This is a genomic window from Asticcacaulis sp. P2_B1, from assembly GCF_056404915.1.
This window is the reverse complement of sequence record NZ_JBFUDD010000015.1, coordinates 57672-114470: the sequence shown is the minus strand read 5'-3', so window position 1 is coordinate 114470 and position 56799 is coordinate 57672. Positions and strand designations below refer to the sequence as shown.

The following is a 56799-nucleotide window of genomic DNA, read 5'->3' as shown; positions in this document are numbered from 1 at the left end:
GGACGCTGACCGTCACCGGCGCCGAGGGCACGGACACGCTGAGTTCCGTCCTGCATCTGCAGTTCGCCGATATCACCCTGACCTTCAGCGGGCCGGATGTCGTGCTGACAGGCACGGCCGGCAATGACACGCTCAGCGGCAATGACGGCAACGATCATCTCTCGGGTCTGGCGGGTAACGATACGCTGAACGGCCTGGCGGGCGACGACCTGCTGGAGGGCGGCGATGGCGACGATACGCTCAATGGCAATGAGGACAACGACACGCTGGACGGCGGCATCGGCAACAACAAGCTCTATGGCGGCACGGGCAACGATACCCTGACCGTATCGGGCAGCGGCGCCAATACCCTGTCCGGCGATGATGGCAACGACACGATCACCGGCGGCGACGGCATCGACACCATCACCGGCGGGTTGGGTGACGATACTCTGGACGGCGGGCTGGGTGACGACATCATCCAGGGYGGCCATGGCAATGATGTGATCTGGGGCGGCGACGGCAAGGATGCGCTGGGCGGTTACGACGGCACCGTTCTGCACGGCGGGGCCGGCGATGACACGATTGCCACGATTGGCGCGGTCACGGCGTGGGGCGACGACGGCAAGGATAGCTTCGACCTGAACGGCGGCACGGCCCACGGCGGCACCGGCAATGACAGCTTCAAGGGCTATGGCGTGCTGTTCGACGGCGGCGACGGCGACGACACCTTTACCATTATGCCCGGAGCAGCCCTTGTCGACGGCGGCGCCGGCATCGATACGATCCTGTTCGATGAACACAGCGGCAGCACRGCGGGCATGACGGGCATCGAATATATCAGCGGGTCGATGTACTATATCGACTCCAARACTACRCCCTATGTGCCGCACGCCATCCGCATCACCCTGGCCGACGAGACCTTCGCCGCCGGTACGACCGGGCAAATCTCCGAGGTGCGCTATCTCGACGGCTCGGCCGAGACGGACGCGCGTATCTTCGCATCGGCGTCCACCCATATCTACGACTATTGGTCGCTCGATCCTGTTGTGATGATCGGCGGGCACCTCGATGACGGCCTGTCCGGTTCGAAGTATCGCGACCTGATGTCGGGCGGTGACGGCAATGACATCTTGTCGGGTGGTGGCGATGACGACACCCTGGACGGTGGCAATGGCAACGATACCCTGAACGGCGACAGTGGCAATGACACGATCACCGGTGGCGCCGGCAATGACACGATCACCAACGGCACCGGCAAGGGCAATCTGGACGGTGGTACGGGCGACGACGCGATCTCCGCTGGTGCAGGCGAAGACACGCTCAAGGGCGGTGACGGCAATGACAGCCTGAGCGGCGGTGACGACAACGATATGCTGACCGGTGGCTTGGGCGACGACACGATCGATGGCGGGGCCGGCAACGATACGGCGGTCTTTAGCGGCAATGCCGCCGACTATACGGTTGTCGACCACGGCGACGGCACGCTCACCGTCACCGGCGCCGAGGGCACGGACACGCTCATCTCCATCCTGCATCTGCAGTTCGCCGACACCGTCCTGACCTTTGGCGGCCCGGGCATCACCCTGGTCGGCACCGATGACGGCGAGACCCTGACCGGCACCAATGCCGACGACGATATGTCGGGCCTGGGGGGCAATGACACGCTTTTGGGCAATGGCGGCAATGACAGGCTCAATGGCGGCATGGGCGCCGATAAGATGAGCGGCAGCGGCGGCAACGACACCTATATCGTCGACGACAGCCTGGACACGGTCAGTGAAAAGGCCGGCGAAGGCACGGATATCGTCATGGCGTCGATCAGCTATACGCTGGGGCAATTCGTCGAGAACCTGACCCTGACCGGCGCTTTGAAAATCGACGGCAGCGGCAATAGCGGCAACAATGTCATCATCGGCAATGCCGCGGCGAACGTGCTGACCGGCCTTGGCGGCAATGATGTGCTGGACGGCGGCGCCGGCGGCGACAGCATGACGGGCGGGCTGGGCAACGACACCTACTATGTCGATAACAGCAATGATGTGGCCAGCGAGCTCTCCGGCCAGGGCACGGACACGGTTGTCAGCTCACGGCTCTATAGCCTGGGTGCCAATTTTGAGAACCTGGTCCTGACCGGGGCCGGCAACAGCCAGGGCAATGGCAACGATCTCAACAACAGCATCACCGGCAATGACGGCAATAACCGGCTGAACGGGCTGAACGGCAATGATGTCCTGGCCGGCGGGTTGGGCGACGATACGCTGGACGGCGGCAAGGGGATCGACACGCTGAAGGGCGGCCTCGGCGACGACCGCTATTATCTCGACAGCGCGGCAGACAAGGTCACCGAATATTTTCAGCAGGGTAACGACACGGTCGTGATCAACGGCACCTATACATTGGGCGCCAGCGTCGAGAACCTGATCATTACCGGCTCGTCCAATCGCTTCGGCACCGGCAATAATCTCGATAATCATGTGACGGGCTCAAGCGGCAACAATACGCTGGGGGGCGCCGACGGCAATGACGTCATCGATGGCGGCAGAGGCGCGGACACCATGCGCGGCGGCGCCGGTAACGACACCTTCATCGTCGACAATGCCGGCGATACCGTCACCGAATATACCGGCCAGGGCACGGACGGCGTCATCAGCAGCGTCAGTTTCATCCTGGGCCTCAATGTCGAGAACCTGACCCTGACCGGGTTGCACAATCTCAATGCCACCGGCAACGGTCTGGGCAATATCCTCATCGGCAATGATGGCCACAACAGCCTGACCGGCGGTGGCGGCCATGACGTCCTGACCGGCGGTTTGGGGCGTGACCGGTTCATCTTCGCAGCCGGCAGCGGCGCCGACACCATCACCGATTTTTCGGCCTCGCAGGGCGACCGTATCGATGTCAGCGCCTACAGCCACGGCACCGTCCATCCCGGCTATATCCATCAGTCCGGCAGCGATACGATCATCGACCTCGGCGGCGGCAATATCATTACCGTGCAACACACCACGGCAAGCGATGCCGGCTTCCTCAGTCATATTGTCTGGTAGGCGCGTTTGGCCGTGTTGCGGCCGTTCTGTGCGAGTTTCCAGAGACACGGGCCAGAGACACGGAAAGCTCATTTTGTATTCAAAATTTAAGTTCATACTTGAATTGAGGTCACCCAACGGCTATTGTCCTACAATAGGGTAGTCACCTGCCTGATAAGTCTGAAGCCAGAGGAAACCCAGCCTGAAGTACCTGTCCGCCTTTCTAAAAGCCCGGGTTTTCCGTTCGGCAAGCCTTATAGCCATGGTCCTGTTGGCCGGTTGCGGCGGGGATGATGGCAGCAAGAGCCCGCCTGCCGCCGGCGGTGGCGCCGGTAGCGTGGCGTCCGACACGACGCCCGCAGGCTTTTACAAATGGACGGACGTTGTCTTCGGCGCCGGCGGCTACATTACCGGTATTATCTATCACCCGACGGTCCAGGGGCTGGTCTATATCCGCACCGATGTCGGCGGTGCTTATCGCCGCGACCCGGGGTCATCGACCTGGATACCGCTCAATGACAGCCTGAACCGCGACGACAATCAGCTGGAGGGGCCGGAGTCCCTGGCGGTCGATCCCAACGACTCGCAAAAACTTTACCTCGCCGCCGGCATGTACCTGCCGTCGTGGGGGCGCAATGCCGCCATCCTGCGTTCGAATGATCGCGGCGTCACGTGGCAGCGCACCGAGCTGTCGATCCATTTGGGCGGCAATTCCGACGGCCGCGGCACCGGCGAACGGCTGCAGGTCGATCCGAACAAGGGCTCGATCCTGTTTCTCGGGACCAATCAGGACGGGCTGTACAAGTCGAGCGATTCCGGCGTGACCTGGTCGCAGGTCTCGACCTTTCCGACGACGGCCGGCACCACCTTCGTGTTGTTCGACAGGTCGACGGGTGCGTTCGGGACGGCGACCCCGACCATCTATGTCGGTGTGGCGGCGACGACCGGCACTACGCTTTACCGCTCGACCGACGCGGGCGCCAGCTGGGCGGCCGTGCCGGGGCAGCCCGCGGGCCTGATGCCGGTGCAGGGCGCGCTCGACGGCAGCGGCCATCTTTACCTGACCTATAGCAACGCCTTGGGCCCCAACGGCGTCGGTGCTGGCGCTGTCTATAAGCTGACCACGGCCAATAATGGTTGGAGCAATATCACGCCGGTAGCGCCGACCAGTAATTGGCAATTCGGCTACGGCGGGTTGGCCGTCGACGCGCGCAACCCGAACGCCATCGTCGTTTCGACGATCGACCGCTGGGCCGGGGGCGACGACCTTTTCAAGTCGACGGACGGCGGTGCGACGTGGACGGGGCTCAATGCCCAAAGCACCCATGCGGCGCCGAATAATCCCTGGCTTGTGGCCTATAGCGGCGGGTCGTTGGCCGGCCGGATGGGTCACTGGATAACCGATGTCGATATCGACCCGTTCAATTCCAACAATGTCATGTACAATACCGGCTATGGTCTGTGGGAGAGCCACAGCCTGACCAAGGCCACGGTGGCATGGTCGTTCAACGTCGCCGGTATCGAGGAATCGGGGCTCTTTTCGCCGCTAGTGTCACCGGCCACCGGAGCACACCTGTTCACGGCTTTGGGCGATGTCGCCGGCGCCCGCTATGACACCGATTTCAATAATCCCGGCTATTACAGCAACCCGAACAATTCGAACTACGGCGTCGATGTGGCGGCGCTCAACACCAACGTGGTGGTGCGCACCACAGCCGCCGACAATACGGCCATGATGTCGCACGACAATGGCGTGACCTGGACTCAGGTCGCCAGTCGCCCCGTCACGGGGTCGTCGGATTCCGGCCGGATCGCGGTCTCGGCCATGGGTACGGCCATGGTGTGGGTGCCGGGCGGGCAGTCGGCCTATTATTCGACCAATGGCGGGGCCAGTTGGACGGCGTCGAGCGGCTATCCGACGACGGAAGCCGTCTATTCGGGTAATTACTTTACGCCGATCGCCGACAAGGTCGCCAACGGCTATTTCTACGCCTATGACTTCTCCACGGGACGGATCCTGGAAAGTTCGAATAATGGGCAGGGTTTCGCGGCGATCTATTCCGGGTTGGACGTCCTGCCGTCCTATGCGTCGCAAAGCCAGTTGGCCTCAGTTCCGGGCACGGTGCGGCGCGACCTGTGGCTGGCGACACCGAACGGGCTATGGCACGTCAATGGCGCCGGCGCGTCGCCGGTCAAGATCGACGGTATTCAGGCGGCCTACGGGGTCGGATTCGGCAAGGCGGCGCCCAGCCGGCCCTACCCGGCCATCTATATTTCGGCGAAGATCAATAATGTCTACGGCATCTATCGTTCGATCGACGGCGGGACAACATGGTCGCGGCTTGATGACACCAAGCATCAGTGGGGCGGCGTGAATTCCGTCGCGGGCGATCCGCGCGTTTTCGGCCGCGTCTTTGTCGGTGCGTCACGCGGCGGGGTCATTATGGGCGAACCGCAGCCTTAGACCGGCGCCCCGCTGATGGGTCAGCGCGAGCCGATGGCCTGGAACTCCCGGATCGCGCCCCAGACGCCAAAACCTATGCCGCTGGAGAACTGTTCGAGCTGCAACATGTTATGGGCGAGGAATATCATGACCGAGCCGTCATTGGGATCGGCCTGCCACCAACCGCCATAGGCGCCCGGCCAGCCGACGGCGCCTTTGCCGCCGCCGCATCGTGTCGGCTCCGCCTTCTCCGGCTCCATGACGACGGCGACACCCAGGCCGAAGCCGTGCCCCTGGACGAACAGCGGCAGGCCGAGCAGTTGTGATGAAGCGCGCTGCGCTGGGGTCAGGCGGTTCGAGGCCATCAGGGACAGGGTTTCCGGCCGCAGGATTCGCACATCGCCCGAGGCGCCGCCTTCGACAAAGATTCGCGCGAAGGCGAGATAGTCGTCGAGAGTCGACCACAGGCCCTGACCGCCGGAAACGAAGGTCATAGTCTCGGGCCGTTCGGGCAAGGCATGGCCGCCGGGCACGGACGGCAGGGTGGTGATCCGGCCTTCGGCATCGAAACCGTGCAGTCCGGCACGCCGGCCGTGATCCTTCTTGGGGACCGTGAACCCGGTATCCTTCATGCCGAGGGGATCGAAGATACGGCTTTTCAGGACGTCCGCCAGCGGCGCGTCGGCGATGCGTTCGATCAGCAGGCCGAGCAGGTCGGTGGATTTGCTGTAGTGGAATTGGTGCCCGGGCTGGTCGATCAAGGGCAGTTCGGCCAAGCGCGCCATCCATGCGGACGGCGTCAGGTCGTTGTCGATGTCGCCGCCCAGGGCCTGACGGTAGGCGACGGCGATCGGCCCGCGGTGGAAATCCGAGTAGGTCAGGCCGGAGCGATGGGTCAGCAGATCTTCGAAGGTGATCGGCCGTGCCGCGGGTTCGGTGTCGTCGAGCGGGCTTTCGGGCGAACGCAACACCCGCATCCTGGCGAATTCGGGCGCCCAGTGGGTGATCGGATCGTCAAGCGCGAAGCGGCCTTCGTCGAACAGGACAAGCGCCAGGGCGGAGGTGACCGGCTTCGACATCGAGGCGATGCGGAAGACGGTGTCGCGCTCCACGGGCTGGTCTGTTTCCAGGTCGCGGCGGCCGACGCACAGGGTTGTCGCCTGCCCGTCCCGCCACACAAGCATGGCCGCTCCGGAAAGTTTGCCGGCATCGACATAGGGTTGGACAGCCATTTCTACCGCTGTTACGTCCATGGTTTGGTCGCCTTTTTCATAGTGAAATTATAAAATAATGTTATTATGAAATAACAGAGCTTGAGGAACGAATCAATGACCTCCGACGTAAAGAATCCGCGGAAGCAGCCCAAGGGCGACAAACGGGCCCGCACGCGCGCCAAGCTACTCGATGCGGCGCGGGAGGTAACGCGGCTGAAAGGCTTTGAGCACACGACGATGGAGGATATTGCCCAACGCGCCGGCATGACGACGGGCGCGATCTACAACAACTTCCGCAATCGGGAGGACCTCTTTATCGCCATGTCGGAGGCCTATTGGCCGCCGATCAAGCCCGCGGTCGCGCCGGGCGCGGACTTCGAGAGCATCCTGCGCGCCCTTGCCGAGGCGACCGTCGCGGCAGCGCCGGAGCGGCGCAATGTGGCGGTCGGCTTCCTCACCGGCAGGGCCTACGCGCTGGGCCACGAGGCGGTCCGTCAACGGGCGCTGGACGTCACGGCCAAAAGCTACGACGCCGGGGCAGCGTGGTTGGAACGCATGGTGGGGGATGACGCCTTGCCGTTCCCGCCCGCGATTATGGTCCGCATTATCCACGCGCTGACGGAGGGGCTCCTGCTGCAGCGATTTCTGTCGCCGGAACTCATCGACGATGAGGTGTTCCATGCGGCGTTTGCGTTACTGGCGGGGAAGCAAAAGGGCGCTGAGGGGGAGGCTGGCCGCGATTAGAGCAATCGTCTTTCAGGCATAAGGCTTCGAACTTGAATCCCGTACGATGATTTCGTGGGGCAGGACGTGGCGCATCTGGACATCGCTGGACTGGACGTGGCCCGGATTGTCGGACAGCAGGTGCACGGCACGGCGCGCCATGTCCGGATAGGGCTGACGCACCGTCGTCAGGGCCGGCCAGATGGCGGACGAAATCGGCGCGTCGTCGAAACCGATGACGGTCAGGTCCTGAGGGATATTGATGCCCATCTTGTGGGCGACGGCGCAGGTCGCGGCGGCCATTTCATCGTTCGAGGCGAAGATGGCGGTGGGACGATCCGGCAGGTTCAGCAATATCTCGGCCGCTTCCATGCCGGAGCGGAAATTGAACATGCCTTCGACGACATAGTCCTTCGGCGGCCGCGGCAGACCGGCGGCATCAAAGGCTTCCTGATAGCCCTGACGGCGCAGCAGGGAGGCGGCGTGATCCGGGTGACCGGCGATATGGGCGATTTTTGTGTGGCCGAGTTCGAGCAGATGGTCGGTCACGTGGCGGGCGGCCAGGCGGTCGTCCATGGCGATCGACGGATAATGACTGTCCGGCGTGGTCGGCGACACGAGCACGCAGTGGATGTTGCGCGCCTTCAGGAAGGTCTTGAGAGGGCCGTAGTCGCACAAGGGCGGCAGCAGGACCAGGCTCCGAATCTCGGAATCGGCGAGGAAGCGCTCGACCTCGTTCAGGCCGTGGCTGCCCGGGACGAACAGCTCCACGGCGAGATATTTGCCGGCCTCCATGCAGGCCGTCAACATGGCATGGTGAAACCGGCCCTGGTAGCCGCCGGCGGGATCTTCGAGCAGGATACCGATGGACGCGCCGCTTTCGCCGCGGCGAAGCTGCCGCGCACCCAGGTTCGGGCGGTAATCGAGGCTGTCCATAGCCTGCAACACGCGTTCGCGCGTGCTGGCCTTGACGGCTTTGTCCTCATTGACGACACGAGACACCGTTTTGGACGATACCCCCGCCAACTCGGCCACATCATATATTGTCGACATATCTCGATCCGAGCCCGCAAATCATCCCCGAGGGTAGTCCGCCATGGCTTCGAATGCAAGTTAGCRCTAACTTTCACGTAAAATCGGTGAATTTGCCAGACAACAAAAATAGACATCGATGACATTTTTCTTGACATTTTTTGGCGAAATGTCACAAAGCAGGAGACATTCACGCCAATTTCGGACATTCGCCGGGGTCGCCCGGTAGATGGCCAAGCTGATTCAGGCGGCGTTTTCACCGCCTGTCCCCTATCACATGCCTCCTGGGCATGTGTGCAGCGGCCGGTTCGCCGGCCTCTGTTCTTCCCCCGACTGGCTGTTTTGCGGACAATGACCGTAAGACTAAGTTTAGCCTCCCGTGGACGCGCCACGGGAGGTCTTTTTTATCCGCCTTATTCGTCCGCCTTGGCGCCGCAGTAGCGCGCGACATAGTCGCCGTGGGCCGGCAGGGAGGCGACGGTGCTGGTGACATTGTCGCGGATGCCGGTGAACAGGCGTGTCAGCTCGTCGTCGCTGAGCTTGGCGGCGATCGGGTGGTAGGCCCGGGGCGTGATCCCCTGCCCCATCATGACCTGGACCCAGCTATTTTCGGCGAACAGTTCGTCATTGGTGCGGAAGACGCGGCCGGTCTCGCGGAACAGCTCGATCTTTTGCTGCAGGGTGTCGGGGATATCCATGCTGGCGCAATGGCGCCAGAACGGGCTGTCGCGGCGGTCGGTGACGCAGTAGTGCAGCACCAGGAAGTCGCGGATCTGCAACATGTCCTGGTCCTGTTGAGTGTTGAACTCGGTGATGTCGCGCTGGCTGATCTCACGCAGGGGCAGCATGCGGATCAGACGCAGGATGGCGCGCTGGATCAGGTGAATACTGGTCGATTCGAGCGGCTCCATGAAACCGCCGGCCAGGCCGATGGCGATACAGTTGCGGTGCCATTGTTTGCGGCGGGCGCCGGCGGCGAATTTGAGATTGTTGGGCTCGGTCAGGACCTTCCCTTCGATATTGCCCATGAGGCGTTCGAGCGCCGCTTCGCGCGACAGGTAGCGGCTGCAAAAGACAATGCCGTTGCCGCTGCGATGTTGCAGCGGGATGCGCCACTGCCAGCCGGCGTCATGGGCCATGGCGCGGGTATAGGGCACGGACGGGCGGACGTTTTCGGTCTGGAGCGCGATCGCCGAGTCGCACGGCAGATAGTGGGTCCAGTCGTCATAACCCGTGTGCAGGGTCTGCTCGATCAGCAGGGCGCGAAAGCCGGTGCAATCGAGGAACAGGTCGCCTTCGATACGTTCACCGGATTCCAGGACAAGCGCAGTGATGTCGCCGCTTTCGGCATGCAGGTCGACCTGGGCGATCTTGCCTTCGATCCGCATGGCGCCGTCACCCTCGGCCATCTTGCGCAGGAATTTGGCGTAGAGGGTGGCGTCGAGCTGATAGGCATAGTTCATGCGGTCGTCGGGCAGGTGCGCGAACTTGCTTTGCAGGGCGGCGGTCAGTTCGAGGCAATAGTCGTCATAGGACTGGTCGTGGCCTTTTTCGCGGCCGTAGAGCCAGAAATGCTGGAAACCGGCGGTCCAGTGATCCTTGCCGGTCAGGCCGAAGGAGTGGAAATAGCGCGAACCGGCGTCCTTCCAGTTATCGAACAGGATGCCGAGCTTGAAGGTCGCCTGGGTGGCGCGCATGAACTCGGCTTCGTTGATGCCGAGCAGGCGGTTATAGGTGACCAGCGGCGGAATGGTCGATTCGCCGACGCCGACCGTACCAATGGCGTCGGATTCGATCAGCTTGACGTCGACGGTCTTGCCCAGCGTCCGGGCGATAGCCGCGGCCGCCATCCAGCCCGCCGTGCCGCCGCCGGCAATGACGATGCGGCGGAGAGTCTTCATATCATTCATTGGCTGAGCTGCTTTAAAAGGAATCCGCGGATACGGCCGGCGCTTTCCGGGGTGAGCGGCGCCAGCACGCTGCGCGCCGCCTCCGGTATGTGCGCCGTGACGTCGTCGGGATTACCGAAGACGTAATAGTCGAACAGGTCGCGCAGGTGCTGCTTTTCGTCGTCGGGCAGGTCGCGAATGGCCATCATGGCGTGGTTGAGCGCGTCCTGGGGCTGGCCCAACCAGCGCGGCGTCTCGCGCCACCAGTAGTTCACCAGGACGTTGAAGGGCGACAGGCCCTCGACATGGTGCCACCACATTGACGGGATATAGACGGCGTCGCCGGCCTCGAGCTCGGCGACCTGGGCATGGCGCAGGGCTTCGCGAAAACGCGGAAAGCGCTCGAAATCGGGATTGTGGAAATCGACCATGCTGACGACGCGGCCTGCCGGCGTATTGTCGACCGGCCCGAGATAGAGGTTGCGGAACTGCTCACGCGGAAACAGCGTGAAACGGCGGCGGCCGACGGCGACGCAGGCCAGGTTGCGCGGGAAATCGTTATGGGCGGCGATGCGCGTACGCGTGCCGATCCAGATGCTGGTCATGCAATTGCGGTCGCCGAGATCGACATGGTTGGCTTCATGCAGGCCGGTGAAGAAGTCGTGGACATCGACCGAGGCGAGGTAGATCGACGGCGCGTCCGGCTTGCCCTCGGTGGCGTCGAGCTGGGCGAAGATTTCCGGCAACTTGGCCTTCACCATCTGGAAGTTCATTTCCATGTCGTCTTTGTAGAACAACCGGCCGTCGCTGCCCGGCGCGCCGACCGAGACGACGAATTTGCGGTCCTGGCGGCGGCGCAGCAGGTAGTCGCGGGCGTCGCGGGCCGACCGGCGGCCGGCTTCGACCAGAGGCCAGTCGGAGACCAGGCCGCGGACGATAAAGGGCTCGGAACCCTGTAACAGTTTGTCGAGTTCGGCCGCGTCGGCGACGGTGACTTCGGGGACGCGTGCCAGGGCGTCAAAGACGCCCAAATCGCTGACACCGGTTACGTCATCCATGGGCGGCTCGCCGGTTCTTGCGTGCGACAAGCGCGCCTATATTCGACAGCGAGGCCATGGCCATGAAGATGGGGGAGAGATGGCCAGCGTCGTGAAGTTCGCCGAGGACCACCGCATCGAGGGCGTGCAGACGGTCTTCGTTGATGACGTGAAAACCGACCAGGCGATGCGTAGAGCCGTCATCGAGCGTGATGTCGAGCGACAAGGGTTCGAGCAGGTCGTGCTTGCGCAGGGCGGCGAAGAAGTCGGCGGAGGCCTGATAGCCGGCGTCGAGGGCGCCGAGCTTTTCAGCCATGGTTTCCATGAAGGGCGTCGGCCGGCCGTGTTCGTCGAAGACGCGCATGCTTTCGCCGTGGCCGTCTCCATTCGCGATGCGCGGGCTGGCCATGTCGATATGGGCTTGTTTCTGGCCGGCGCCGTCCGCCGGCATGCCTATCAGGAAGGGCTGGATGTCGATGGCGAGCGGGCGGTAGCGTGCGTCCCAGCCGGCGTCGCTGAGGAACAGGTTCTCGCCGTTTTCAAAGCCGAACATGGCGAAGGCCGCGAAGCTGTCGCGTTCGTGGTTGAGGCGGAACAGGATGGGATATTCGTTCTGCACCTGGCGGAATTCCGTGGGCACCGTCATGCAGCACATAACGCCGTCGCCGAGATCGAGCGCGCGGTCTGTGCGCACGCGCAGGTCGCGGTGGTTTTCGGCTGTGAGAATCGCGTGTTGGGTCATGTCAGGGCATCATTTCTTTGTACGCTGAGGAAGGGGAATGCGACGCGCGCAAGGCGTCGAGATAGCTACGGTTGGTCGGCATGCCGGCGGCCAGGGTGCGGGCGCGCGCCTCGACCTGCTGGAAGGCGCGGCGGGCGGTGTCCACGCCGTCGGTCCGGATGAGGCTGTCGCGGGGCGGGGTAAAGCCCATGCCGTAGAGGATATATTGATAGCTGGCGGCCGGGAAGACTTCATTGGCCGAGGAGAAATCGTACTGGGACGGCGGCTGGTCGCGCCAGAGGTGCAGCAGGTCGGCGAGCCGGGCGGGTATGCTGGCGGCCTCACGGTGATCGCGCCAATAGGGCTCTTGGCGTTGACTGAGGACGTAGTGCAGTTTGAGGAATTCGACGATGCGGTCCCAGCGATAGCGAAACAGTTCGTTGAAGCGCCGGGCGTGAATATCCATGGTATCGCGCGGCGCCGGGAAATTGTCGATCAGGGCGTCGATCGACAGCTCGGCCAGCACGATCGCCGACGCCTCCAGCGGCTCGAGGAAGCCGGCGGACAGGCCGATGGCCAGGCAATTGCCCTGCCAGAAACGTTCGCGATGGCCCGAGCGGAAGGTCAGGCGCCTGGGCGACAGGGCGTCGAGCGTGGTCCATGGCGCCGTGCGCCGGAGATAGGCCTCAAGCATCGCCGCTGCCTCGTCGTCACTGGCGTGGGTTGAAGAATAGACGCAGCCTATGCCACGACGGGTCGGCAGGCCGATGTCCCAGATCCAGCCGGCCGCGTGGGCGGTGGCGCTGGTGTGCGAGGCGATGGCGCTGTCGGGTGCGACCGGCACCTGGACCGCCAGGGCGCAATCGTTGAACAGCTGCGAGGTGCGGTCGATGAAGGGAATAGCGAAATGGCCGCCGGTCAGCATGGCGGCGTGGCCGGTGCAATCGAGGAACAGGTCGCCTGCGATCGCGCCATGGCCACGAGTTTCGACGGCGGCGATGTCGCCATTGTCCGCCGATGTCACTGAGGTGACGTGGTCGCGGACATGACGTACGCCCAGGCGTTCGGTACCGTGGCGCATCAGCAGCCCGGCCAGCTTCACAGCGTCGAGATGATAGGCATAGTTCATGGCGCCGCCATAGTCCGGCATGGCCCGTTGCCGCGGCGCCAGGTTCAGGCGGCACAGGGCGGGTTGCGGGCAGACAGTCTCGGCAAAGGGCTTGGCCGGGGCGTGGCCCCAGGCGGCGACAATATCGCGCGGTTCGGCGGAGGGTGGCGCGGTAAAGGGATGGAAATACTGGTCGTCGGGCGCACCGGTATGCCAGCCGGAAAAGGACGATCCCTGTTTGAAGGAGGCGTCGCATGCGACAAGAAAATCGGCCTCGGCGATGCCGATCCGCTCCAGGGTGCCGCGCATAGTGGGCCAGGTGCCTTCACCGACGCCGATGGTCGGGACGTCGGGTGATTCGATCAAGGTGACGGAGAGCGGGGTTCTGGCGGATGCGGCGATGCGGCATGCGGCCAGCCACCCGGCGGTGCCTCCCCCTACGATCACAACTCTGGAAATGGCTGTTTCCACTTTACGAACCTGACGCCCTGAACAGTCCGTTTCACGCGAACTTTTTTATATTGCTACGCTTTATTAGCCCGAAGGCAAGAGAAGCCATTCCCTTTTGAGAGAATGGCTTCCTTGTAACATCCGGCCGTGTCAGGGCCGGTTTGGATTAGAACGTGTAGCGCAGGCCGATCGAGTAACGCGCGAAGCCCGGCGCCGCATAGACGACGTTGTTGTCCGCCCGTTGATGGACGCGACGGCTTTCGTTCGTCAGGTTGATGGCTTCGACGAAGGCTGTCAGGCCGGGCTTGAACTCCCAGCTGGCGCTGCCGTCGATTTGACCATAGGCCTCGACATAGGTCGGGTTGGGCCCGGTGCCGGCGAGGAACTGCGCACGCCAGTTATAGGCGATACGCGCCTGGATGCCGTTCTTGTCGTAGAAGGCCACCGCGTTGGCGCTGTCACTCAAGCCCGTGAGGGCAAATTGCGTGACACTGGCCGGCTTCGAGTTGTCGTAGACCGCGTCGCCGTCAACCTTGGTGTAGTTGAAGATGGCGCCGAAGCCGGTGTCGCCGAAGCTGTGCTGGATGTTGAATTCCCAGCCGTGCAGGGCGGAGGTCTGATCGCTGTTGGTCGGCTGGGTGATCTGGAAGGTCAGGTCCGGATCCGCCGAGGTGGCGATGATTTCACCCGTGTAGTTGCCGCCGCTGTCCTTGCCATCGATGCGCACTTCGCTGGCATAATGCGCGTTGACATAGGCCTTGACCTGGTCGTCGGTGGCACCGGCGCCGAGAGCGGCATTGGCGGCGTTGACATATTGCTCGAAGATGTACTCGCGCACATTCCCCGTGGCGCCAACCGCCGCAACGGCAGCATTGTACCGCGGCCCCTGGTAAGGGGTCTTCATGCCGAACGCCTTCGTATCGATACGGGTCGTCGAGATGAAGTTCGACACGTCCTTATGGAAGTAGCCCAGCGAGACGTAGCTTTCCGGCCCGTAATACCATTCGGCCGACAGATCGATATTGTTCGACTTGTACGGCTCCAGGCCCGGATTGCCCTGGCTGCCGGTACCGCCACCGACACGGTACAGCTTGTCGAGCGTCTGACCGCCCTGCATGCTGGCATAGTCGGGACGGGTGATGGTGGTGCTGGCCGAAGCGCGGACGACGACATTGTCCATGGGACGGAAGTCGAAGTCGATATTGGGCAGCAGTTCCTGATACTTGCCCTTGAAGGCGGTAAAGTCTTGCTGGGCGCCGAAAGTCAGGTCGAATTCGTTCGCCGCGACCCAGCCCGAACGTACCGGAATCGGCACGAGGGCGGCCGAGTCGACGTCGGTCTTTTCGTAGCGCAGACCGGCGACGAGATGGGCCGGGTTGTTGAACAGGTCGAACTTGGTGTTGACCTGGGCGTAGGTCGCTACCGTCTTTTCCTTGATACGGCGATCGGTCGTGTAGTCGGCCAGGCAGTCCATATTGCCGCCGCAGATGCTGTGCAGGCTGTCGAGGAGCGAGACCATCTTCGGCAGGTCGAAGGCGACGATCTGCTGCGGGAAGCCGGCATTGCCAGCACCGGACAGGCCGTCGAACTTGTCGGGCAGGCTGACAAGATGGAAGAGGTCGTCGGGCACTTCGGACGCCGGACCTACGCCACCCCAGGTATCGTGCTGGATGTAACCAAAGGCGGAGCGGACCTTGTTGTCGATCGACGACACACCGAAATCGATGCTGTCGACGAAGCTGTTATCGAAGCTGTAACGGCCCTTCAACTGAACCTGGTCGATCTGGTCCTTGAAGTAGGCGTTGCGGAAGGCCTGGCCGGTCGGCGTGACCTTGGACAGGTCGGTCGTGGTGGTGCCGGGGTACATGCTGTAGGACATGACCGGCAGATAGGTCGAATAGTCGATCTTTTGGTCCATGACACCGAAGATCGCGGTACCGACGGACATGTTGCTGCCGTAGGGGCTATCGGGCTTCGATTCCGCCGTGGACGAGTGCGCGTCGAGGACGACGCTCAGCTTGTCGAGCGGCTGCCATTTCAGATTGATGCCGGTCGACTTGTTCTCAGTCTGATTGGCGGTCAGGCTGCCGGAATAGGCCAGGTCCTTGTTTTCGCCCGCATTGAAGTGCTCGGAATAGAAGATCGGTCCGGCGACCGGACCGTCGGTCCACGAGCTGGCGACATTGTTGAAGTTGAACCAGACGCCGCCCGAGGATTGGACGTCTTTGACCTTGTTCTTCGAATAGGTGTAGTCGACGGTGGCCGTCAGCGTGTCGATCGGGCGGAACTGCAGGACCAGTTGGCCGTTCAGACGCTCACGTTCGATATCGTGGATGTCATAGGCGCCGTTCTGCTGGACCTGATAGACGTCGGTCGGATCGGGACGGTTGGTGATGTTGGCGGCGCCCGGCGAACCGGGCTGGGCCAGCGAACCCCAATTGTTCTCGCTGCCGAGGTAGCCGTCGCGCCAGCCGGCGCTGAAATCGTTGCTGCTGGAATTGCGTTTTTGATAGGAGCCGGTGAGCAGGACGCCGACCTTGTTATCCGCGAACGTATCGCTGATGATGCCGGAGATTTCCGGTGTCGCTTCCGTGCCGGCGTTTTCCGAGGTGTCGAAAACGCTCTTGACGCCGATGCTGCCGCGGAAGCCGGCCTTGTCGAACGGACGAGGCGTGCGGATATTAATGGTCGAACCGATACCGCCGGAATCGACCGTGGCGCGGCCGGATTTATAGACGTCTACGCCGGCCACGCCTTCAGAGGCGAGGTTGGCGAAGTCGAACGAGCGCGAGGACGGTGCGCTGGCGCCGTCACCCAGGGTCGAGGTCGGCATCTGCCGGCCGTTCAGGGTGACGAGGTTGAATTCCGGGCCGAAACCGCGGACGGTGACGAAGGAACCTTCACCGTTGGAGCGGTCGATCGACACGCCGGTGATGCGTTGCAGCGATTCGGCGAGGTTGGTGTCCGGGAACTTGCCCATGTCTTCAGCCGAGATGGAGTCGGTGACGCCCTGGGCGCTGCGCTTGGTCTGCATGGAGCTGCGCAAGCTGCCGCGGATCCCGGTCACGACGACGACCGTGGTGTCGTCGGCCGCCGGGGCGGCCGCGGCGGGCGGGGCCGCATCCTGAGCGTAAACTGCCGTTGACAGCGCTGTCAAAGACGCGCCCGACATTAGGACGCCAAATGCCCCCTTCAGTAGTTTCATTCTTAGTAAGCTTGATGACATGTGTTTTCGTCCCTTTGTTGATTTTTGCAGTTTTATGGCCGGGCTTGTCGGTCCCGATGTCTCTTTGGCCCTTGCCGGTCCGTCTTGTCATAAACCAATTGTCCACATGGACAAAAAGATTCACAAACGCGGCAAATCGACCAACCCATTGTTATAATTAAATAACTTGACGGCGTCGTTACATTTCTACATATTAAACCCAACGACTTGTCAGTTTTGGACAATTGGGTTTTTGCAAAACGCGTCACTTATGTCAAGAAATTTGGCATCGATGTCAGATTTGTCTGGAAATTTTGTCCTGTTTTGTGTCTCAATGTGACAATCGTGCATCACGGCACACATCACGGGACAAACGGCCGACTGAAAGCGCTCTGAACGGTCCATCCTTGGGGATATCCACGTACGACATGGCTACTATCTATGACATTGCCGACCTGGCCGGCGTTTCGGCGAAGACCGTGTCGCGCGTGCTGAACGACGACAAGGCCGTCAAGGCGAACACGCGCGAACGCGTCCTGGATGCGGCGTCCAGGCTTGATTACCGCCCCAACCCGAAAGCCCGCGAATTACGTCTCGGTCTTAAAAGCTCCGTCGGCCTGCTTCTCGAGGATCCGACCAGCGGTTATCAGGGCCGCTTTCACCATGCCTTCCTGACCGCGTGCATGGAGCAGGGCAAATATCTCGCCGTCGACCTGTACGAGGGCAACCGCCCCGACTGGCAGGCCCATCTCGACCGTTTCATCACCGACGCCCATATTAGCGACATGCTATTGCTGCCGACTCTGTGCGACTTCGGGCCGCTAAAGGACTTCCTCAAGAGCCGCAATATCAATTGCGTGCTGGTGTCGCCGTCGACGCCCGACAGCCACTATGCCTCGGTCGCCATGGACGACAGCCTGGCCGCCCGTCAGGTGACAGAATATCTCCTGCAACTCGGCTACAGCCGTATCGCCCATATCGGCGGACATCCCGACCATGCGGCGACCCTGCTGCGGCGGAACGGCTTCTATGAAGCGTTCGATGTCTTGGGCCTGCCGCGACCGCCGGCTGCCTATATGGAGCAGGGCAATTTTTCGTTCCGTTCCGGCATCGAGGCGGCCAACCGACTGCTCAGCCTGAAGGACAGGCCGACGGCCATTTTCGCCTGTAATGATGAAATGGCGGCGGCCGCTTGTTCGGTGGCGCACAAGATGGGACTGCGCATCCCGCAGGACATCGCCGTTGTCGGCTTCGACGACGCACCCATTTCGTCGGCCGTGTGGCCGACCCTGACGACGGTGGCGCAACCCTATCTCGACATGGCCCGGCGCAGCGTGCATATCCTGCAAAAGTCGGGCGACGGCCCCAAGGCGAGCGATACGCAGGAGCGCCATGTCCTGCCCTATGATATCATTATCCGCGAAACGACCCTGCTGCCCGTGACCAAGATCACCGCCAGACAGGCATAAATTGATTTGGGGAGGGCCGATGATGTCGAGACGCCTGATCATGTGCGCGATCGCTTTGCTGGCCATGGCCGGGACCGCGCGGGCCGTCCCGGTTTCCGGCGGCCTGATGGCCGGCACGGGCAAGGCCGATATCGATCCGGCGCCGGCCCTGTTTCCGCTCGATAACCAAAATGGCGACGCCCCTCTCCTGGCCATCCATGACCCGCTCTATGCGCGCGCCCTGGTCCTAGATAGCGGCGGCAGCCGGACGATCCTGGTCGTGGCCGACCTGATCGTCCTGCCCGACGCCGTCTATGAGCGCCTGGTCACGCGGATCGCCACCCAATACGGCGTGCCCAGGGATCATGTCTGGCTGACGGCGACCCATTGCCATACGGTGCCGTGGTCGATGGACAAGGGCTACGAACAGACGGTGACGGACGGCGTCATGGCGGCTATCCAGCAGGCCAGCGCGCACGAAGAGCCTGTGCGGGTCGGGCGCGGCGACGGTCAAGCCTATATCAATATCAACCGCGACGAACAGGTGGGCTCGGATTTCACGCTGGGCCAGGATCCGCGCGGGTTATCCGACAAGACCGTGCGGGTTGTCGGCTTCTTCCGCACCGACGGCAGCCCCCTGGCCATCCTAGCCAATTACGCCGTCCATGCCGTGTCGTTGCACAGTTCGAAAACATCGCCCGGCGGCGACGGCGGCATGGTCAGCGCCGATATCCCGGGTGTAGCCGATAGCTATGTCGATGCGCATTATGGCGCCGATCGCACCATGACCTTGTGGACCAGTGGCGCGGCCGGCGACCAAAATCCGATCCTGATGTCCTATTACAGCGAGCCCGACAGTGCCGGCAAAATGGCGACATCGGACATGAAGGCGGCCGGCTTCATGGTCACCCAGCGCTTGGGCGAGTCCCTGGGGCGCGAGATCATCCGGGTGACCGATGGCATGACGCCCCAGGCCGTGACGACGCCGGTGCGCGCCGCGCAACTTAGCATCCGCTGTCCGTCGAAGGCCGATCCGGTCGCCAGCCTGCCGGTGCGGCTGTCCTATCTCGGTATTGGGTCCGTCGATCTGTTGGGGGTTTCCGGCGAGGTCGTGACCCGGACCGACCGGCATTTGCGGGTGACGGTGGGCCTGCGTTCGCCTGTGCTGCTGAGCCTGACCAATGGCTATGACGGCTATTTGCCCGACGACGCCAGTTACAGGCGCGGCCAAACCTTCGAAGTCGGCAAGACGTCGTTTGCACCAGGGTGTACGGAGGACAAGATTGTCGCCGGTGCCATGAAATTGCTGGGCACGGGAGCGCGATAAGTTTGACCTAGGCTAACGCGGCTCTACGCGCACCACATCGAGCCGCAGCATCTGGCCTGCCAATGGTTTATCCACCACGCCCTCGATCACCTGTTGCCGGTCCGGGTGGCCCATGGCGCCATTGTCGATCTGCCGGTCATTGCCGTCGATCGCCTGAACCGTGACGGTTGCGCCCGCCGTAACCCGGATGGGCACCGCAAAATCTTCCTTGTAAATGGTGTGCGACACCGACGGATAGTTATTGAGCGTGAAGGTCTGCTGCGGCGATGACACCTGGATGCGCCATTGCGAGTAATCCGGAGTGCCCGTCTGACCGCCGGTATAGAAATAGGGATGCGCCGGATCGGAGGCCACGCCGCCCTGCATCGTGGTCGGCTCAAACAGGCCGCGCACCCGCAGCGTCACGTCATAGGTTGTCCCGGCCTCACCGCCGAAGATGAAAGATTTTTCGTGCTGACGCGCGTGCAGGCAGGTATCGGGCTGGGCGGTGTTCTCGCCGATGCATTCGTCATGCATGAAGAAGCCATGAAATCCCCTGGCGGCCGTGTGTGGATCGTATGCGGGACCCATTGAGCAACCACCCAGCATTAAGGCGAGCCCCCAGAAGCCTATATTACGCATCTTGTCTCCCCTGTCATGTTTCGGGCTTGTCGTGCCCGCGTCTTTTCGGGGAATATAGAGGAGGCCGCAAACGGCGTCACTTTATTGTTTCACTGCCTGCGCGGACTATTTGATCAGTCGGAGCGTCGCCAGCCCACTTGCGGTACCGGCGCTTGAACTGCCTCCGCTCGGCGTGAGCGTCCAGGACGTATTGTTGAGGATCAACCGCCAGGTTACCAGTGTTATCGCATCGCTCTGGATTCCCGATTTCGCATTGAGGGTCAGCTCACGCGACGGCAGCCAGATCAGCCCGGTCAATTTGTTGGCGACGGAGTCGTTCAAAACGAATTGGCTTTTCGACAGGCCGGCCGCTTCGTACATCAGCAGGTCTTTATACACCCCACTGGCCGGTGCGCTCAGATCGGCCGATATGCCGCTATTGAACTGAATTTTGGATGTATCGGCGAAGTAGAAGGTAACCCCGCTGCCGGTCCACGTGCCGCCGTTGACGTTCCAACCCCCGTCCTTAATGATGTAGAGCCCCGGGGCAAATTTGACATTGGCGCTGCTGTTGTTGAAGTTGAACCAGCCGCAATAGACGCCCGGCGTCATATTGACCATAGCGTCGTTGAAATTGCCGTTAGACTGGGTACAGGTCTGGCTGGGCGGCGTGGGCAGGGTACCAGCATAGGGGTCACTCTGCGCCTGACAGTTCAGTTCGAGGTGGTTGACGGTTGTCGAGTTGCGGATGACGTTCGCGCCCTTGATGCAAAGGCGCTTGAAGTCCAGCGAACTGCCGGAATTGAAAATAGCGGCGGGAGACGCGGTCGAACTGACATGGATCTCGCAGGCGGGCGCGGCGACGTTTGCGCCGCTGTTAACCAGCAGGGCCTGCGAGCCGGACGGGTCGAGCACATAGATACACGGGCGGGCGGCTGTGTTGACGGTCTTCGTCGCCGTCGCATTGACCGTAAGCTTCATGGTATCGATGCCAACCATCTTCAGCAGGGTGGTCGGGGCAGAGATTGTCGCCGTGCCGTTCAAAGTGTCGAGTGTCGCCGCCGTTGGAGATGAAATTGAAGACGATGTACTGGAATAGGACTGAGACGCGAGGGCAAGGTCGCTGCGGATGTTATGGGCGAATGTTTTGCTGGCGGTCAGGCTCATGGCGCTGTTCTGCACGCCGGCCAGAACAGCCGCGTCCAGCGCATCCTGCATATATTTGCGCTGCGATGTTGCGTTGTTGAATTCGATCGCGGCGCCGACGCCTATGACAACGACCATGAAGGACAGTCCGTACACCAAAGCGGCGTTTCCACCGGTGTCGCGCCGAAACTTTTGCAGATTAAACAAAGCCCTCTCCCGCCGGAAAGCTTAGAGCCTAGGCGCAAAGTCTTAATTCCGAGTACCGACCGCCAATTGGCTTATGCCAGGTCCAAGGGCGTCGGCTGGGTATATCCGGAGATTGGTGGCAGTCAGTTGGTTGGACTGGCGCACTCTGCTGGACAGGAATCGAACGAACTCTTTGAAGTTCTGACGAACTGGACGGACATTTTGCGCTCCACATCGCTAGGCCAGCAAGCGCCGGCCAATACAGCCTCACATCCCCGAAAGGCATCAAACGCCATGGCGGAGCGCCGAATACCCGGCTCCCGCCCTGGCCGTCTCCCGAAATAGGAGGCGCTGATGTCGGAAGGCAAATATCCACCACCGTTCTCCATTCGCCTGACCTTCGAGGAACGGGCGCGTCTTGAGCAAGACGCGGGCGACATGCCATTGGGGGCCTACGTCCGCTCAAGGGTCTTTGATGAGCGCCACGGACGGCGACGGACGCGGGGCAAGCGCCCGGTCAAGGATCACAAGGCAATGGCCGAGTTGCTGATCAAGCTCGGTGATAGCCGTCTATCCTCGAACCTCAACCAGCTGGCCCGGTCGGCCAATATGGGGACCCTTTTCGTAACACCCGAAACCGAGCGTGCCCTGATCCATGCCGCGAAGGACATCGCGGACATGCGCCGTCTGCTTTTGCAGGGCTTTGGCTTGGAGACCGAAAAATGATCCTCAAGGCCTCTGAACGCGGAAACTCGGCCTGGCTGGGGCGGCACCTGCTCAATGTCGGCCACAACGAGCACGTCGAAATCCACGACATTCGCGGCTTCATTGCCGAAGATGTTATGGGGGCGATGAAGGAAGCGCAGGCCATGAGCTACGGCACCCGCTGCAAGAACTACCTGTTCTCGCTGTCCATGAACCCGCCCGAAAATGAAATCGTCCGTCCTGAGGTCTTTGAGCGGGCGGCTGCCACTGTGGAAGAGCGGCTGAACCTGACCGGCCATGCCCGGATCATGGTATTCCACGAGAAGGAAAGTCGTCGCCATTGCCATGTTGTCTGGTCGCGGATCGACCCAGAGACCATGACGGCCAAGAACCTGCCCCACTTCAAGAACAAGCTCTGCGAGGTCTCGCGTGAGCAATACCTCGAACATGGCTGGAAGATGCCGCCGGGCCTTGCCCACACAAAGGATCGCGACCCGCGCAACTTCACGCTGGATGAGTGGCAACAGGCCAAGCGTGCCGGGCTGAATGCCAGAGATGCCAAGGCCTCGATCCAGGACAGCTGGGCGATATCCGACAACGCGCAAAGCTTTACCAAGGCGATGGAAGAGCGCGGCTTCTTTGTCTCGCGCGGCGACCGGCGCGGATACGTTGCGGTATCCTATGAAGGCCAGGTCTTCGCCATCCCCAAGATGATCGGTATACACACGTCGCAGGTTATGGCACGCCTTGGCGACCCGGAGAAACTGCGCTCCCTCGCCGACACCTACAGGCATATCGGCGAGACCATCAAGCCAAGGGTCTCTGAGCACATCCGGGCAGCCAAGGCCAAGGCCGCCGCTGACATGTCGCCGCTCGAACAACAGCGCCAGGCCATGAAGCCCAGCATGAACAGGAGCGCCAGCGCCTCGATGCCGGTTTGAAGGCGAGGCAGGAGGCGGAAACCAAGGCTCGCTCGGAACGCATCCGAAAGGGCGTGCTGGGGCTCTGGGACAAGCTGACGGGTGAACATGCCAAGCAGGTCAAGCAAGGCCAGATGGAGGCCTTCTTCGCCCTCCAGCGCGACCGTGAGCAGCGTCAGGCTCTGTTATCTGCGCAGATAAAGGACCGTCAGGGCCTCCAAGGCCAAATCCGCCTCAAGCGCGAAGCCCACGCCCGAGACATGCTAAGCCTCTATCGCGACGCCGCCAACTTCCGGGACATGCAACGCGGCGAACCCCCGTCCAGACCGGCCGCTTCCCAGTCCCTGGAAAGTCTCTGGGACAAGCGCCTGAAGGAAGGCCGGGACCTGAAAGCCGAGGTCCAAGGGCGAGAACGGCTTAGTCCCTCTCGTAACAAGGGACACGATCTTGAACGATAACCAAAGCAATTAATTCAAGCCTTACACTCATGAAGACAGAATAATTTAATAAGTTGGATTGCCATTGAGACTGATAGTCTTATTATTGTAGCTATTTTCAGCCAAGAAAACCATTTGGCTAATCTCGTTTACCGTGAAGTCGCCCTTTCGCTCCCCCTTGACATACAAAGTTATGACGCCGGCTTTGCTGTTACCTGAGATGGCCTCTGCAGGAATATTATCTTCGGAAAGCGATCTAGCCTCAGCATTTATAATCAGCTCTTGGATACCTGATCCATAATAGAAAATGACATTCTGATTTCGCTTTGAACGCATGCCGACCTGAAAAGAAGTCATGGCATCAACATTTGCTGTAGAAGTGCGTCGAAACTCCGCCGACTGCGCAAATGCCGGAACCGTAGACGTTATCGCCATAGGCGTAGCCACAAGAGCTACGCCTGCAAAACCCGCCGCCAATCTTGGGCAAAATTTCAAAACCATCACCTGCTCTATTCCCTTGGACGGTAGCCCCATCGTGTGGACCCAGTGCTAAATTTCAAGGTTTTCGGTTTTGCCGGGATTGCCCAAAACAACGGCGTTATCTCTAACGAAGCGAACGAGCTTCGCATGTAACATTCTGAGATTTTAGCTCGTCATAGTGAACTTTCGCTACGCCTGATAAAGCCCCGCCATCAATATTACGCTGATTAAACTCACCGCGGTATTTTCCAATCACAAAAAGTCCTACTTTACCAGCTTCACCACCATTCACGATTTGTACAGGATAATGTTGTTGCAGAAGAGAGCCTTTAGGGCCTCTGACATCAACACCTTGGCCAACCAAAAACACAATCTGTCCGCCGCGCTCGCATGAAGCATCAATTGCTTGCGATTCAGGGTCGTCAAAAGAGATCGGCGCGCCGGCAAAAGCAGGTGTCGAAGTTGCGACCATCGTCGGAGCGGCAGCACCGAGAAGTAGAACGCTTAAAACTCCAACTTTCCAAAATTTGTTATCGTTGACAGCCATGACAGACTCCTTTTTTGAAGGGCGGGGCTTGAAAGGTGCGCCCGTCGCCCGCCCCTAGTGAAGCGAATAACCTTTGCATGTCACATTCTGAGATTTCAGATCGTCATAGTGAATCTTCGCGGCACCCGAAAGCTGACCTCTATCAGCATTGCTCTGATTAAACTCACCACGATACTTGCCAATCACAAACAGTCCAACTTTGCCGGCGTCGCCCCCTTTGACGATTTGTATCGGATAATGCTGCTTCCGCAGTGAGCCTTCGGAGCCTTCCACGTCGATACCCTCACCCACTAAGAATACAATCTGACCTCCATGTTCGCATGACGCATTTATCGCCTGTGATTCAGGATCGTCGAAAGAGATCGGCGCACCGGCATAGGCAGGTGTCGAAGTTGCGACCATCGTCGGTGCAGCAGTACCGAGAAGTAAAACGCCCAAAGCCCCAGCTTTCCAAAATTTGTTATCGTTGACAGCCATGACAGGCTCCTTTTCCGTGAAGGGCTGGGCTCAAAATATGCCGGTTGCTTCGTCTTTAATCTGCTGAAACAACTAGTGGTCATGGGCAGAATTCAGGCACTTCGTGATAGGAGCCTTCAACCGCCCATTTGGCCTTCGCTCGTGCATTCTTCGCTTCAACGAAAATTTTCCTCGTCGTGGGCTGGCTATCTATATAGATCACCATGTAATCGTCAGGGCCAGAGCTGTAAACCATGCCCCGAACCTTGCAGCTACCTCCTAATATCGCCTCGGCAGCTCCTAACCGCACCTCTTCTCGTGCCGCTATGTTGTTGCCCACATATAAGACGACGATTGAATTTTTTGACGTTCTTGCGGCAAAACTTTCAACAACTTCAGTTGGGTGTCCAGACGCATCGTTGATACCAATCTTATTTTCATTCTGAGAAATAGGTTGCGCCTGAACCATTTGCTCCATTGCCGGGGCAGAGGATGCGTTAGGCGCAATAACGAGAGCCGCCGCCGCAAAAATGGTCGCCAATTTTGGTCCAATTTTGAAAACCATCACCTGCTCTATTTCCGTTGAACGGTAGGCTCCTTAGTATGAGCCGGGCTTCATTTGCGATGCACACAGTCTGCTAAACCTCGAAAACATAGCAGGGTTATGCAGACTTGGGCAAGCCGTCGAAGATTGGCCGGAAAAGCTCTCCCATCAAGCGTCTGCCCTTTGAGCGATGAAGCCAGAAGGAACCCCCAAAGCCAAAGATTGGATATGGGTTGCAGACATGCAACCCTGCCCGAATGGCGAATGTGCGGGGTGAAAGGTCAAGGGCCGTCGCAGACGGTGCATTTACCCTTGACCGGAGGGGCCGCTAAAGGCCCCTGAACACGTTCCCGCACCTATCGTAAAGTACATTTAAATGGACAATATGTATTTTATGGACTATTATAAGATACAGAAAGGATAGTCGACATGCGTACCACACCGCCAATGCCCTTACCCGTGAAGCGCGCCCTTGCCAAGTTGGGCAGCGACATCAAGAGCGCGCGCCTGCGCCGCCGTATCCCCACGACCGTCATGGCTGAGCGGGCTTTCGTCACCCGCACGACGCTGAACAAGGTCGAAAAGGGCGATCCGACCGTTGCCCTGGGCACCTACGCCACCGTGCTGTTTATCCTCGGCCTATCCAACCGCCTAGCAGAACTAGCGGATGTCACTCATGACGAGGTCGGTCAACAGCTCCAGGACGAGCAATTGCCGAAGCGTATCCGCAGTTCCAAGACAGATAAGGGAGTTGCCTGATGGACCGCCGCATCTGTGCATTTGTCGATCTGGAGGGGGTCACACACTTTGTCGGCCACCTCTGGGCACGCCAGAACAAGGGCCGTGAAAGCGCCTCCTTCGAATACGCCAAGGACTGGCTGGAAAACCCGCAACGGTTCGCGCTGGAGCCTGCCCTTGCCCTCGGCACAGGGGCATTCCATACCAATGCGGGCCACAAGATATTCGGGGCCATCGGAGATTCCGCGCCGGATCGCTGGGGCCGCGTCCTGATCCAGCGCGCCGAACGACAAAAGACCCGCGATGACAACCGCCCGCCGCGCACCATTACCGAACTCGACTACCTGCTGGGCGTCGGCGACATCGCCCGTCAAGGTGCGCTACGCTTCTGCCTTGAACCCGGCTCCGCCTTCCTGAGCGAAGAGACTATCCAGCAAATCCCGCCGCTGATCGAACTGCCGCGCCTGTTGGGCGCAGCCGAACGCTTCTCGGCAGAAGAGGAAACGGCAGAAGATATCCGCCTGCTGCTCGCACCCGGATCGTCGCTGGGCGGCGCGCGCCCCAAGGCCTCGGTGATCGACCGAGACGGCCAACTCGCCATCGCCAAATTCCCGAAGAACGATGACGATATCCGCGTCTCGCTCTGGGAGGCCCTGGCCTTAACTCTCGCCACTAAAGCAGGCATCCCGACACCAAACTGGCGACTGGAGGTCATCAACGATAAGGCCGTCCTGATCCTCAAGCGGTTCGACCGCCAAAACGGAACACGCCTGCCCTACCTATCGTCGATGAGCATGTTGGGCGCTATCGACAATGAAACTCATAGCTACATGGAGATTGCAGATGCGTTGAGGCAATATGGCAGTCATGCCGAACAGGACTGCGCGCAACTGTGGCGGCGCGTCGTGTTCAACATCCTGATCTCCAACACGGATGACCACCTGCGTAACCACGGCTTTGTCTTCGACAAGACAGGCTGGACGCTGTCACCGGCCTTCGACCTCAACCCGGTCCCTATCGATATACGCCCGCGTGTTCTGAGCACGGCCATAGACGAAGCCGACACCACCGCCTCCCTAGACATCGCCTTTGAGGTCGCCAAGCATTTCGGACTCAAGCCGGATGCCGCAAAAGCCATAGCCAAGGAAGTCGGCAAAACGGTCGCCACCTGGCGCGACCTAGCCTCATCTCTCGGTCTCACTGCAAAAGAAATCGACCGCATGTCATCAGCTTTTGAACACGAAGACCTCGCCAATGCGCGCGGCTAATCTGATCGACAATCGGCCAAGATCGTGAAAGCGTCTCCCTGACAGGCCTGACGAAAAAACCGCTGACATTCCGAATACTGCCGCATCAAAACCCTTTAAGCGCAAGGCGATAATACTTCTCCACATGCGTTGCAATTCCAGAGGAATGCGCCTGATTTCTGATGCGTCCCTGTCTTCTCCATCGCTGCTCACTTCGGACGGCCTGAGACAAGGAGAAGATTATGTTCAAGGTCACACGCCAGAATTTGCAAACCAAAACGGATGCACAGCTATTAGCGCTATTTAATCATGCACAAAAAGAACAGCAAAGCCCAGTGTGGGAAAGCGAAGCAAGAAGGATGCTATCACTAATATTGTTGGAGCATGCGCGCTGCGAGGCAACTCTGTAAACATAATCGCATATTCCAACAACAGACGCCTACTGACAATCGGCTATTTTTTCATCATGCTGGATAAATATAGAAACGCAGCTAAGAAACGAAAAATTGCAATGGCAACGTAAATAACCTTTTTTTATATTTTTCAAATTGTTTTGCGGAAATATTTAGTCCTTGACTACGAAAGTGCTTCAAGATGTGAGCTTTGTAATCAGGTGTAGCACTAGCGCAAATATGGGCAGCCTCATTTATATTATGGTATAATTCCAACCAAGCCAAAAACTCAGACGAACTCTCTGATAGTTGTAAGTCGCTCAGTAATTTCCAATAATTAACAGTTTGTGCAGCAATGTGTTCGTCACACGAATAAATGTTCATGAATCGCAGCAGCGCTTTATCCCATAAGTTCTCCCGCCCACTTGAACGAAACCCTAGGAGTTCCTCGAACGACCCGGTCTTCCATCTGCAATGGCTACCGCAAAACGAGTATATCATATCTTCGAATTGGCGATTTGTAATGTTCGAATTCATGATAGCAGTAAATAACCGTTCCCTAATTACACCAGCTTCCGGCCAAAGCATACCTGTGCAACTTTCATAAGCCCGCTCGCATCCCGATTCCAAAACTTGGCAAGCCAAATCGAGAATCCCCAGATTGACGACGTCATCTGCAGTAAAATTGAAACCCGACTCATTGTGCCAACTCTGCGCCTTACTGATTGCAAAAGAGGCCACCGCGTAAATGCCATCATCACCACGTGTTTTAGCATAAATCGACAACATTTTGATGGCCTCGCTATAACGCCTCCTAAGCTCCGCACTTTTATCCGAATCTCTTTTATCAAGATTATTTAGATCAATAGGAGATACAAAATAAGTAACGGCCCTTACCTCAAGATGCAACAATTTGTGAGATGAGTTTATTGCATCTTTTACGCGCTCTAAAACCACATCTCTAAATAAATCAATAGAATATTTTAATTCATCAAAAGAAACATCAGATGGAATATCGTTTAGTCTACGCAAAATATTGTCAACTTCAGATCTAGCGAATACACTTAATCTGCCGATATCAAATTCAAATTTACGTCTAAAATCTTCATTTTTTTCGTATAAAGTAAACATATGTGAATATTGTTGTAGAAAAATCTTAATGATCCAAATTTTGTGGACAGATTTTTCTTCTACTAACATTTTTTTTAACGTATGTACCAGCCGCCCGTCGTAATCCAAGTCGTACAATATTCTGCTATGACCGGCACACCATAATAATTCATAGAACAATTCATTATCTCTCCCCATGTTGGTTATAAAATTAAGGCAAATCGGCGCAACTACGTCCGGCTCATTGTATGCTAGGGCTTTCAAGAGATGCTTTGCTTCGTCCGAAAATGAACCTATAGCCATCAATACGATATTTCTGAGATCAAATTTTCTCAACTTATAAAGGCATCTCGCAGCAAGCGCGGCTACGCTCAAAAAAGACGCACCATTTCTATTCGAGCGATTACCTCCATAAGTGTTGCTTAATAAATTGCCAAGACCCTCGATAAGACCTTTCAAATCCTTTTCAATAAGGCTTTGAATTAGCTCGGCTGCTTCACACTCAACGAAATTTGAAAAATCTCTTGGTTGTTTTCCGTTTAAAGTTTCGAAACTAACACCTATTGGAAGCCTGAGGTAACACCAACTAATTTCCAGTTCTTGGTAAAATACATATGGTAATAATTCAATTTTTTCTTGAAAGGAAAGGTTTGAGCGGCGAATAGAAATTATTATGGACTTAATTAACGGCGGCTGTATGGCTCCAGCATCTGTATAATCCGTTTTTAAGAGACGTATAATCCATTCTAATATTTCATTATTTTGAAATATATCTGGATTGAATCTCCTAATCAATAAGGCAGTCGTATCCTTATACCAACCAGGCCGAGATACGTATTTTGCAGGTTTAGTCGCTTCAAACAAATTATCTAGCGCACACTGATAGTCGGTTGGAGAGCTCTCTTCTATTGCCCTGATTAGCGCGAAGCTGGCAACCGACGGCGATAGCGCAGGCACCTTATGAATTGGAACAGTTGTAATTTGGGAAATGATTGCCGGAATTATGTTCGACCAGGTGAGACCTTCATTGACGTATTTTGTAGTATCGACATACTTAACCTGTTTAAGAAATTTCTGAATATCAATTTGCCGTGCCTGTAGAAATTCCCGAACGTGATCGTGTTGAAAACGGTACCCCTGCAGATCCAAAAGCAATAAATTTTCTGATACTAGCCCATCCAAAGCCGCTTCATAATTCTTAAAAATTTTATATGCATCATCATTAGCAATTATCTGAGTATTGTTATCTATCATATTACTTGCAACAATATCTATGAGTTCATTTACAATTGGCATCCACGTTATCTTGCCCACGACCGACACAGAACGAACAATTTTGTATTTTATGAATTCATCCAACGTTCTGGAAAAATCGGAAAATGAATTATATGCTTCGCTGGCTAAGCTTTCAGCCATGGCTAAAATAAACGGATGGGTCGCTTCGTCCGGTGTCAATGAACCTTCGAGCCCATAGATCTCCAAAGCAGCACTGGCCTCTTGTGTAGTGAAATCATCCAAATATGGCGTAATTTTCTTTGGTATATTGCTTAACGAAATCTCCGTATGTTCTTTTAAATCTCTATCTTCTTCTATATTTGAATTATTCCCTGAAAATTTTTCATTAGAAAAGTAAAGTTCATTCTTTGGAAATGAAGAGGAAATTGCTTGCCAATATTCAGACCTACAACTTATTACTAATTTTACACGTCTGTCTCTCAACCAGCTTAAGCTTTCTGGAATCCAATGTGTGATTAGTTCTTCCATGCTAACGTTGGCTTCATTTAACCCGTCAAGCAGAACGGTCATGTCCTGAATTCCAGAGCTCCTCGTGACGATAGCGTCTGCATCAAGTTCCGTACCGTGTCGACGAGACGGCGGTAGGTAACGGTCAATCGTTTTTTTGATTAGTCCCTTCAGGCCATCTTGTTGAGGAACGATGTCCGCGCCACGAAGCAGTAAACGGATCGGCGCATCTATGGCCTCATTTTCGGCAGTCCATAGCAATACCGTACTTTTTCCCACTCCAGGGCGACCTATCAGGGGAAAGACGCGATTAGTTGAGCTAAAAAAATCTTCTAGCGCCGACGTGTAGGATTCTCGTTGGATTGTTTTATTGCGCCTGTAAAGGCCGGCAGACTCTGCGAATTTTACGGCGCTGGCTACCAATGCATGACAAACAATCTCTCGTCCTTTCTTGTTAATCAATTCACCGAAGCGAGGCGTTTCCAAATCGTTGGCTTCGGCGAATAGACGAAAGCGTGGCCAAACCTCCAATAATTCGTGGTCAAGAGGTACCGCGAAATCGTGGCCCACTCTATGTTCCTTTGCGCAAATCATTACGCCGACTACCGAGCGAGTGGCGGGATCGAAAACTGGTGCCCCGCTCGATCCTTGCGCAATTGTTGGATCGGGAAGATCAAGGGCCGTAATCTGATGCTCTGGAGGCGCTCCCGGTAAGTTTATAGTTGTCCGACCGCCAACTTTGCCCGAAAGAAAAACACCGCCGGGCACACCTTCATTGGCAAATTGAAATCCAACGCTCAGGTAAGATTTCGGACAATATGAGTTTAATAAACCAATTGATAAGAATGGCACACCATCTGCGTTGCAACATATAACGGCCAAATCCTTACTGCGGCAAATACAGTCGTCTTCAACGATAGCTGGAAATAGTTGCCCCGTTCCTGTACGTATTATTACATTCTTTTCTCCTTCCACTACGTGATATGCAGTCAGAACAATTCCATCGCGGCTCACGAAACTGCCAGTGCCTAAAAGCCTGTTAGATTCGTCAAGGATCGCAACAACAGCGCCCCGCAATAGGTCAAGAGGGTCTGGCCAACCGTCCTCTTTCATTTTTCTACCGTCGCTTGGCGATCAAACGTTAACTTAAGTTCCAATCCAGTTTCACCCCCTGTTGTGACTAGGAACAGGGTCCCTTCAGCGGTAAACTTAAGATTGAGCGTTACCTCCGCCGTACTAGCTCCCGTTCTTTCCAGAGCTCCGGCAAATGATTTCCCAATCCTGGAGATGATTTCCAGACTGCCCTCAAACGAGCTTTCCGCAGCTTTCGCCGCCGCGTTCGCGGACATTGACGTTAAGGCGTCCCCATTGCCTTCAACCTCGACAAAAATAACCCCTGTGGATGATTGAAACTCCAGCAGCTTACCCATGTAATTCTTCCTTTCGCAAAACAGTTTGATCGGTTCCGGTCTTATCTATGCCATTTTGAATTTGTTCGCCTTACTTTCCCTATTGTTGAGTTTGAGGCGACCTCAGCCTCACCGCAAAAGAAATCGAGCGCATGCCTTCAGCTTTCGAGTACGACGACCTTCAGAAGGAGCAAGGTTGACCTTTGACTTGACGCTTATGGCGATCAGGAGAGTTGCGCGGCAATTTTCTCGACCTCGCCACCCAAATGACGTCGAACACGCAAATCATCAACAATAACGGCTTTGGAGTCGCTCGTTCCAAAAACAGGAATTGAAGGAGCGATTGGTGAGTGGATATCAACGAGAGTCTCTTTGCCATCCACCTTACGTCTGAGGACGAGTGGAGCTTTAGTCTTCACCGTGCCATCGAAAGTTCGGATGACCTCATAGGCATGGCCGAACTGGCGCTCCAATTCGTTAGCAAGAACCTTGAGTGACCTAGTTGCCCGAAGCTTTGAGAACGGTGGCAATGTGCCTTCCAGGACATGGCGTAAAAGTTGGGCGCCCACGTGTCGATCCAGCAAGGAATGATCTAGTTTGTTTCGAAAGCTTCGGAGACACCGATAACAAGATGCGTCACATTGCTCTGGACAGTTCTCGAGAATGGAAAGTGCGGTTTTAAAGAGCTCTTCCGTCCTCGGTATCATTTGAGGCGAGAAACCAGCCCCGCCAGCCAATGTATCGTATAGAAAGACTTCAACCAAGGTTCCTGCTGCTCCACTATCATTGAGAGCTGGGCGATATTCCGCAAGAATTTCTCCCGTCTCAATTTGTAGTAGTCGGCAAGCGGCCATAGCTAAGGCGTCGCATATAGTTCGCATTGCAGTCTGGGTTTCAGAGTGCGCTGGAACCAATCGAAACACCTTGTCAAGTTTAATAGAAAAAAGAGCGATGTCTGTTGGAAAGTCAGCGCCGAGGACTATTCTACGAGAGACAAATTCACCCGTGCATGGCGGGTCACCATCATTAGGGTAAGGCAACGGGTGCGAAATACGAAGATTGTCTACCGGAGAACTCACGGACTCTATGCGGCCGCATCGAACGCAGTAATCATAACCTTCACTATCAGGACCTGAATTCGACACCAGCAAATGTGTTCGCGTTTCAAGCGCTCTCAGGCGTGGATTGATTTCGACACCGGCGTCCGGGCCGCCTGAAGGCATTATAAGTTTTGCTCGCGTTGCATACGCGGTTTCATTGGGCTCATCAGGTACTGATGGTGCCGGTGAGCCCCATAGGTGTGCAAAGCCTGGAGGCCTAAACCAAGGCATTGCTGGCCCAAAACTGTCCGGGGTTTGGCACGCTTCGCATGTAAGTCTTTCGCCTCGGCGACTAGGATCGTAATTCCGATCAGTCTTAGCATGTCCGCAAACGCCACATTCGTAATACAAGCGGCGACGCCCCCAGGCATTTGCTCGATCATCTTTATAAGGAGAATAAATAGTGCGGGATGTGTATTGCTTTTTGTTGATCCAAATCTGCTTGTTCGGGGCATACTGAGACAATGCCACATTCAAGCCTTGGCTAGGAGCGAATTCCATCTCAGCTTTATAGCCGGTTGAAGCGGCGCTAAAAACATAAAATGGCGCGACATCCGTAGGGAAGGCATAACGGGGCAAAACACCCCAATAAAGTAGCCGATCAAGTAGGTTGTCAGCCGCTGCATCAACAATTGCGTCATTGTCTGGCTGAGGATCGTTATCGGGTTCCCCCTCCCCAATGATCTCAACCTCAGCACCTTCCCAAGGCGGGCCTGCGGCACTTGCCACATCCTCAGGTTCCGATGGTGGTGCCACTTCAGGCGGCGCTTCGCCCAAAATTGCTTTATCGACCTCCTTCAATAGGTCTTTTCCAAAGTTGCTAAGAAGGTCATCCCTATCCCCAGGACTGAGTTCCGATGGCAGCCATCGGTCAATGGCCTTTTTTAAGTCGATTACGTTTTCGGACAACCATAGTTCGAGATCAGTTCTAGAAAGTTCTCCAGTGCCGTCGCGAAAGTCATGCACAGTACCCAACACGGAGAACAGGTTCGATATAGAATCGCTTGCATCATCCAGATTAGGAAGACGCGCTTCATGATAGCGTTGTAGAAGAAAAGCCCGAATGTGCCTGCGCGCTATGTCTGGATTTTCAAGCGTTAGCCTTGGATCAACTACCTGGCCTCGGATCATGTCTTGTGGGGCGGTGAAGTAATGATCGTCGTGGCTATCTGCACTTCCGAATGCCACAACTGTTGCAACTGCATTACCACGGCGGCCTGCTCGACCTGATCGCTGCTGATAGTTTGCACGCCCTGGAGGCATATTGCGCAATGCGACACCGGAAAGCTCACCAATATCGATCCCTACTTCCATGGTAGTGGTGCTGCTCAAAACATCAACACTGGTGCTTTTGTATAGATCGATCTCTCTCCACGCGAGATCAATGTCCTGGAACTCCATCTCGTGGTGTTCAGCCCGCGAGAACGCTTCGTCTGTGCGCGCGGCATTTAATTGGGCTGTGTGCTCGGCAGCGATAAGCGACATGAGTGAAGGTTCATTGACCGTCATGGCCTCTATGACTGGATCGCGGTAGAATCCCTTCCGGGCCTTGAAAACAGGGTCCGAATTGGGATCGAATAGATGGATGTCAGTCGAACCGCACTCCACGCATTTCAGTACCTTTGCTAACGGTCGATGCACGGATGTACAGGCATTACACCGCCGCCAGTTTCCGCCAACTTCAAGATCGAGTTGGCGAGCCAATAGGCGTAGGCCAGCCGGTAGCGCTTCTGTAAAAATTGGCATCAGACGCGGCAGCCAATCTTTTTTGAACTGATTTTTTTGCGCTGGAGTATTCCAGACATGTTTAAGAGATTTGAATTCGCCTTTGTGTGAGCGAACAATTCCGCCCGTTCCCCACCAGTGATCCGGCATGCCCGTGAACCATACGCCGCTTTTACGCACCCATGCCCTAAGCCATATCCGGACCAACTCCAATTTCTCCTCTGGAGTTTCTGCAAGCCCTGCAATTGGCGGTAAATCCTGAACCTTTTGGGTATGAGCTTGAGCTTCCCGAATGCTGGAAACTGCAAGCGCTTCTAGACCAAGAATATTGTCTCTCAAGACGTCAACAATGGCCCGAGTGAGATTGATTGGAGGCATTTGCGCAACTAACGCAAATAGACTTGCAACACCCGGCAATTCCTTAGGTGGAACAGATTCCACACGCGGCATAGTCTCGGAGCCTCCCTCTAATTCCGGCCTCAGCCTAACGCCCAGCATGTGAGCAGCGACAACTACCGCGACCCAGCAATAGTTTAGGGTCAAGGTTGGCGCAAAAGCCGGAATGGACGCTAATGTCTTGTAACCAAGAGGAAGCAGCGCCCTCAAGGTATCCTTCAAAGAAAATACTTGAAGGGCCGGAGCCAAGCGTGCGGCAACCTGTCTGGAATCGGAAAAGACGAGGACTTTACGTCCCCGAAGTGGGGCAAACTCGTTCGCTGGTGCTATGCCCGGTGGCTGAACCCTGATTTGAGCTGCGACAAGTGCTTCAAAGGGCTGATCGCCTTTTGTAACGTGGTCCTGGACGCTGGATTTTCCAGCGCGTGCTCTTCTGTCACAACAGCCACACGGCACGAATTGTCCTATTCCGGCGACTTCGCTCCCGTCACCATCCTCGTCTTCGTCATCGGTGTCGTCGTCTGAAGTTGCATGAAGGGTACCTGTCGCCACTGGCAAATACACAGCGCGGTTCCGTTCACTTGGGATATCTGGGTCCAAAAGACCCGACACCAAATCATAGCTCTTTTCTAAGCCCCGTGAAGGGTCTCGTGGCGTTTCCAACATGAGATCAAGAGGTTGAAACTCTGTGGCGAAACCTTCTGCCGTAAGTAAGGTTTGGCCTGGGTCAGCAAACAAATGATCAGGCTGCGAAACATCCTTCGTATATGCTCTGGCATATGATGTCCCGCAGTAACGGCAGGTAAAATACGGCAGCACCGGCGAACCGCAATTGCACCGTTCATGCGGCTGACTATAGAGTCGCCCTATTGGACCACCGCGATCTTCGACGGGTAAAGTCTCGCAGTTTGGGTCCATGCAAGCCCATAGCCCAGGCAGCCCTCGATAAAAGGCATGAACCCGACATGGAAGTAAACTTGCGTCATCCGGATTAAGGCGAGCGCGGCTGCCCATGGCAATAAGTGCGTTAACCGCACGGTCAGCATCACCCGGCTCAGCTTCTGGAAAAAGGAAGCCGCGGATTTCGTCAAAAGACCGCGCTGCCTTCATCGTCTCGTTTACAAGTTTCGCAAATGGCGCGTAATTGGATAGCGCTGAATGAAGATCCGCCGCGTGATTTGAGGTCGATGGTATGTTCCTGAAATGCAGGAACGATTGAATCGCTTCGGCTTGAGCAGACTGGCTCTCACCAAAAAATTTGGCCAAATCAATACTCGCCAAAACCTCCAAGTCGTTTTTCGTGCCGGATGCCTCACCTTCACGATATTTAAGGCTGCCCGTAACTGGCACAAATGAACTCGGGTTAGCGCCACTTAATTGCGCCCCAAAGTTTCCTGCATTTTCCTTGCCCTGCTCACTGAAACTAGCCGTCGCGCAGATTACTTGGAAACGCTCTGGGGGAATATCCAGACGCTCACGAAGTCGCCTTAACAAAAGACCGACCTCCGCACCTTGCGCTCCGCGATAAAGATGGGCCTCATCGAGAACAATCAAAAACTTTTCGTCTGGGCAGGCTGCAAGCCAAGCCTTTGTTTTATCAAAAATTGTTCGCTCAATAGGTCTGAGCATCATATACTCAAGCATAGAGTAGTTGGTTATCAAAAGGTCCGGGGCAGCTTGTTGGACTTCGTAACGGGTCATTAGTTCGGCATCATCATCCTGCTGAATGGCACGTCGAAAATTTTGTTGTTTATCCAGCCACTCGCCAGACCCGTACCAGTCCGAAATGCTTCCTTTCGCTGGCCATTTTCCCTTTTTTTGTAGCTTATCTCGTATGTTGAAGGCTCTTTCGTCTTCCTTGGGAACTATTGGGTTCCCGGCCAGATGTCGCTCGGCAGCATTTTCAATAGCCACAAAAAAATCACCGATGGATTTGAGCCTTTTTCCGTCCTTTTTCTTCGTCCTTACCCCTGCGTAGGGCGTGCGGCTGGTGTACCGCGCAAAGGTCGCCGTTCGTCCAGCCCATTCTTTGAACATATCTTTTACAAGTTCATTGCCAAAGAGCAGCCGCAAACGACCAAGTTGGTCATTCACAAGAGCATTCATTGGATAAAGCACCATGGCTCGGACAGCAGAATGWTGGGCAAACTGGCTGCTCTGCTCCTTTGCTTCAATGGCCAACTTTCCCAGAATTGGCAGCAAAAACGACTCGGTTTTGCCAGAGCCGGTTCCCGTCATGATCATCAGGTTACGTCCGTCCTTCAAGATCGCGCGGATTGATTGGGCCTGATGACTATAGGGTGGATTAAAAATAAGAGGCTTGCCACTTTTTGGATTTGAAAGTCTACAATAGGCCTCCTGAGCAGCTGGCGGTATATCGCTCATCGCCTCGTAAGCTTCCCCCGTCTGATAGCGCGGTGTGGACTCCAAATACGGCGTCTGAAATATGCCGCCTGCTCCCTTAAGCAACCTACGGCGTTGTTGGACCGCCTTAGGGTCGGCAATGTGATAGGTCGCTTCTATATAGCCGAGAAGAGTTCTATGCAGCGTTTCAATGGTTTCTTGAATTGTAGCTGTCATGACTGGCCCCTGTCTTCTTCTGGCTCCAACCATAATAAGGACTGGAGCGCGGCAACTTCCGTTGCTTTTTTTGTTTCTGGAACGGCAAACCGGTATAGTGCGCCGGACACTTTAGATTTATCTCCCACGAGGGTAAGGCGGCGTTCGGCGAATGCCGGAAGCGGCGCTTGAAAGTCGAAATACCAACCAGCATCAGCACCTATAATTTTGAATTTCTGCGGTACCCCCTTGATGCGATCTATGGCTGCCTGAATTCGCCAGGCGACGTCGTGTGGCCGTTGCCAATCGTCTTCGCCTCGGATGTCCAACAATTTGATCGTCGTACCAGCGTCCAGTTCAACAACCGACCATAGTTTGGAGCCGTAACGCTGCTCGCGACGACCGATATAAAAGCCTGAGTGCTTATCTTCGGGAAAACTCCATCGCCCGCTATAGAAGGAATTTGAGCGGGAGGAATCTAAAATTTCCAGCCCTTCAATACTCCCTACGCAAGGGGATTGGTTAGTGAGTTGGTCCTGCCAAATTTTCAGGAAAGTCGCAGCCGATGTAGCTGGGGGTGTTCTTAGCCATGCGGCTTCTGGAAGGGCGATCAGGCCGAGAAGCTGCAATTGCTTTGACAAATTCTCTTGGTCGGTTCGGAGTACGCGAACTGGCCCTTCTACGTTGACTTGCGTTTCTAGTTCTGCGGGAAGTGCTGATGGTAGATCGCCAGATATACCAAGGATTATCGCCTCATCATCCCCACGCATGACGAAGCTGGGCGGTGCGGGCCTGAGTAGGTATTCTGGTGCGTCCCACGGATCGCTATCAAGCCGGCGCATCTCTAGTATATCGCCGTAGGTGATCATTTCGCTTAGCGCTTGCTCGGTTCCACCGCGCAAGTCACCAAATGGCACCAGAGGCTCAATCACAAACCTGATAAGATCAGACGTGGAACAAGGTGCTATCTGGAATATAGCTCTGCGTAACGCAGGCTTTAGCAAATCAGCTGCTTCTTTGACATCTCTCAAACCCAAAGCTTGGGCGCATTCCGACAACAGAATTTCTTCGGTGATCGCCTCCATGTCAAGCCGTCTCCTTCTCAATAAAGGGCACTTGAATGAGGTGAGAAGCATTCGCGAGGAAGGCCCCACGGAGCAATATGCGCCTACTTAAGAGACCCGCAATGTAGGCCTTTGCATCCACACCTGAGTCAAATCGAAGGCAAAGCGGCTTTCGTGCAAGTGATAGAACTGACGCGCAAATTTTGGCATCCGCTTCAACCCCGTAAGTTGCCGCATATTCAGCGAACGATTGTTGCGCCAGTTCAAACCTCGAAGGCCATTCAAATTTGCGCATCCGCACACGAAAGCCCGGCGAACCGCCAACCTTGGCTCTGGCTTCGTCCAATTTGTTTTCATCATTTGCTTTGATCAAATCTGCAAAGTCACTACCGCAAGCTAGGGCGGCGATTTCATGATGAAACTTCTCTTTTGTAGCTGCCTTTCTCACCAATGCCAGATCGCCAACAGGCTTAGCACGGTCCCATAAGCGGAGATTATCGATTAATTTAATCATCGCCTCAGCCTTGGATTCAGGCAGTTGAAATGCCTGCTCAAAGCCAAGGTCTGTAAAGTCGCGTATCGCACGGGGTACGCTGGCAAAGATCGATATTCTTACTTGCTTGTGAGTTACTGCAAACAAGGTGCCAGGTGAGTTCACGGGGATGCCCGACAATGCGTTATCGATGTCTATCGGCTCCTTCTTCATCGGAGCCTCAAGCAAATACGAACGCACTAGGATCGGTTCAGTATGATCGGTTTCGTCAATAAGTCTTATCGTGTGATCTTTCGGATCAAACTTCCACCTTAACGGCTCGACACTATGAGTAAACTTGAGCGCCTGCCGCCCAAGTTCATCCAAACATGCGACCAAGTCTACGCGATAAGCTTCGTCGATTTTATCTGAATGATCTTTTCTCGCCTTATCGAGCATAGTCGAGATTACGCTTTGCAATCCGCCGACCTTGGTCGAGCGTAGCGGGCAAACATGCGCGAGGTGGCCTGAAGCATTATATGTTTCGAAGCTCCATTGGATCGCGCGACCTTTGGGGCCATGGACTTGAACATTTGCCTGACCACCGAGTAGGTGCTCTAGCTTGGCGTTTGCAGGTTCGATGAAGAGCCTGAATCCTGCCTTATTTTGGATCGAATCTTTCCAAGGTTGCGGAGCAACTATTTGAAAATCGAATGTTTCTTTCTTATCCGCMAACAATACGTAGATTGAATGTCGCCCTGGCTTTAACTGATCGAGCCGTATCAGGGCTTTTGAGCCGGAAGCTGCAAATCTTTGCGGGTTTTCCGAGTCCAGTGCGACGGAAAATCCGTCCACGTGATAGTCGGCGGAAAGTCTTAGAAAGACCGGTTCGGTCGACAGCCAACTAGGGCAAGCGCCTGGAATCGGATTGAAGCCTATCGGCTCAATTAGCACACCAACGACCGTGCCGATGCCGATGTCCCGCAATGCGGTCTTTTGAGCATCACTGAGCTTGGTTGGCATGGTAAGATGGTAAGCATACACTTCCTGCGTAGCGATACTTGCTTGTAGAATACCGGCTTTGCCGAGCAACTCAGCAGGGATGTCGGCCCGACATAAGACAAGGTATTCTTGGCAACTTCGGACATGGCCAACCTCGATAAAGAGTCCATCGGCCTGCCTCTTCAAAATCCAAGTAGGCCGTTCTTCAATGCGGCCTATTGGGTCCAGAATTTTGGATAGATTTTCGGTGGCGTTTTCAATGAAATAGATCGGCTGGTTAGGTTGAGGAAATGAATGAAGCGGACGTTCTTTTTTACTCAACGACAATAGTGTCGAGCCCGGTAGATAACGTTCTGCCGGTCCAAAAAATTGAACACGATGACTAGAAAGTTGTTTTTCATCTACCCCGGCCCCCTTTAGGGCTGCGCGAATATCGGGCAATTGTATTCCCAATAGATATTGGCCATTGCCATTTCGACGTGCCGCAAGACGCGTGCGCTGATTTGCGGACGAAACAGGCTGATTTGCTGACAAACCTGAAATCGTTGTTGAAGCCGGTTTTAATCGCGAGGAAATCTGAATTCCGGTCGATTGGATAAGCTTTCGTGCGTCTCTGAGGTAATACTTAGCGTCTCGATGAGTTTCGAGGTCTGAGACAATCCTGCTCAATAATGAAGGATCAATTCGATGAACCTGACCTCCCAAATCTTCATCACGCAGCGCTAAGACGATCTGAGTTGTCAAATCCGTTTGTTGAAGAAAGTCGTGAAAACGTGAAGGCGTCCCGTCGTAATTCGACAACAAAAATTGGCCGATCTCTTCTCCGTTGCCTGTAACGTAGTGCGTCAGTTCAAAGCGCAGATCATATATGTGTCTTGCGAAATGCGTCTGTAAATAACGAGGCAATATGGCGTTGGTGATTGGCCATGCAATAATATTGAAGTGCTCCGCCCAGCGGCCCTCGGGAGTCGGACCTTGATATACACGTTGAAAGCGGTGGAAAAATTTCCGAAGCTTTTGGCGATACTCATTGCTGCGCCATTCTCCGGGCCTTCTCTCAAGGGCTGGCCAAAATTCGTCCCCCGAATAACTATATCCCGCTTCGGCGCTTAGTGACGTCCAAACCAGCCAATGTGCATCATCGGGAGGATTGTAACGTATAGAGTTGCTGGCAGCCATTTGGACTTGACGCAGTTGGCCCTCTTCCAGTCCATGCTCCAGCGCGTATATAGGGTATTGAAGATCACGGCGCATAGCAGCGAGTTCCGCAAACCGTTTTTCCAAAAGCGCTTGGAATTCCCCTAGCATCTGGATTAACCCGTCTGGCGTGAGATGGCCTTTGAAATTTCAACCTTCCCCTTAATCAATTGCGGGATCATATCCCTTTGCCAGGAACGGAAATCGATTTCCCCTCGCTCCGCTCTGGGAACGATCCACCTGTCGCGGGCAAGATTTGATATTTGGGTTGCTGTCAGCAACCCTGAGGTATCGGGTTTTTCTGCTCCGGTTCGAAGCACCTCAAAAGCATTCGAGGCAAAGGTCGTAATGAAAACCTCCCTTTGAATACCATGCTTCAATATATTCTCATTAACATTCAATCCTTTGAGCGCGGCTCTAATGGTGCGCAGTCGCCAGTTTGGACCTTCCCCAAACTTGTGTTGATCCGCATACGCATGGTCGCGTTCTCTCAGGAAGTTCCGCATCTTTTCAAACAAGGCGTCGGTTATATGAAAATGCCCCCAGCCTTCGGTGAAACCGAGATGATCAAAGTATGTGTGCCCTCCCAATTTAAGGCGGTTATACACTGAAGATCGGCCCATTGACGATGTGGTTGTCACAGCCAACAGACGTGCCTTCTTCGCAGATTTTGAAATTACCCCGACTGAACTGCCGTATTGCCGGGTGAAATCATTGAACACGTCGCGTGAGCGTATGAGACAAGCTATAGCTTTGCCACACAGGAGCATATTGTAGGGGGGGACGGCTCCAAGTACATAAGCGTCGAGAATCCCAACTAATCGTTGGGACCGGTCATGAACGTTCCAGCCGATTATGGCATCCCTAACCGCCAAATTGTAAACCGGGTCTCCGAGTGCGATAAGGCCAGCCAGTCGGTTATGGCCTTCGTCCCACACCAGGTAGCGCATTCGTCGTCCAAACCCAGGTGAAACCGGTACGGACCATGTGAGAGTTGCAATCCGAAATAGGTCCGCTTCGCGGGTACCACTTTTAACCAAAATCAGTCTAAGGCTAATTTTGGCGGGGTCAATCTCGTCGCCATTTGCAAAATGCTGAATGGCTTTGGGGAGAGCCACTTCAAGGAAAGGTTGCGCCGCAGCAAGCCTCTCACGCCTTTGGCTTCTATGAAGGTTTCGAACAACTTCCTTACCGCCCTCAGGTAAAACCAAGTCACCGGCGGAGTTCTTGGTAAAACCAAGAGTTTTGAGATGGCTACGCAAGGCCCTCTTTAATGACGCTTCGGCGCTAAATGGTTGCGCTACTCGCGCTGGCTTAACTTCCACGAATTGACTCCCCACCTGGTTGAACGGTAGCCTCCTTTTTAGTGCCACTCAAGTAACTTTTGCGCTCGAAAGATCGGCATTACGGACGCTCAGGCATTGAACTGAGTGTAACTTAGCCCGACAAGATTACTTCCTTTTTTGGCAGGATCGCGCATCCAAATGGCCAACGGTTGGTCGCGGGTTCCAAGGGGCGGCGCATTCGCCCTTTGATCATGGGGGTGTTGGGCCGGAGCTCGAAGGCTCCCCCGGCTGGTGATCAAACGGCCAGTGGTTAGGGCATGGTTCGGTGCAGGTGGAGAGGCAAGTCTCCAAGTCCTGCTCCTGGGGTTCAAGGGGATGCGAAAGTCCCTTTGTCGATGGGTTTCAGGGAGAGCGAAATCGCCCTGATCCTGGAGGTGTCGGAGGCAGTGGGACCGCTCCTCTGACTGGTGGTGTGACAGCCAATTGTCACTCTGGCGGGAGCATCAACCCTGACCCAAGGCATTGACCCTAATCGTGAGATGGGAGGTCATTGCCGGGTGGGAACGGGGAAGGTGCGAGCGCCAGCCAGCGGGGGGTATCCAACAGGGGGCAGCCGGCCCCACTTTGGCAAGCTGTGTTTACGGAGCGCCTGCGGCGTGTAGTACAACACACAGCTTGCAGTCAGACTACCGACACAAACCCAAGGCCAAACCCTTTGATCCATGAATCCTACAACAAGCACAAACCTTATTGCAAACGCAGCCAACTAACGCGAAAATCTTACACCTGCCCCCCCGCTCATCACATGCTCCGGCTACCCTTATTCAGTCGAAAACGCTCCCTCTTTCGTCCCAAAAAATCCAGCGTATCTCCGGTTTCTCTGACCACTATCGGCTCATAAACCCAAGCCCCTCCAGCCACATTTCAATCTCGGCTCGATGGCTAAATCCGCTCTAGGGCATCCCCGGTCGTCCCCGCCTTACCCACGGCCATGGTTGAATCCAGGCCATTCATCTTAAATCTTATTTAACGCAATACGGTATAATATAACCGCTTAGGGGTGGTAATGGATAACGTTGTGGATTTACAGGGCCAGACGATTTCGGCCTCAAACTCAAAAAGGGATTACGGGACTTCTCTTCAGGCATCTCTGAATTCAGGGATGTTATCGACGCTATCAGCGCCCCCTCGAAAACGCAAAAGCACGAAAATACGCCGTAAGGTTGCCTCTGCCGGTATCGTGTCTCTTGCCCCTGAAATATGGGCTGCCATGCGCGAAATCGCGGCAATGGAGCAATGCAGGATCAAAGACCTTATTGAGCTAATAAAAGTCAAAAAGCACGAACACACCTCGCTCTCCGACGCCGTTGGTGTTTTTGCCATGCTCTATTTTCGTTCCGCCGCCACCGACGAAGGTCATGTCCGCGCCGGACACGGAAATTTCGAGTGGATGAAAGCACGCGCCAGATTAGATGAAGCTAATTAAGGCCGCTGTTTCCAAGCGGCCTGGTCGATGCTGGTGAAATAGGATTTGCCCACCTCTCACCCACCTCCTTTCAGGAAGTCAGCGGCCTTGCTGGCGGCGCTGGCGGCTGTAAACAGCGCGCGCTTGTCCGCCTTCAATACACCAAGCCATGAAGCCAGATATTGCGCATGATCGACGCGGGGCTCCTGGGTAATGCCAAGGTCGGCACACAGGAAGGCCGCACCAAGTTCTGCAACGAGTTCTTCCATGGCATAGGCGTCATCACCGAAGCGCTTGCCTAGCTGGCGGTCGCAGCGATGGGCTGCTGAACTCCAGTGGGTGAGCTCATGTAGCAAGGTCGAATAATAGGCCTCCTGGGCAGTGCTGGTTGACGTGCCGAGGAAATCAGACTTGAGCGGAAGCTGGATGCTATCGGTGCTTGGACGATAGTACGCACGCGATCCGCCGTGATGAATGATGGCACCCGTGGCTTGCACCAAGGCGTCTGCTGCGTCGATAGGTTCGACGGGTTCACCGGCCGGGCTTTCCGGGAGTTCAAGGCCGTCCACTTGCTCGGCGGAAAAGACGGGCGTTGCGCGGGCAAACAGCCGGGTCTCAGGCTCGTCACTGTCGGCGCCATCCGACTTGGCGAATTCGAGCTCTTTATAGAAGACGACGTAAGACGACTTCTCGCCCTTGCGGACCTGTGCGCCGGCTTCGGCCCACTGGCGGTAGGTGCCCCAGAGCGCCGATGTATAACCGCTTTGCTCGGACGCTGCCCAGAGGGCGACGATGTTGACGCCGCGATAGTGCTTCTTGGAAGCGACATTGACCGGGCGTGTGATGGACCCTTTCGAATGCCAGGGCAGTTGGAAGTCGCCAGCGCCGCGTTCGATGGCGGCGATGATCTGATTAGTGATGTGCTGGTGAATGTCGAAGCGTTCGGTCGTCATGGCCTTGTCCCTTTTGAACGAGGCCGCCTGATTGCGACCTCATGGGCCGGGACAGGCCGAAAGCAGAAGACAGGGTTTCAAACGCCGCGCGGTACGCGCGCCGCGCCAGCGGGGCGGAGCTGCACAAGCCGAAATGCAATGGAGGCGAGGAAGCGAGCAGCGTTGAGGGCCTGTCGCTTTCGGTTATAGCGGGCCTTGAGTTTGAGGTCGTATCTAGGCGTCACACCTTCGGGACAAAGGCCGTAACCGAACGGGGAAAAATGCCACACGTGATCAGATCTTATGCCGCCCCGAACGCCTATGGCATGCCGCCAACGAAGCCTTCATTCAGATGGTCATGCATGAGCGCCACGCGAACGCTTCCCTTGCAGTGACGGTCGGAGCAAATGAGCACCCTTTCCAGCTCGTCCATGTAGAGCTGACCGAGGCGCGCCTGGCGCACGAGATGGCGCGGCCACTCATAGCGATGCCGCCCGCAAGCCTTGCACACGACTTCGATCTCGGCCTCTTCGGGAAGATCGCTCAGTTTGAGCTCCTGACGCCAGCCCATCAGTGAAAGTCCTCCCGGCGCGGTATGCGCGTGTAGCTGATTTTCGCGCCCGTGTGATCGCCGGGCGGCGGCTTCCACAAGCCGGGACTCACGATAGTCTGGCCGTAACGATGATTGAGGTGATCCATCGCTTGCGACAGCGCCTCGTTTTCCAGACGCAAGACCTCGTCATCGACGAAGAGGTCGAGCTGCCGTATGGCCATTGGCACGAGATCGCCGAGGCTGACATCTACGCGGATGACGCTCTGGCTCGCGCTGACGCGCGCAAAGGCGCGGGTCCATAGCGCATCAAGCGCATGAAGCGCGGCGCTATAGTCGGCGATGTTCGGCATCCATTCGCTGTCGTTCCAGTAGTTGGTTCCATCTGGCGCGATGATTGCGAGCCCGAGATAGAGCGTGCTGGCACGCCAATGATCGCGGCGCATGCGGCGCACGGCCTTGATCAGAAGCATGCGTGAGATCGGCTTCACGTTGTCGGGCGTGCGATGTGACGGCGGCAAGATGCGACTGTGACCGTACATTCCGCGCTCGGTCGGTTGCGCCTGAATGTCGTAGCCATGGAGCGCATACCACATGCGCTCTCCATTGACGTTGCGCCAGAGGGCACGCATCTCCTTTGGCCCCTTCTGCAACAACGTCTCCATATCCCAAATTCTGGCGCGCCAAAGTCGGTGCTGGAGCCGCCCGCCAATTCCAGGAACGTCCTTGAGCTGTTTGCGCGCCAGGATCGCTTCGGTTTCGTTCGGATGCCAGACGAGGTTGCCGGCCGGCTTGCTATCCTTGCAAGCCATCTTCGCCAGCAATCGGTTGGCCGCATAGCCAATCGAGCAGCTGATCCAAGGCCCGACGACGGCATGAATCCTTTTCTTGATGATCACGCCAACGGCCAAAGGGTCCTTCCTTTGACCAGGATCGAGCTTGCAGGTCAGCTCATCAATCGATTTTACGGCATCGACCGGCACGACCATCGAAATCTCGGAAATCATCTCGTTGTGAGCGCGGCGATAGAGGTCAGGATTTTGCGGATGCAAAATGATGTCGGGACAAAGCTTCACAGCCTCGTTAATCGGCATGACGTTGGACACGCCGCGCAGCTTCGCCTCGCGTGAGCAGGCGATAACGCAGCTGCTCCCTTTCACCATCGGCACGATTCCGACCGGCTTGCYCCGAAGGCAAGGATTGGCGAATTGCTCACAACTGGCGAAAAATCCATCGAAATCAAGATATAAGCGTTCTGGCTCCGTGGGTTTACGCATGGCAAAGCGCCTGGGCTCGGGTTCACTTGTGGATAATGTTCTTATTTTGTTCTCTTGTTCGCCTGGAAGTCAAGCTTGAGTTTCTGTTGGATCAGAAAAGCGAGAGCTGCCTCGCCTTCACCTCGTGAGATTTCCATTCAGGTCTTTCACTCTCATGATCGAGCCAAGCCACGGCATAGGCTTCAGGGCCACCGGCTTCGTCGATGAAGGAATCATGGATGAAGTGCGATCTATAGCCTGTCTCGGTGACGGGCAGCGGCGCGCGATCTGGCGCGATGGTTCTGAGTTGGAGATGCGCGGTCTGATAGACGGCATTGTCGCAATTCAGCCAATTGGCTTCATAGCTCAGCTCGACGGTCATGCCGCGCCAGCAAATTGTGCTGACGCGGATGTGCCGATTTTCGCAGGAAGCGGCGCTCATACGAGCGCCCCTTGGTCCGCGTCTGCCGATGGCTTGGCGGTGATCTTGCGAAGGACGATACGGCCTTTGATCGGAAGCGCATCGAGCATGATGCTGTAGCCGTTGCCGTCTTTGTTCGCCCAGGCCGCGCCGATGTCTTTCCAGACGGCGCTGTCGTTTTCGCCGGTAATTACATACAGGCGGTGGCTGGGCTTCTTCGAACTGGTTTCGTTCGTAGACATGATCTTTCTCCTTTGTTCTCGCCAGCGAACTATTTCGCGGCTGACAGGGAGAGATCGGCGACATCGGACAAGCGACGTTTCACACGCCGTAAGCCCCGAAGGGGACGCGTAGCTGCACAAGACGAAGTCGCGGAAGCGGCGGGCGTTGCAAACGGAAAAGCGCGATGGCGCAAAACGCTCCCTGAACTCTGAGCCGCGTTATGGATCGCCTCTGCGCGAGAGGGAGAAAGAAATCAGAGACACAGAAACACGAGGAAATCCCCTCTTACGCCGCCAGACCGTGCCGGCGAAAACCGCGCTTCAGCGTGTCATGAGAAACGTCGAATTGCTTGGCGACGCGAGAGATGGGACGGCGCTCCATCGTGACCAGACGATGTGCTTCAATAATGGCTTCATTGGTAAGTGAGTGCCTGCGGCCAATCTGCCGGCCGTCGCGGCGAGCGGCGGCAAGTCCGGCGACCGTGCGCTCGGAAATCAGAACGCGCTCGAACTGTCCGATAGCTGCGATGATATGAAAGACCAGCATGCCGGTGTTGGTGGTGGTGTCGAACCCTTCGGTCAGGCTGACGAAGCCGCAACCCTGGCCCTGAAATTTCTCGATCAGATCGATTACGAATTTGAGCGAGCGACCCAGACGATCCAGCTTCCACACAACGAGGCTGTCACCTGCTTTCATCCTCTTGAGCGCTGCGGAAAGTCCCTCGCGGTCGGCGATAGCGCCTGAGACTCCATGGTCAGTGAAAATCAGGTCGCACCCGGCATGACGAAGCGCCTCGACCTGCAAGTCAAGGCTCTGCTCTTCCGTGGAAACGCGGGCGTAGCCGATCTTCATGCGTGACTTTTTCATTGTGGTTCAGGGCCTTAGAGGCCGCAAAAAGGACCGTTTTTGCGCAACGCGCATTAGCCCTAAATGCGCGGTCAATATATGCCCGTTTTCAGTATAAGTAAACAAATTTGATGTATTCGTATCGTAATACGTCAATAGCCGCAAAAGCGGTCCTTTATGCAGGCCTGTAACGTCGGCATAAAACAATATAAAATAGATTTCAAAAAGACGATTGCTGGCCTTGAGAGTGTGTTTTGCGTGATTGAAACACGAACAAGGGAGCTGGCCATGGCCGCATCTGCAAAGAATATTTTCATGGGTGTCGCTGCCCTGGGTCTCATTACCGCCGCCACATTACCCCCGGCAACGCCGGCTTTTGCGCAAAGCGCACAAGTCGAACAAGTGTCGTCTGTTACACCATCACGTCAGGCGCGTCGTGACGCCATCGCTCAATCCCAAGGTCGCATTGTGATCTTCTACGGTAGCGGAGTTCGTTCTGCAGAGGCGGCCGCGATGAGCCTATCCCGGACAGGATATCCCGCAACAGCAATCGCAGGTGGCCCGAACGGCGAAGCCGAGGTATTTGTGAACCGCGGTATCTTGGGCACTTACAGTGATAGCAGCATACTCAATGGTGACCTGGGATCGGATGCTATGGATGCCTATGCACAACGTGTTGGACGACCAAACACAGGACTAGCGCTTAACCGGTAGGTCCTGGCGAAGTTGGCCCTGTGAGAGGCGTCGCGGCGGCGGCAGATGTTGTTTGACCGAGTTTGTCAAAATATCCCTCATCGAAAATATGTCCATAATCGGGGTCACTTGCTGCAACGTCCTGCGCGTCCATCGACATTGAATCGACAAGTTGTTTTTCGGCTTTTAAGCGTTCTGTCTCATTCGGAATTTTCTCTATCTGCGCGATCCGCTTCGAGAACTCGGCTACCTCATCCTCGGTATTATTCATCTCGTTGAGCTTTTTATATTTGCTATCGACGCCAGTCGTATCAACGAAGGGGGTTACTGCCTCTAAATTTTTTTGTTCATGTCGCGCGTCTTTCGCTCTGATCAAAACGTCCGATAGCTGTTCATTTTTTTCGGATGTCGAAATATCAGTGCGGTCGAGTATTTGACTGCCCTTCGTCGACAACTCGCTGGTAATACCGGTGAGCTCGTCATGTTCTTGCTGCGCTTTGTAGATTTGATAGTTCCAGCCATACAAGACCCGTTGTAACTCTTCCCATTTGCGAATGTCGTCAGGCACCCAGGTCTCGCCGCGTGCCTCGGCCTCTTCGATTTCCTGGCGGCAGCGACGCGCATATTCAGCGTCGGTTTCGCCGGGGTTTTTCTTGATACCTGCCTCCGCACCGTAGGCAGCCCAGTCTGGCTGGCCGTCCTTCATGTGCATGCGGCCTTCGAGCTCCTTGATCTGCGCCAAGGTGCGGTCGCGGCCCTCATAGGCCTCTTTGAGTATCTCATCCAGCTCTGCGAGACGTGCCTGGTTGGCGGCGCTGGCGCTACGGAGCGCCTCTTCCATTCCCGGATCGTGCGCCTTGCGATGTTCCGCAGCCACGTGGGCAGCCTGTTTCACAGCCGCCGAACCCGACAGGATGATTGACCCGCCGCCGTTTTCAGCGGCCTTGAGGCTCAGATTGAGAAAGTTACGTTGTCTCTCTTCCCTGACCAGGAGCTCAGCCGGCGTATCCCCCTCAGGGACGGCAGCTGGTTTGAATATCGGCTGAGACAATTCAGGCCGCTCCCGCTCTGCGCTGGACGGCTGCGCCGTGTCGCCGAAAAGGTCGCTCAGACCGATATCGGCCTTGGGCTGAAATTGTTCAGGTATCGCTATAACGGCTCCGCTTGAAGCCATGACACACCCCTATTGTTCCTTCACACACGCGGGCTTCTTAATGAGCCTCTACATTTGACAGAATACAATAGTATCGCAAAGAAATGATTAAAATTTGCGGTTATATTACGTTTCAAGCAATTGATACAAATAGATAAAATTTGAATCAAATCCCTAAATGCTTGATTCAGCGTTATTTTACGTAACTAGTCCAATATTGCATTATTGAAACATTATAAATATTTTAATTTTCGCCTATATATACTTGGTGAAGTGGGATTTCAGGAGAGGTGGCAAATTTGCATGGACCAGAATGACAAGCACGCAAACGGAAATGCCGGCCGCGCTGGAACCATTCGGCGCAGGCTTGGTAAGTTTGATATCACCGTTCAACGCCAAACGTGGGTAGCAATGCTCAGGATTTGCGAGTTCGAGAATATAGCGGCGGTGGACCTTTTGGAGATGATCGATTTTAGAAAGAAGCCGACTGTGTCCCTATCGGGGGCGGTCGGAATTTTCACCGGGCTTTATTTCGGCGAGATCGAAGGGAACAAAGCCGATATTGCGGTCGGCATTGACGCGCTTATTGCCGTACCACAAGAAGAGCTCCCGAAGACGCACGAACCGGCATCATAGGTCCAGCAGATAGCTGATCCGTGCGGTGTTTGAGTAGCGCATGCGCCGGCCTTCCGCTTCGTTTGATACAGTCCGCCAGGTCAAGCACTTCGCTCCAGAGCGGAACGGCAAATCCAAAAGTCAGGTTACATCTATCGCGCGACACGCCATCTTTCACAACCAGTAAACGTCTAGACTCGTCGGACGTGAGATTTATTTGGAAAAGAGTTGACCCGTGACGCACGCCAGGCCGGAATGGCAAGCTAATCTCGTAGCGCGGGTAGGCAGCGCAGTACGCGCTTGTGACCTGGGGATTTTTAAAATATCAATCGCGTAACAATGTAATTTATATCGAGCCTATAATGGACAGCAAAAGCTCTAAAAATGGGCTAACACTTGTCGAAGATAAAGGACCCGTTGTCGTACGGCAATTCTATCCTGCCCAATTAGTCATACGCATGTGGCTAACATTTCGTAATCTTCTGAAGAGTGCGTACTCCCAGTTCGAAGTTGCCGACCTGTTAAGTGACGTGCACGGCTCACATATTCATGGAAGAGCAAAAATTTACCCCGACGGCTCTACGATTGACGATCCTGATTATGTGCCAGAGTCAAAGACACTCAGCAATTTCTTACATTCATTCACAATTAGCTTGTCCGGAAGTGAACCGGAGCGAAATTACAAATATCCCAGAACGTCTAATAAAGTACTTCGATATATTCATGCTTTTTACTGGGCACATGACCCTGTAGCGGCACATACTTGGGCAACAAAAAATTATGCACGCGAAGATGCATCAAACATTTTCATCAAAAGTTTAGATGACACTTTTGAAATTGAAAATCCGTGCGCATTTGCTTCAAAGCCATTTAAACTTTATCGCCCCGAACGGCAAGGCATAACCCACGCCTGCGCAAAGATCATAAAAGAAAAAGATCAGGATAAACTGGATAGCTACCTCAAAGAGGTTGGCTGGATATTTGAGGGAGTGGTAAATTTCAGAAAAACTGAACACCCCTATATTTGCAGATATTTTTACTTCACTCCATACCAATATAAGGCCCTAATGTGGAATCTAACTGGTGCGCCCGGCATGTTTGATGCCCAGAGACTACCAGAAATCGGTCACGCGTTGGCATTTAGGTCCAAGAATTTTTTCACCGGCGGAGTTCCGGGAGAGGATGGTGCCAATCCACCATACATAGATGATGAGTCATATTTTATATCTATGCAACACAAAAACAAATTGAGTAACGTATTCTCTTATTCTTCAATGCACTTACGAGATCCAAATAGGTTCAAATTATGCGTAGAGGCAAAAGACTTAGATAGCCTTATTCTTACTATAATAGGGAAAAACACTCATAGCAAAGTGTATCTTGAAGCATTTACACCAGTATCACTCAGAGGTTTACAATTAGAAAGATTTCAAACTATTTGCGAAACAGTGAGGTAGTGCGCTATGCTTAATGAGGAAAAAATTTTAGGCAAAAGCGTGCAAAGAAGACACGATATTATTCAAGGTATACTAGATAGCGATCAAGACGAAGTGCTGGCTGCCCTTTCAGAAGACACGACTTGCGCGAATAGTGTACATGGTCCAAGCGGCATGAACGCTTTGATGCTTGCTTGTGTCGGTAATGTGCCGGAGCTGGCGCAGGTCATCATCGACAATATGGAATCTTTTGATTTCCGACACACAGACCTATCAGGGCGAGACCTGATGGAGGTTGCGGTTTGCACGTTCAATCCCCGCATCGGTAAACTAATTAGCGACCTCTACGTCAACTTTGCTCCGAGCGTCGCAAATAATGGTCCCGCACCAGAATAATTTGCAAATTTCCACGAGATTTCTATCAGGGGCGAAATTCCCCCTATAACTAGGTTGGCTCAAACTTCCTCGGAGAAGTCCAATGAGCCCCCATCGCAGAAATCCCCCGCCAAACGACGTTGAAGCTGAGGCTGTCAGAACACCCAGCATCAAAAACCTTGCTCGTATCGAGCTAAATGCCGCCCCACTCCTTAACAGCACGGCCCTGTCGCTAATTGCGCTGCCTGACGGCTTGATCGTCGGTGTCTATCTCGCCGTGCTCGCCTTGCTCAAGCCGCTTCGGGACAGGCTTCTGGCCGCTGAGGTTGAGCTGGAAACGAACAAGTCGAAACGCGACGGCATGATCGAGGCCGTTTGCGACAGCATGACGTTAGTTCAGAGACTATCTGAGGGTAGAATAGTTCGGCGAGCGGTCGATCGCGACAAGGGCGGACGGCTTAAGAACGCGCAAGACGCTATCCGCGAACTCAAGCGGCGTGCCGAAGGCTGGTTCGGCGACATGGCCGCAACCGTCAACTACACTGCGCTGGGCACCTTCATCGGCACAGTAGAAGTACTTCTGCTCTATCACGGGCTGCGAAACGCCTTTCCAGTGATACATGGGAAGGCCGACGCCCCGCTTGGCCTGATCGCGCTCAGTTTCCTGAGCGTGAGTGTTGGCACTCATTTCGTCCTCGATAAGTTTGGGGGACGGATTCGATCCCTCCTCGAAAAGGTCGGTGGCGCAGCTACTCTAATCTACATTGCAGCCTCGGCGGTGATGCTTCTGATCCTTGGTAGCAAGGCAGGCCTCGCTGGCACCGAACCCGCTTTCCGCAGACTACTTACCTCGGTTGGCGCGTTCTCGATAGGCTTTGCAATATCTGGATCTACCGCGCTAGCCTTGGTCAGTGTTGACCATTGCATTCGCCGTTGCGGTGAGGCGGCGCGCCGCTTTTCGGATCGCGTTTCCTATAAAATGCAAGCTAGGGAGCTGGAACAGGTCAGTCAAAGGATTATGGCGCTGACTACGGAGATCGCCCAGCTAGAGGCAGAGCTGGCCCGCGAAGAAAAGCTAGCGCCTGCCAGGACGGTCAGCGTCATCACCAACACATTCGCGGAGCCCATGGCCGTTGCGGAGTCATGGCTCGTGGATCATCGGGTCCGGCGTTCCGACAACGACGAGAAGTTCATCATCGGTGACGACGAATTCGCCGAGGCCGAACTTCAGCAACATCTTGAGCATCTCAAGGCCTCCCTTTCGCCTGCTCACATCCGCCAAGTCATCAGCGAAAATTTCCCGAACTAAAAAAGGAGTCATCGATATGATTGTTCGCAGAAACTTCCTCGCGAGCGGCACGGCTCTGTCGGCCCTCGCGTTCGGCCTCTCAGGCTGTTTCGAATGGGCCTCGCCATCAGAAGATGGCGTCATCCCACCGAAGACGTTGAATACCTTTCTCGACGTGTCCGAAAGCCCCGCTCTTGTGACAAATAGGGAGGCGGCACAGAAGTCAGCGGCCTTCGTCCGTGAGCTCATCCTAAACGATCTCGACCTTGGAGATCAGGTCAGGCTGACGTGGGTAGGAGACCGCTCGGTCAAGAACTTCATCTCGACAAGGTTTTCAATCGACGCGGACAACCCATCCGATGTCGTGGCCGATAAGGTCGCCGAGATCATTGGGAAATTGGCAAACGACCCGAGTGCCCGGCAATCGAGCACTTCTTTGCTGTACACGCTGCAAGCTGCCATTCCCGACGAGAATAGTGACCTCTGCGTGATATCCGACGGATGGGAGACGGCCGATTTCGACAAGATGGCGGACGTTCTTAGCGGCAAAGCTGCGCTTCCCGATCCGTCGATCCGTTCAATGTCGGGCGTCCAGAAATTCACCTGGGTCGGGATCGGCTTAACGGACAGCGTCCAGTTAGACGCCGCTCAGCTCGCCAACCTTCAAGCCGCCTGGTCAGACTTCGCAGCCAAGGCCGGATTCAAAGGCACCATCCGTTTTCTTCGTTCGTTGTAGTGGGAGCATTTCACATGCCTTCAAACGATAACACCAAGCCGTCGCTGTTCGCGCAACATGCAGAGTTCCTCGCATGGCTTGCGGCTGGCAGCCTGACTTTCTTCGCCGGCCCTTTCGCTGCCAATGCTGTCGTGCCGGTCGTCGAGACTTTCACGGCGGACCATTACGGCTCATGGCTTGTCGGGATCATGGGTGTCGTCGCAAGGGTTTTCAGCTTCGTCGCGATCCTTGCCGTCACGCGAACTCTGGTCTTCATCCTTGTCCAAACCGGCCCAATCTGGTGGCCGTCTTTGATGGATATGTTCGATGGAATGATCAGGGCTCTGCTGCGTAAAGGGCCGCGCCTGTGAGCTATCGTACATCCTCCCGAAATGATGACCTCGACGTCGATCTGGAATACGACCGCGACGGCACGGCGCGCTTCGCCACCGAACGGGAGATTGAAGCAGCTGGTCATTTCGAGCCGGGTGGAGAGCCGATTGGCTATGCCTTTGGCAGACTTCTTTGGCTCAAAGGCGACAAACCGAGACTCATAATAAAGGGCAGCGGCGGCGGAAAAACAACCGGTCAGCTCGCATACGTCACGTGTCTTAGCAATAGACCCATGCTCATTTTAGACCCGAAGACCGAACTTGCACAGCTCAGTGAACCAAGCACTGCCGGTGCTAACATACGCGTATGGCCCTTCAACCCTTACCGAAAAGGACATGGCCGCGTGGCGAGCCTTCGGGTCAATCCACTCGACATTTTGAAGCTATCGTCTCCTACTTTTCATCCGGACACACACCGGATTGTTGCCGCGATAATCCAGGTGAGTGGTGCTGCAAATAGCAAATACTTTGAAGTTCGTGGGCAAGGATGGGCCAGCGGAATTATGAAGTGTGACGTTGAGGTCAACGGCTTCACAAGCTTTCCCAGTCTTTATCGCATTATCAATACAGTCGAATCCGACCCCGAGCGTTGGCAGGCGTTTCTCGCGAATATGGAGAAATCCCGTTTTGCCGATGTGCGTCGCACTGCCGGGGAGATGCGCACGAAGCAGGAAAACGGTGGCAACGAGTTTGGTTCGATCATGGGCGAGCTCTATGGCGGCTTAAAGCCTCTCGACGATCCTGAACTCCTCGCCTCCCTCGAAAACCCCGACTTCAGTCTTTCCGTGCTCACGGAAACCGATACGACCAATCGCGTGATGATCAATGTAGATGGCAAGCTGCTTTCTGAGCTTGCGCCGGTCATCCGAACGATGATCGAGACCACAACACTTTATCGAGCCAGGAGCCCGGGCAGCCCTCAAATTCTTTTCGTGGCTGACGAAGCGGCTCAAATGGGCAGCGAAGGCGGCGGCAGTTCCGGCGTCATCATGAATTCCTTCGTCTTCTCGCGAGGCGAAGGAGTGACGATAATGGCCCTGTATCAGGATACCGGACAGCCCCAGCGCCAATTTGGGCCGACTGGTTTTCAATCGCTCATGAGTTCGTCCGAACTCCGCGCCTTCGGAAGCTTCCGGGATGGCAATATGACCAAAATGGTCTCAGACATGTTGGGTTTTACGACTGTCAGATTCGACGACACACTTCGCCAAAATGAGGCGCGCCACCGAAAGCAGCAAGTTCTAAGGCGCATCATGGATGGTGAAGACGCCTTGGCGCTGCGCGATGACTACGCGCAGCTAGCGCGGGCTTCAGCCAACAAATCAGTGCACAAGCGCCTCCTCCGGACACCCGATGAACTGATGGTCATGCCGG

The 56799-nt window shown here is 55.8% G+C and carries 46 protein-coding genes (1 of these 46 cut by a window edge); 20 read left to right on the top strand and 26 right to left on the bottom strand.

All coding sequences use genetic code 11. From position 1 onward, the window contains the following. Together AC1DX3_RS21790 and AC1DX3_RS21785 are read left to right on the top strand one after the other, a co-directional pair. A partial coding sequence (locus tag AC1DX3_RS21790) for a beta strand repeat-containing protein (protein ID WP_476991455.1) occupies positions 1-3029 on the top strand: 3029 nt, incomplete at its 5' end. Between the two features lie 241 nt (positions 3030-3270). Then, complete coding sequence (locus AC1DX3_RS21785; RefSeq protein WP_476991454.1) at positions 3271-5472, top strand: hypothetical protein; 2202 nt, start codon at positions 3271-3273, stop codon at positions 5470-5472. A 20-nt stretch (positions 5473-5492) separates the two neighbouring features. Here AC1DX3_RS21785 and AC1DX3_RS21780 read toward each other — a convergent pair whose 3' ends face one another. Beyond that, positions 5493-6704 (bottom strand): serine hydrolase domain-containing protein, encoded by a 1212-nt coding sequence (locus tag AC1DX3_RS21780; protein WP_476991453.1) that lies wholly within the window; start codon positions 6702-6704, stop codon positions 5493-5495. A 75-nt stretch (positions 6705-6779) separates the two neighbouring features. On the opposite strand from AC1DX3_RS21780, the gene AC1DX3_RS21775 reads away from it, so the two are divergent. Further along, the gene (locus AC1DX3_RS21775) at positions 6780-7409 is read left to right on the top strand and encodes a TetR/AcrR family transcriptional regulator (protein ID WP_476991452.1); all 630 of its coding nucleotides are present in this window, start codon (positions 6780-6782) and stop codon (positions 7407-7409) included. 12 nt (positions 7410-7421) lie between these two features. Here AC1DX3_RS21775 and AC1DX3_RS21770 read toward each other — a convergent pair whose 3' ends face one another. The 6 genes from AC1DX3_RS21770 to AC1DX3_RS21745 all read right to left on the bottom strand — a co-directional run bounded on the left by AC1DX3_RS21770 (position 7422) and on the right by AC1DX3_RS21745 (position 16782). Further along, a complete protein-coding gene (locus tag AC1DX3_RS21770; RefSeq protein WP_476991451.1) occupies positions 7422-8441 on the bottom strand; it encodes a LacI family DNA-binding transcriptional regulator in 1020 nt (339 codons plus the stop codon). A gap of 392 nt (positions 8442-8833) precedes the next feature. Next, positions 8834-10321 (bottom strand): tryptophan halogenase family protein, encoded by a 1488-nt coding sequence (locus AC1DX3_RS21765; RefSeq protein ID WP_476991450.1) that lies wholly within the window; start codon positions 10319-10321, stop codon positions 8834-8836. 5 nt (positions 10322-10326) lie between these two features. Then, on the bottom strand, positions 10327-11367 hold the full coding sequence (locus tag AC1DX3_RS21760) for a cupin-like domain-containing protein (protein ID WP_476991449.1): 1041 nt from the start codon (positions 11365-11367) through the stop codon (positions 10327-10329). Further along, positions 11360-12088, bottom strand: a complete 729-nt coding sequence (locus AC1DX3_RS21755) for a SapC family protein (RefSeq protein ID WP_476991448.1) — start codon at positions 12086-12088, stop codon at positions 11360-11362. The genes AC1DX3_RS21760 and AC1DX3_RS21755 overlap by 8 nt, the downstream gene beginning before the upstream one ends. Position 12089: 1 nt before the next feature. Further along, positions 12090-13646, bottom strand: a complete 1557-nt coding sequence (locus AC1DX3_RS21750) for a tryptophan halogenase family protein (RefSeq protein ID WP_476991447.1) — start codon at positions 13644-13646, stop codon at positions 12090-12092. A gap of 145 nt (positions 13647-13791) precedes the next feature. Further along, positions 13792-16782, bottom strand: coding sequence for a TonB-dependent receptor (locus AC1DX3_RS21745; RefSeq protein ID WP_476991446.1), 2991 nt, complete (start codon positions 16780-16782; stop codon positions 13792-13794). A 476-nt stretch (positions 16783-17258) separates the two neighbouring features. On the opposite strand from AC1DX3_RS21745, the gene AC1DX3_RS21740 reads away from it, so the two are divergent. Next, positions 17259-18299, top strand: coding sequence for a LacI family DNA-binding transcriptional regulator (locus tag AC1DX3_RS21740; RefSeq protein ID WP_476991445.1), 1041 nt, complete (start codon positions 17259-17261; stop codon positions 18297-18299). A gap of 19 nt (positions 18300-18318) precedes the next feature. Beyond that, on the top strand, positions 18319-19605 hold the full coding sequence (locus AC1DX3_RS21735) for a neutral/alkaline non-lysosomal ceramidase N-terminal domain-containing protein (RefSeq protein WP_476991444.1): 1287 nt from the start codon (positions 18319-18321) through the stop codon (positions 19603-19605). A gap of 12 nt (positions 19606-19617) precedes the next feature. Here AC1DX3_RS21735 and AC1DX3_RS21730 read toward each other — a convergent pair whose 3' ends face one another. Both AC1DX3_RS21730 and AC1DX3_RS21725 read right to left on the bottom strand, forming a co-directional pair. Further along, positions 19618-20226, bottom strand: a complete 609-nt coding sequence (locus AC1DX3_RS21730; RefSeq protein WP_476991443.1) for a hypothetical protein — start codon at positions 20224-20226, stop codon at positions 19618-19620. A 105-nt stretch (positions 20227-20331) separates the two neighbouring features. After that, on the bottom strand, positions 20332-21558 hold the full coding sequence (locus tag AC1DX3_RS21725) for a TadE/TadG family type IV pilus assembly protein (protein WP_476991442.1): 1227 nt from the start codon (positions 21556-21558) through the stop codon (positions 20332-20334). Between the two features lie 333 nt (positions 21559-21891). Here AC1DX3_RS21725 and AC1DX3_RS21720 point away from each other — a divergent pair, with 333 nt between their 5' ends. The 3 genes from AC1DX3_RS21720 to AC1DX3_RS21710 are packed head-to-tail and all read left to right on the top strand — an operon-like array spanning position 21892 to position 23620. Continuing rightward, positions 21892-22263 (top strand): hypothetical protein, encoded by a 372-nt coding sequence (locus tag AC1DX3_RS21720; RefSeq protein ID WP_476991441.1) that lies wholly within the window; start codon positions 21892-21894, stop codon positions 22261-22263. Then, positions 22260-23183, top strand: a complete 924-nt coding sequence (locus tag AC1DX3_RS21715) for a relaxase/mobilization nuclease domain-containing protein (RefSeq protein ID WP_476991440.1) — start codon at positions 22260-22262, stop codon at positions 23181-23183. Before AC1DX3_RS21720 ends, AC1DX3_RS21715 begins: the two co-directional genes overlap by 4 nt. Continuing rightward, positions 23180-23620 (top strand): hypothetical protein, encoded by a 441-nt coding sequence (locus tag AC1DX3_RS21710; RefSeq protein WP_476991439.1) that lies wholly within the window; start codon positions 23180-23182, stop codon positions 23618-23620. Before AC1DX3_RS21715 ends, AC1DX3_RS21710 begins: the two co-directional genes overlap by 4 nt. A gap of 45 nt (positions 23621-23665) precedes the next feature. On the opposite strand, the gene AC1DX3_RS21705 is transcribed toward AC1DX3_RS21710, so the two are convergent. The 4 genes from AC1DX3_RS21705 to AC1DX3_RS21690 form a co-directional block, all read right to left on the bottom strand. Beyond that, on the bottom strand, positions 23666-24100 hold the full coding sequence (locus AC1DX3_RS21705) for a hypothetical protein (RefSeq protein WP_476991438.1): 435 nt from the start codon (positions 24098-24100) through the stop codon (positions 23666-23668). Positions 24101-24203: 103 nt separating this feature from the next. After that, positions 24204-24626, bottom strand: coding sequence for a hypothetical protein (locus AC1DX3_RS21700; protein WP_476991437.1), 423 nt, complete (start codon positions 24624-24626; stop codon positions 24204-24206). Positions 24627-24680: 54 nt separating this feature from the next. Next, positions 24681-25103, bottom strand: coding sequence for a hypothetical protein (locus tag AC1DX3_RS21695; RefSeq protein WP_476991436.1), 423 nt, complete (start codon positions 25101-25103; stop codon positions 24681-24683). Positions 25104-25182: 79 nt separating this feature from the next. Beyond that, the gene (locus tag AC1DX3_RS21690) at positions 25183-25647 is read right to left on the bottom strand and encodes a hypothetical protein (RefSeq protein WP_476991435.1); all 465 of its coding nucleotides are present in this window, start codon (positions 25645-25647) and stop codon (positions 25183-25185) included. Between the two features lie 408 nt (positions 25648-26055). Between AC1DX3_RS21690 and AC1DX3_RS21685 the strand changes: the two genes are divergently transcribed. From AC1DX3_RS21685 to AC1DX3_RS21675, 3 genes are all read left to right on the top strand, one after another. After that, entirely contained in the window at positions 26056-26385 is a 330-nt protein-coding gene (locus AC1DX3_RS21685) for a hypothetical protein (protein WP_476991434.1), read from the top strand. After that, positions 26385-27632, top strand: a complete 1248-nt coding sequence (locus tag AC1DX3_RS21680) for a type II toxin-antitoxin system HipA family toxin (protein WP_476991433.1) — start codon at positions 26385-26387, stop codon at positions 27630-27632. Before AC1DX3_RS21685 ends, AC1DX3_RS21680 begins: the two co-directional genes overlap by 1 nt. Positions 27633-27853: 221 nt before the next feature. Next, positions 27854-28021, top strand: coding sequence for a hypothetical protein (locus tag AC1DX3_RS21675; RefSeq protein ID WP_476991432.1), 168 nt, complete (start codon positions 27854-27856; stop codon positions 28019-28021). Positions 28022-28102: 81 nt separating this feature from the next. On the opposite strand, the gene AC1DX3_RS21670 is transcribed toward AC1DX3_RS21675, so the two are convergent. From AC1DX3_RS21670 to AC1DX3_RS21645, 6 genes are all read right to left on the bottom strand, one after another. Then, positions 28103-31969 carry a serine protease gene (locus AC1DX3_RS21670; RefSeq protein ID WP_476991431.1) on the bottom strand — a complete coding sequence of 1289 codons (3867 nt, stop codon included), beginning with the start codon at positions 31967-31969 and terminating at the stop codon, positions 28103-28105. Continuing rightward, positions 31966-32286 carry a CU044_2847 family protein gene (locus AC1DX3_RS21665; protein ID WP_476991430.1) on the bottom strand — a complete coding sequence of 107 codons (321 nt, stop codon included), beginning with the start codon at positions 32284-32286 and terminating at the stop codon, positions 31966-31968. The genes AC1DX3_RS21670 and AC1DX3_RS21665 overlap by 4 nt, the downstream gene beginning before the upstream one ends. A gap of 203 nt (positions 32287-32489) precedes the next feature. Then, positions 32490-38066, bottom strand: a complete 5577-nt coding sequence (locus AC1DX3_RS21660) for a DEAD/DEAH box helicase (protein ID WP_476991429.1) — start codon at positions 38064-38066, stop codon at positions 32490-32492. Further along, positions 38063-39130, bottom strand: coding sequence for a hypothetical protein (locus AC1DX3_RS21655; protein ID WP_476991428.1), 1068 nt, complete (start codon positions 39128-39130; stop codon positions 38063-38065). The genes AC1DX3_RS21660 and AC1DX3_RS21655 overlap by 4 nt, the downstream gene beginning before the upstream one ends. Before the next feature lies 1 nt (position 39131). Beyond that, a complete protein-coding gene (locus AC1DX3_RS21650; RefSeq protein WP_476991427.1) occupies positions 39132-41891 on the bottom strand; it encodes a hypothetical protein in 2760 nt (919 codons plus the stop codon). A 5-nt stretch (positions 41892-41896) separates the two neighbouring features. Beyond that, positions 41897-43042, bottom strand: coding sequence for a Druantia anti-phage system protein DruA (locus AC1DX3_RS21645; RefSeq protein WP_476991426.1), 1146 nt, complete (start codon positions 43040-43042; stop codon positions 41897-41899). Positions 43043-44132: 1090 nt separating this feature from the next. Between AC1DX3_RS21645 and AC1DX3_RS21640 the strand changes: the two genes are divergently transcribed. Continuing rightward, positions 44133-44552: a ribbon-helix-helix domain-containing protein gene (locus AC1DX3_RS21640; RefSeq protein ID WP_476991425.1), complete on the top strand. Its 420-nt coding sequence runs from the start codon at positions 44133-44135 to the stop codon at positions 44550-44552. A gap of 56 nt (positions 44553-44608) precedes the next feature. Here the strand turns inward: AC1DX3_RS21640 and AC1DX3_RS21635 are convergent, their stop codons facing one another. The 6 genes from AC1DX3_RS21635 to AC1DX3_RS21610 all read right to left on the bottom strand — a co-directional run bounded on the left by AC1DX3_RS21635 (position 44609) and on the right by AC1DX3_RS21610 (position 48764). Further along, positions 44609-45484, bottom strand: coding sequence for an ArdC family protein (locus AC1DX3_RS21635; RefSeq protein WP_476991424.1), 876 nt, complete (start codon positions 45482-45484; stop codon positions 44609-44611). 298 nt (positions 45485-45782) lie between these two features. Next, positions 45783-46034, bottom strand: coding sequence for a hypothetical protein (locus AC1DX3_RS21630; protein ID WP_476991423.1), 252 nt, complete (start codon positions 46032-46034; stop codon positions 45783-45785). Next, positions 46034-47290, bottom strand: a complete 1257-nt coding sequence (locus AC1DX3_RS21625) for a Y-family DNA polymerase (RefSeq protein WP_476991422.1) — start codon at positions 47288-47290, stop codon at positions 46034-46036. The genes AC1DX3_RS21630 and AC1DX3_RS21625 overlap by 1 nt, the downstream gene beginning before the upstream one ends. 91 nt (positions 47291-47381) lie before the next feature. After that, positions 47382-47711 carry a hypothetical protein gene (locus tag AC1DX3_RS21620; protein WP_476991421.1) on the bottom strand — a complete coding sequence of 110 codons (330 nt, stop codon included), beginning with the start codon at positions 47709-47711 and terminating at the stop codon, positions 47382-47384. Continuing rightward, positions 47708-47932, bottom strand: a complete 225-nt coding sequence (locus AC1DX3_RS21615) for a hypothetical protein (protein ID WP_476991420.1) — start codon at positions 47930-47932, stop codon at positions 47708-47710. The genes AC1DX3_RS21620 and AC1DX3_RS21615 overlap by 4 nt, the downstream gene beginning before the upstream one ends. A 265-nt stretch (positions 47933-48197) precedes the next feature. Further along, positions 48198-48764 carry a recombinase family protein gene (locus AC1DX3_RS21610; RefSeq protein WP_476991419.1) on the bottom strand — a complete coding sequence of 189 codons (567 nt, stop codon included), beginning with the start codon at positions 48762-48764 and terminating at the stop codon, positions 48198-48200. Positions 48765-48935: 171 nt separating this feature from the next. Between AC1DX3_RS21610 and AC1DX3_RS21605 the strand changes: the two genes are divergently transcribed. Then, positions 48936-49472: a hypothetical protein gene (locus tag AC1DX3_RS21605; RefSeq protein WP_476991418.1), complete on the top strand. Its 537-nt coding sequence runs from the start codon at positions 48936-48938 to the stop codon at positions 49470-49472. Here the strand turns inward: AC1DX3_RS21605 and AC1DX3_RS21600 are convergent. Beyond that, positions 49462-50625 (bottom strand): hypothetical protein, encoded by a 1164-nt coding sequence (locus AC1DX3_RS21600; RefSeq protein ID WP_476991417.1) that lies wholly within the window; start codon positions 50623-50625, stop codon positions 49462-49464. The two genes, AC1DX3_RS21605 and AC1DX3_RS21600, sit on opposite strands and share 11 nt — an antisense overlap. Before the next feature lie 282 nt (positions 50626-50907). Between AC1DX3_RS21600 and AC1DX3_RS21595 the strand changes: the two genes are divergently transcribed. From AC1DX3_RS21595 to AC1DX3_RS21565, 7 genes are all read left to right on the top strand, one after another. Then, on the top strand, positions 50908-51240 hold the full coding sequence (locus AC1DX3_RS21595; RefSeq protein WP_476991416.1) for a hypothetical protein: 333 nt from the start codon (positions 50908-50910) through the stop codon (positions 51238-51240). A 341-nt stretch (positions 51241-51581) separates the two neighbouring features. Further along, positions 51582-52676, top strand: a complete 1095-nt coding sequence (locus tag AC1DX3_RS21590) for a hypothetical protein (protein ID WP_476991415.1) — start codon at positions 51582-51584, stop codon at positions 52674-52676. A gap of 6 nt (positions 52677-52682) precedes the next feature. Further along, the gene (locus AC1DX3_RS21585) at positions 52683-53051 is read left to right on the top strand and encodes a hypothetical protein (RefSeq protein WP_476991414.1); all 369 of its coding nucleotides are present in this window, start codon (positions 52683-52685) and stop codon (positions 53049-53051) included. An 82-nt stretch (positions 53052-53133) separates the two neighbouring features. Further along, positions 53134-54339 (top strand): ABC transporter C-terminal domain-containing protein, encoded by a 1206-nt coding sequence (locus AC1DX3_RS21580; protein WP_476991413.1) that lies wholly within the window; start codon positions 53134-53136, stop codon positions 54337-54339. A 16-nt stretch (positions 54340-54355) separates the two neighbouring features. Further along, a complete protein-coding gene (locus tag AC1DX3_RS21575) occupies positions 54356-55054 on the top strand; it encodes a hypothetical protein (RefSeq protein WP_476991412.1) in 699 nt (232 codons plus the stop codon). 14 nt (positions 55055-55068) lie between these two features. Beyond that, the gene (locus AC1DX3_RS21570) at positions 55069-55404 is read left to right on the top strand and encodes a hypothetical protein (protein WP_476991411.1); all 336 of its coding nucleotides are present in this window, start codon (positions 55069-55071) and stop codon (positions 55402-55404) included. Next, positions 55401-56799, top strand: partial view of a type IV secretory system conjugative DNA transfer family protein gene (locus tag AC1DX3_RS21565; protein WP_476991410.1) — the 5' portion only. It continues 281 nt past the right edge of the window; only the first 1399 of its 1680 coding nucleotides appear in the window; it begins with the start codon at positions 55401-55403; its stop codon lies off the right edge, out of view. Before AC1DX3_RS21570 ends, AC1DX3_RS21565 begins: the two co-directional genes overlap by 4 nt.

What these genes read in the sequence shown, in the direction of transcription:
- AC1DX3_RS21785 (WP_476991454.1), top strand. Translation starts at nt 3,271, where the DNA reads ATGGTCCTGTTGGCCGGTTGCGGCGGGGATGATGGCAGCAAGAGCCCG.
- AC1DX3_RS21780 (WP_476991453.1), bottom strand. Translation starts at nt 6,704, where the DNA reads ATGGACGTAACAGCGGTAGAAATGGCTGTCCAACCCTATGTCGATGCC.
- AC1DX3_RS21775 (WP_476991452.1), top strand. Translation starts at nt 6,780, where the DNA reads ATGACCTCCGACGTAAAGAATCCGCGGAAGCAGCCCAAGGGCGACAAA.
- AC1DX3_RS21770 (WP_476991451.1), bottom strand. Translation starts at nt 8,441, where the DNA reads ATGTCGACAATATATGATGTGGCCGAGTTGGCGGGGGTATCGTCCAAA.
- AC1DX3_RS21765 (WP_476991450.1), bottom strand. Translation starts at nt 10,321, where the DNA reads ATGAAGACTCTCCGCCGCATCGTCATTGCCGGCGGCGGCACGGCGGGC.
- AC1DX3_RS21760 (WP_476991449.1), bottom strand. Translation starts at nt 11,367, where the DNA reads ATGGATGACGTAACCGGTGTCAGCGATTTGGGCGTCTTTGACGCCCTG.
- AC1DX3_RS21755 (WP_476991448.1), bottom strand. Translation starts at nt 12,088, where the DNA reads ATGACCCAACACGCGATTCTCACAGCCGAAAACCACCGCGACCTGCGC.
- AC1DX3_RS21740 (WP_476991445.1), top strand. Translation starts at nt 17,259, where the DNA reads ATGGCTACTATCTATGACATTGCCGACCTGGCCGGCGTTTCGGCGAAG.
- AC1DX3_RS21735 (WP_476991444.1), top strand. Translation starts at nt 18,319, where the DNA reads ATGATGTCGAGACGCCTGATCATGTGCGCGATCGCTTTGCTGGCCATG.
- AC1DX3_RS21730 (WP_476991443.1), bottom strand. Translation starts at nt 20,226, where the DNA reads ATGCGTAATATAGGCTTCTGGGGGCTCGCCTTAATGCTGGGTGGTTGC.
- AC1DX3_RS21720 (WP_476991441.1), top strand. Translation starts at nt 21,892, where the DNA reads ATGTCGGAAGGCAAATATCCACCACCGTTCTCCATTCGCCTGACCTTC.
- AC1DX3_RS21715 (WP_476991440.1), top strand. Translation starts at nt 22,260, where the DNA reads ATGATCCTCAAGGCCTCTGAACGCGGAAACTCGGCCTGGCTGGGGCGG.
- AC1DX3_RS21705 (WP_476991438.1), bottom strand. Translation starts at nt 24,100, where the DNA reads ATGGTTTTGAAATTTTGCCCAAGATTGGCGGCGGGTTTTGCAGGCGTA.
- AC1DX3_RS21700 (WP_476991437.1), bottom strand. Translation starts at nt 24,626, where the DNA reads ATGGCTGTCAACGATAACAAATTTTGGAAAGTTGGAGTTTTAAGCGTT.
- AC1DX3_RS21695 (WP_476991436.1), bottom strand. Translation starts at nt 25,103, where the DNA reads ATGGCTGTCAACGATAACAAATTTTGGAAAGCTGGGGCTTTGGGCGTT.
- AC1DX3_RS21690 (WP_476991435.1), bottom strand. Translation starts at nt 25,647, where the DNA reads ATGGTTTTCAAAATTGGACCAAAATTGGCGACCATTTTTGCGGCGGCG.
- AC1DX3_RS21685 (WP_476991434.1), top strand. Translation starts at nt 26,056, where the DNA reads ATGCGTACCACACCGCCAATGCCCTTACCCGTGAAGCGCGCCCTTGCC.
- AC1DX3_RS21680 (WP_476991433.1), top strand. Translation starts at nt 26,385, where the DNA reads ATGGACCGCCGCATCTGTGCATTTGTCGATCTGGAGGGGGTCACACAC.
- AC1DX3_RS21675 (WP_476991432.1), top strand. Translation starts at nt 27,854, where the DNA reads ATGTTCAAGGTCACACGCCAGAATTTGCAAACCAAAACGGATGCACAG.
- AC1DX3_RS21670 (WP_476991431.1), bottom strand. Translation starts at nt 31,969, where the DNA reads ATGAAAGAGGACGGTTGGCCAGACCCTCTTGACCTATTGCGGGGCGCT.
- AC1DX3_RS21665 (WP_476991430.1), bottom strand. Translation starts at nt 32,286, where the DNA reads ATGGGTAAGCTGCTGGAGTTTCAATCATCCACAGGGGTTATTTTTGTC.
- AC1DX3_RS21655 (WP_476991428.1), bottom strand. Translation starts at nt 39,130, where the DNA reads ATGGAGGCGATCACCGAAGAAATTCTGTTGTCGGAATGCGCCCAAGCT.
- AC1DX3_RS21640 (WP_476991425.1), top strand. Translation starts at nt 44,133, where the DNA reads ATGGATAACGTTGTGGATTTACAGGGCCAGACGATTTCGGCCTCAAAC.
- AC1DX3_RS21635 (WP_476991424.1), bottom strand. Translation starts at nt 45,484, where the DNA reads ATGACGACCGAACGCTTCGACATTCACCAGCACATCACTAATCAGATC.
- AC1DX3_RS21630 (WP_476991423.1), bottom strand. Translation starts at nt 46,034, where the DNA reads ATGGGCTGGCGTCAGGAGCTCAAACTGAGCGATCTTCCCGAAGAGGCC.
- AC1DX3_RS21620 (WP_476991421.1), bottom strand. Translation starts at nt 47,711, where the DNA reads ATGAGCGCCGCTTCCTGCGAAAATCGGCACATCCGCGTCAGCACAATT.
- AC1DX3_RS21615 (WP_476991420.1), bottom strand. Translation starts at nt 47,932, where the DNA reads ATGTCTACGAACGAAACCAGTTCGAAGAAGCCCAGCCACCGCCTGTAT.
- AC1DX3_RS21610 (WP_476991419.1), bottom strand. Translation starts at nt 48,764, where the DNA reads ATGAAGATCGGCTACGCCCGCGTTTCCACGGAAGAGCAGAGCCTTGAC.
- AC1DX3_RS21605 (WP_476991418.1), top strand. Translation starts at nt 48,936, where the DNA reads ATGCAGGCCTGTAACGTCGGCATAAAACAATATAAAATAGATTTCAAA.
- AC1DX3_RS21600 (WP_476991417.1), bottom strand. Translation starts at nt 50,625, where the DNA reads ATGGCTTCAAGCGGAGCCGTTATAGCGATACCTGAACAATTTCAGCCC.
- AC1DX3_RS21595 (WP_476991416.1), top strand. Translation starts at nt 50,908, where the DNA reads ATGGACCAGAATGACAAGCACGCAAACGGAAATGCCGGCCGCGCTGGA.
- AC1DX3_RS21590 (WP_476991415.1), top strand. Translation starts at nt 51,582, where the DNA reads ATGGACAGCAAAAGCTCTAAAAATGGGCTAACACTTGTCGAAGATAAA.
- AC1DX3_RS21585 (WP_476991414.1), top strand. Translation starts at nt 52,683, where the DNA reads ATGCTTAATGAGGAAAAAATTTTAGGCAAAAGCGTGCAAAGAAGACAC.
- AC1DX3_RS21580 (WP_476991413.1), top strand. Translation starts at nt 53,134, where the DNA reads ATGAGCCCCCATCGCAGAAATCCCCCGCCAAACGACGTTGAAGCTGAG.
- AC1DX3_RS21575 (WP_476991412.1), top strand. Translation starts at nt 54,356, where the DNA reads ATGATTGTTCGCAGAAACTTCCTCGCGAGCGGCACGGCTCTGTCGGCC.
- AC1DX3_RS21570 (WP_476991411.1), top strand. Translation starts at nt 55,069, where the DNA reads ATGCCTTCAAACGATAACACCAAGCCGTCGCTGTTCGCGCAACATGCA.